This is a genomic window from Acidobacteriota bacterium, from assembly GCA_016208495.1.
In the GTDB taxonomy this organism is placed as follows: domain Bacteria; phylum Acidobacteriota; class Blastocatellia; order Chloracidobacteriales; family Chloracidobacteriaceae; genus JACQXX01.
This window is the reverse complement of sequence record JACQXX010000017.1, coordinates 1-57,671: the sequence shown is the minus strand read 5'-3', so window position 1 is coordinate 57,671 and position 57,671 is coordinate 1. Positions and strand designations below refer to the sequence as shown.

At 50.6% G+C, this 57,671-nt stretch carries 33 protein-coding genes (1 of these 33 running past the window's edge); 18 read left to right on the top strand and 15 right to left on the bottom strand.

Annotated elements, in window-relative coordinates; translation table 11 throughout:
- Positions 1–659: the 3' portion of an aminotransferase class I/II-fold pyridoxal phosphate-dependent enzyme gene (locus HY774_02935; protein MBI4747410.1), read on the top strand. It extends 511 nt beyond the left edge of the window; 659 of the gene's 1,170 nt are visible here — the last part of the coding sequence; the start codon falls outside the window, past its left edge; the stop codon is at positions 657–659.
- A gap of 260 nt (positions 660–919) precedes the next feature.
- Here HY774_02935 and HY774_02930 read toward each other — a convergent pair whose 3' ends face one another.
- Positions 920–1,417 carry an outer membrane beta-barrel protein gene (locus HY774_02930; protein ID MBI4747409.1) on the bottom strand — a complete coding sequence of 166 codons (498 nt, stop codon included), beginning with the start codon at positions 1,415–1,417 and terminating at the stop codon, positions 920–922.
- 240 nt (positions 1,418–1,657) lie between these two features.
- On the opposite strand from HY774_02930, the gene HY774_02925 reads away from it, so the two are divergent.
- Positions 1,658–2,569, top strand: a complete 912-nt coding sequence (locus HY774_02925) for a LysR family transcriptional regulator (GenBank protein ID MBI4747408.1) — start codon at positions 1,658–1,660, stop codon at positions 2,567–2,569.
- A 226-nt stretch (positions 2,570–2,795) separates the two neighbouring features.
- On the opposite strand, the gene HY774_02920 is transcribed toward HY774_02925, so the two are convergent.
- Positions 2,796–6,194 (bottom strand): SpoIIE family protein phosphatase, encoded by a 3,399-nt coding sequence (locus HY774_02920; protein MBI4747407.1) that lies wholly within the window; start codon positions 6,192–6,194, stop codon positions 2,796–2,798.
- A 513-nt stretch (positions 6,195–6,707) separates the two neighbouring features.
- Complete coding sequence (locus tag HY774_02915; GenBank protein ID MBI4747406.1) at positions 6,708–8,723, bottom strand: tetratricopeptide repeat protein; 2,016 nt, start codon at positions 8,721–8,723, stop codon at positions 6,708–6,710.
- A gap of 236 nt (positions 8,724–8,959) precedes the next feature.
- On the opposite strand from HY774_02915, the gene HY774_02910 reads away from it, so the two are divergent.
- Positions 8,960–9,370, top strand: coding sequence for a hypothetical protein (locus HY774_02910; protein ID MBI4747405.1), 411 nt, complete (start codon positions 8,960–8,962; stop codon positions 9,368–9,370).
- Between the two features lie 232 nt (positions 9,371–9,602).
- Here the strand turns inward: HY774_02910 and HY774_02905 are convergent, their stop codons facing one another.
- Positions 9,603–10,673, bottom strand: a complete 1,071-nt coding sequence (locus tag HY774_02905) for a phosphotransferase family protein (protein MBI4747404.1) — start codon at positions 10,671–10,673, stop codon at positions 9,603–9,605.
- A 511-nt stretch (positions 10,674–11,184) separates the two neighbouring features.
- Here HY774_02905 and HY774_02900 point away from each other — a divergent pair.
- The 3 genes from HY774_02900 to HY774_02890 all read left to right on the top strand — a co-directional run bounded on the left by HY774_02900 (position 11,185) and on the right by HY774_02890 (position 13,553).
- The gene (locus HY774_02900) at positions 11,185–12,087 is read left to right on the top strand and encodes a universal stress protein (protein ID MBI4747403.1); all 903 of its coding nucleotides are present in this window, start codon (positions 11,185–11,187) and stop codon (positions 12,085–12,087) included.
- A gap of 129 nt (positions 12,088–12,216) precedes the next feature.
- Positions 12,217–12,819, top strand: coding sequence for an HPF/RaiA family ribosome-associated protein (locus HY774_02895; protein ID MBI4747402.1), 603 nt, complete (start codon positions 12,217–12,219; stop codon positions 12,817–12,819).
- Positions 12,820–13,178: 359 nt separating this feature from the next.
- Positions 13,179–13,553: a hypothetical protein gene (locus HY774_02890; GenBank protein ID MBI4747401.1), complete on the top strand. Its 375-nt coding sequence runs from the start codon at positions 13,179–13,181 to the stop codon at positions 13,551–13,553.
- Between the two features lie 144 nt (positions 13,554–13,697).
- Here the strand turns inward: HY774_02890 and HY774_02885 are convergent, their stop codons facing one another.
- Together HY774_02885 and HY774_02880 are read right to left on the bottom strand one after the other, a co-directional pair.
- Positions 13,698–16,532 (bottom strand): PAS domain-containing protein, encoded by a 2,835-nt coding sequence (locus HY774_02885; protein ID MBI4747400.1) that lies wholly within the window; start codon positions 16,530–16,532, stop codon positions 13,698–13,700.
- 29 nt (positions 16,533–16,561) lie between these two features.
- Entirely contained in the window at positions 16,562–17,482 is a 921-nt protein-coding gene (locus HY774_02880; GenBank protein MBI4747399.1) for an ATP-binding cassette domain-containing protein, read from the bottom strand.
- A gap of 32 nt (positions 17,483–17,514) precedes the next feature.
- Between HY774_02880 and HY774_02875 the strand changes: the two genes are divergently transcribed.
- A complete protein-coding gene (locus HY774_02875) occupies positions 17,515–17,748 on the top strand; it encodes a hypothetical protein (protein MBI4747398.1) in 234 nt (77 codons plus the stop codon).
- Positions 17,749–17,802: 54 nt separating this feature from the next.
- On the opposite strand, the gene HY774_02870 is transcribed toward HY774_02875, so the two are convergent.
- Positions 17,803–19,209 (bottom strand): MBL fold metallo-hydrolase, encoded by a 1,407-nt coding sequence (locus HY774_02870; GenBank protein MBI4747397.1) that lies wholly within the window; start codon positions 19,207–19,209, stop codon positions 17,803–17,805.
- Positions 19,210–19,783: 574 nt separating this feature from the next.
- Between HY774_02870 and HY774_02865 the strand changes: the two genes are divergently transcribed.
- Both HY774_02865 and HY774_02860 read left to right on the top strand, forming a co-directional pair.
- Positions 19,784–23,797, top strand: coding sequence for a GAF domain-containing protein (locus tag HY774_02865; protein ID MBI4747396.1), 4,014 nt, complete (start codon positions 19,784–19,786; stop codon positions 23,795–23,797).
- A gap of 609 nt (positions 23,798–24,406) precedes the next feature.
- Positions 24,407–28,264: a GAF domain-containing protein gene (locus tag HY774_02860; protein ID MBI4747395.1), complete on the top strand. Its 3,858-nt coding sequence runs from the start codon at positions 24,407–24,409 to the stop codon at positions 28,262–28,264.
- A gap of 439 nt (positions 28,265–28,703) precedes the next feature.
- Here HY774_02860 and HY774_02855 read toward each other — a convergent pair whose 3' ends face one another.
- The gene (locus HY774_02855) at positions 28,704–29,906 is read right to left on the bottom strand and encodes an acyl-CoA dehydrogenase family protein (protein MBI4747394.1); all 1,203 of its coding nucleotides are present in this window, start codon (positions 29,904–29,906) and stop codon (positions 28,704–28,706) included.
- Positions 29,907–30,292: 386 nt separating this feature from the next.
- Between HY774_02855 and HY774_02850 the strand changes: the two genes are divergently transcribed.
- Positions 30,293–31,798, top strand: coding sequence for a hypothetical protein (locus HY774_02850; GenBank protein MBI4747393.1), 1,506 nt, complete (start codon positions 30,293–30,295; stop codon positions 31,796–31,798).
- A gap of 257 nt (positions 31,799–32,055) precedes the next feature.
- On the opposite strand, the gene HY774_02845 is transcribed toward HY774_02850, so the two are convergent.
- The 5 genes from HY774_02845 to phaR form a co-directional block, all read right to left on the bottom strand.
- Positions 32,056–32,943 carry a universal stress protein gene (locus tag HY774_02845; protein ID MBI4747392.1) on the bottom strand — a complete coding sequence of 296 codons (888 nt, stop codon included), beginning with the start codon at positions 32,941–32,943 and terminating at the stop codon, positions 32,056–32,058.
- A gap of 299 nt (positions 32,944–33,242) precedes the next feature.
- Positions 33,243–33,836, bottom strand: a complete 594-nt coding sequence (locus HY774_02840) for a response regulator (protein MBI4747391.1) — start codon at positions 33,834–33,836, stop codon at positions 33,243–33,245.
- 683 nt (positions 33,837–34,519) lie between these two features.
- Positions 34,520–37,291 (bottom strand): aconitate hydratase AcnA, encoded by a 2,772-nt coding sequence (gene acnA, locus HY774_02835; protein MBI4747390.1) that lies wholly within the window; start codon positions 37,289–37,291, stop codon positions 34,520–34,522.
- 333 nt (positions 37,292–37,624) lie between these two features.
- Positions 37,625–41,551: a protein kinase gene (locus tag HY774_02830; protein ID MBI4747389.1), complete on the bottom strand. Its 3,927-nt coding sequence runs from the start codon at positions 41,549–41,551 to the stop codon at positions 37,625–37,627.
- A gap of 221 nt (positions 41,552–41,772) precedes the next feature.
- Positions 41,773–42,219, bottom strand: coding sequence for a polyhydroxyalkanoate synthesis repressor PhaR (gene phaR, locus HY774_02825; GenBank protein MBI4747388.1), 447 nt, complete (start codon positions 42,217–42,219; stop codon positions 41,773–41,775).
- A gap of 290 nt (positions 42,220–42,509) precedes the next feature.
- On the opposite strand from phaR, the gene HY774_02820 reads away from it, so the two are divergent.
- The 6 genes from HY774_02820 to HY774_02795 all read left to right on the top strand — a co-directional run bounded on the left by HY774_02820 (position 42,510) and on the right by HY774_02795 (position 50,012).
- A complete protein-coding gene (locus HY774_02820; GenBank protein MBI4747387.1) occupies positions 42,510–42,800 on the top strand; it encodes a hypothetical protein in 291 nt (96 codons plus the stop codon).
- 180 nt (positions 42,801–42,980) lie between these two features.
- Positions 42,981–43,412 carry a hypothetical protein gene (locus HY774_02815; GenBank protein MBI4747386.1) on the top strand — a complete coding sequence of 144 codons (432 nt, stop codon included), beginning with the start codon at positions 42,981–42,983 and terminating at the stop codon, positions 43,410–43,412.
- Positions 43,405–44,631, top strand: coding sequence for an alpha/beta fold hydrolase (locus HY774_02810; GenBank protein ID MBI4747385.1), 1,227 nt, complete (start codon positions 43,405–43,407; stop codon positions 44,629–44,631). The genes HY774_02815 and HY774_02810 overlap by 8 nt, the downstream gene beginning before the upstream one ends.
- Before the next feature lie 76 nt (positions 44,632–44,707).
- Positions 44,708–45,721, top strand: coding sequence for an alpha/beta fold hydrolase (locus tag HY774_02805; GenBank protein ID MBI4747384.1), 1,014 nt, complete (start codon positions 44,708–44,710; stop codon positions 45,719–45,721).
- A 219-nt stretch (positions 45,722–45,940) separates the two neighbouring features.
- Positions 45,941–46,339, top strand: a complete 399-nt coding sequence (locus tag HY774_02800; protein ID MBI4747383.1) for a hypothetical protein — start codon at positions 45,941–45,943, stop codon at positions 46,337–46,339.
- Between the two features lie 274 nt (positions 46,340–46,613).
- Positions 46,614–50,012, top strand: coding sequence for a CHAT domain-containing protein (locus HY774_02795; GenBank protein ID MBI4747382.1), 3,399 nt, complete (start codon positions 46,614–46,616; stop codon positions 50,010–50,012).
- 356 nt (positions 50,013–50,368) lie between these two features.
- Here HY774_02795 and HY774_02790 read toward each other — a convergent pair whose 3' ends face one another.
- Positions 50,369–53,761, bottom strand: a complete 3,393-nt coding sequence (locus HY774_02790; GenBank protein MBI4747381.1) for a hypothetical protein — start codon at positions 53,759–53,761, stop codon at positions 50,369–50,371.
- A complete protein-coding gene (locus HY774_02785) occupies positions 53,670–54,089 on the bottom strand; it encodes a hypothetical protein (protein ID MBI4747380.1) in 420 nt (139 codons plus the stop codon). Before HY774_02785 ends, HY774_02790 begins: the two co-directional genes overlap by 92 nt.
- Before the next feature lie 741 nt (positions 54,090–54,830).
- Here HY774_02785 and HY774_02780 point away from each other — a divergent pair.
- Together HY774_02780 and HY774_02775 are read left to right on the top strand one after the other, a co-directional pair.
- Positions 54,831–56,288 (top strand): hypothetical protein, encoded by a 1,458-nt coding sequence (locus HY774_02780; GenBank protein MBI4747379.1) that lies wholly within the window; start codon positions 54,831–54,833, stop codon positions 56,286–56,288.
- Positions 56,289–56,471: 183 nt separating this feature from the next.
- Complete coding sequence (locus HY774_02775; GenBank protein MBI4747378.1) at positions 56,472–57,506, top strand: AAA family ATPase; 1,035 nt, start codon at positions 56,472–56,474, stop codon at positions 57,504–57,506.
- The last annotated feature ends 165 nt before the right edge of the window (positions 57,507–57,671 follow it).

Sequence of the window (57,671 nt, the reverse complement as noted above, 5' to 3'; positions counted from 1 at the left end):
GATTGATTTCGATTATTGACAGCACCTTTGCCAGCCCAATCAATTTTCGCCCAATCGAAATCGGCTATGATCTGGTGCTCCATAGTTGCACCAAATACCTTAACGGGCATTCAGATATTGTCGCCGGCGCTATTATTGGACGAGGATCATTGCTGAGAACTATTGCCCATAAAATCAACCATCTGGGCGGCTGTCTTGATCCCCACGCTGTATTTTTACTCCATCGTGGCCTGAAAACCCTGGCGGTGCGGGTGCGATATCAAAACCAGAGCACACTCCGACTGGCACAATTTCTCCAGGAACATCCGGCAGTTGAAAAAGTGAATTATGCCGGGCTGGAAAACCATCCAGATCATAAAATTGCACGCGAGCTGTTTAAAGGGTATGGCGGTGTGTTGAGTTTTGAACTCAAAGGCGGAGAACGGGCGGCAGAACAGTTTCTGAAAAACGTCACTTTGCCTGTCGTAGCGCCGAGTCTGGGTGGGGTTGAATCACTGATTACCCGGCCTGTCCAGACATCTCACTCAGGGCTATCACCTGAAGATCGGCAAAAGGCTGGCATTAGCAACGGCTTGATTCGCCTTTCGGTCGGCCTGGAAGCAACCGAAGACCTGATTGAAGACTTTTCAGATGCGTTAAAGAAAATTCGCGAAGCGTAATGAGGTGACAAGGTGACTGAATGACAGGGTGACCGGGTGACAAATGACAAGGTGACTGAATGACAAGGTGACATCTGACAAGGTGACAATAGATCATTCTGTCACGTTGTCATTTGGTCAGATGTCACCTTGTCACCTTGTCACCTTGTCAGATGTCACCTTGTCATCTTGTCAGATGTCACCTTGTCAGATGTCACCTTGTCACCTTGTCAGATGTCACCTTGTCACCTTGTCAGATGTCACCTTGTCACTTTGTCACCTCAGAATCGGAAGTTTATCCTGGCACCGACGCGGCCATTGTGGATTGTGCCTCCGTTAAATCTGATCGGAAGGTAATCTATCTGAATAGGTCGAATGGATACTTTATCATTCAGTTTTACATCAACCCCTCCGCCAAGAGCAACGGCAAACCCATTGCTGGATCCGAAGTCTTCAATACTCACTCGCCCGCCTCCGACCAAAATATGAGCAAAGGGTGACACTCTTCCCCCCCGATTGGCCGCGATTTGCGGGCCGATCAAGTACGTGAACGTATTGATGCCGGAGTCAAAGTTAGCCCCAATTTCGGAAGTAACCCCAAAGTTATCATTCAGATACCGGGTGTAGGAAAAATTGAAACCGTTTAAGTTTGCCTTCAACTCATCACCGCGCAAATAGGTATATCCGGCCACCACTTCGTTCTCCGGCGGATCCTGTGCCAGCGTTGAAAATGAAGTAGCCAGCACGAATGTGATCGCAAACAAGAATTTTTTCAGCATACTGATTGTTCTCCTAATTTCTTCTGTCAATTGTCTGTCAAATGATTATTGAACCACTATCCGCAGGTGCATTACGTGTTGCACTGATTGTCGTCGGACCTCGCTAGTTCAGTTTTGCTCATAAACGCATGCTCAATAGATTGATTCTAATATTTTCCAGGATGCTTGTTAAATTTGTTAAATTTTCTATAATGAGTTTAACAAATCTTCGATCATCTGTATTTCCGAGAACATTTCCAGATGGAATTAAACTACCACCACTTGTTTTTGTTTTGGACAGTTGCCCGAGAGGGGAGTGTCATCCAGGCCAGCCGGACACTTGGGTTGAGCCAACCAACCCTCAGTGCGCAACTTCGGTCGCTGGAAACAACCATTGGAAAACCGCTGTTTGCCCGAAAAGGCAAACATCAAACGCTGACTGAAACCGGGAATATTGTCTTTGAATATGCCGCCGAAATTTTTGCGCTGGGAAAAAATCTCACTGATACACTGCAGGGATTGCCCGAAAAAATGACTTCACCTATTCGGCTTGGTATGAGCGAAGGGGTAACGAAACTTCTCTATTGTCGGTTAATTGACCACATCCAACACCAGGTATCGGACTTAAAACTGAGCTGCATCACACTACGCACGGAAGAATTACAAACCCAACTTGAAGGAAATGAACTGGATATCGTGCTCAGTGATAGTCCACTTACCCTGAAAAACGTCAGGCCACAGAATCATTTGCTGGTTGAATCAGATTTGATGCTCTTTGGCACCCCGGATTTGATCTCAAAGTGGAATTCAAACCTGCCAGAATCACTCAATCAATCCCCCTTTTTCATACCTGGCCCACAATTTCAGCTTCGACACTCCCTGGAAGCCTGGCTGACAAGGCATCGCGTGACACCAGTCGTGGTGGGTGAATATTCCGACAGCACACTGATTAAACTGCTTGGATCAACCGGGCGAGGGTTCTTTGTTTCGCCAGCCCTGGTTGCCAGCGATTTGCAGTCGCTGTATCACGTTTCAGGTTTCCAAAAACTGGATGGGTATGTTTCTCAGGTATTTGCAGTCACGGTTGAAAACCGCCCTCGCCACACTGAATTTCTGACCGCCCTCCAGTCAGCCGCCTCTTCCTTATACCAGTTTGGAGTCAGTAGTCTGTAGTCAGCAGGTCACGAACTCCACTTCTTTTCGTTACTTAACCGCTCATGAAGCAAGTCGTTTTGGTTTTTACTATTTGCTACTTCGCTACTTCGCTACTTCGCTAAGTGCCTTGTCATAAGTTTCCTGAGATATTGGATTGGGTAAGTGTTTGATTCTTTTCGTGTAGTTCGTGTGTTTCGTGGTTAAAATGTCTGGAAATTTTCGGTAAGGTACTTATTTGACTATTTCACTTCTTCACAAGTTCACTCGCCTTCCGTTTTTTTCCAGGAATCCGAATTCCGATCACGGTAATGTCATCGCGTTGGGGTTCGGCGCCCTGATGGTTTTTTAATTCGTGAATCAGAGCAACATATTGATCTTCCATGCTGAGATAGGAAATTGATTTCAGAAATTCTTTGAACCGGCGGGAGCCAAATTTTGGTGAAATCTCACCCGATTGATCACCATACCCATCGGTCGCCATGTAGAGTGTAACCCCTTTGCCAATTTGAATTTCATGGTTGGTAAAGGTACGGCGAGCCTCTTTCTGCTTTCCGCCAATTGATTTGGTATCCCCTTTGATTTCAATAAATTCACCCTGCTCATCAATCAGATAGAGCGGGCGTTTGGCACCAGCAAATACAACCTGTCCGGTTTCACGCTCAATTCGGCAGAGCGCCACATCCATTCCATCCTGGGATTCAGTCTCGGCGGAGTCCTGTTTGAGTGCCCGCCGGATGCCTCCGTGCATGGTTTCAAGAATGAGGGCTGGATCGTGGATTCGATTCTCGATCACGATTTGGTTGAGCAGATTGTTACCGATCATGGACATAAAGGCGCCGGGCACGCCGTGACCTGTACAGTCGGCACAGGCAATAATGCTGATGCCGTCGGCATAGTGAAACCAGTAAAAGTCGCCCGACACAATATCCTTTGGATAGAATAAGATAAAGTATTCTCGCAGGGACTGGTCAATGCGTTCGCGATACGGCAACGTCGCCTGTTGGATTCGTTCGGCATAGAGAATGCTATCAATGATCTTGGTGTTTTTTTCCTGAATTTCCTGAGAGCGCAATTCCAATTCGTGATTCTTTTCAGTGATTTCATCGCGCTGACGAATGATCTCGGCATTTTGGGCGGAAAGTTCATCTTTCTGGCGAACCACTTCCGCCGTTCGCTCCTGGACGGCTCGTTCCAGGGCTTCAGCCCGGTTTTGCAACGTCTTGATTCGGGTTTGTACCGCTAAATACACCCCACCGATAATCACAAACAAATAAAAAACATAGGCATACCAGGTATTCCACGGCGCCGGTTTGATTTCAAACGAGAAAGAAACCGGTCCAGAGATATTCCCGGCATAGTCTTTGCCCCATACCTGAAAGGTATAGCGCTTTGGTTCCAGGTTGGTGTATTCCTTTTTGGCGTCGGTCGTCCAGGCCGTCGGCTTTTTGTCATACCCGATTAACTGAACCTGGAAAGTGGTGTCAGTTTCGCGAAAGTAACTCAACAGTGCATATTCAAACACCACATTGTCCCGGTCATAGGACCAGACAACCGGATTTTGAGCAGGTTCGATCACTTGCCCGTTGACGCTAATGCGTTCGATCATCAACGGTTTCAAGGAGGTATCGTTTAACTCTTTGGCTGGATCAAACAAAGCAGCACCGGCAGCAGTCCCGGCCCAAATCCGGCCTTTGTGATCCTGCAGGGCAGCCCCTCTCAGGCACTCAACCCCGGGCAACCCATCTTGATTGGTAAATACTCGTTGAATCTGGTAGCCCGGCCCTCCCATTGCAGCACCACCAGCCGGGACCAGACGAACCACACCGGTGTTCGTGGTTAAATACAGCGCCCCAGTTCGAGTTGCCAGCATTCGAAAAACCGTCCCTCGAATTTCGGCGGGCAATGGTTTTATGGTTTTTAGCGCGGCAGGTCCGTACCAACCCGTCAGATCAAGTGTGTAAACCCCAGCCCCCCCAGTTCCAATCCATAAAACTGGTTGCGAGCCTGATGAATTGGTTTCCAGAAAACTGTAAATCGCCGTTTTGGGAAGACCATTCTCGGAACCAAAACTGGTCCATTGCCCATTTTGAAAAGCCCCCAGTCCGTTGCGGGTTGCCACCCAGAGCGTAGAAACTCCGGAGGGTGATTTCGTTTGAAACAAACCATAGATCACATTATCCGGCAGACCCACATCAATCTGAAATGTTTGCCAGACGCCATCTTCAAATCTGGCCAGTCCATTATCAGTGCCAACCCACAACACGGAGTTCCCGGCGGGTGATCGGGTCTCATGAAGGCAATAAATAATGTTGCTGGGAAGGTCCGGAGCGGTAAAGGTTTGCCAGGTTTTCCCATCAAAACGGGAAAGCCCGCCGCCGTAGGTTCCAATCCATAAGACGGGAGAACCTTCCGGTGTCCGGGTCTCAAGAAGCGCATAAATCACATCGGAGTTTAATTTGCCAGGGGAAATCGTGTAGGTCTCGATTTCTCCGTTGAGGTAATAGACCAGCCCGGCGCCAGTTCCCAACCACAACCCGTATTCACCGGTCGGGGTTTTCGATTCAAGAAACGAATACACCAAATCATTGGGAAGACCCGTTTTGGTGTCGAACCCAATCCACTGGCTTTGTTCAAACCGGGCCAATCCCCCGCCATAGGTTCCTACCCATAACAATCGGGTTCCGGTCTCAGATCTGGTTTCGATCAGGCTTCGCACTCCGTTATTGGGTAAGGTACTGTTTTTGGTATTAAACGTAATCCACCGACCCTGTTCAAAGCGGGCCAATCCCCCGCCATACGTTCCAACCCAAATTGTCGGCGTCCCATCTGGGAGTGTGGTTTCAAGCAAACTTAAAACCACATTACTTGGCAATCCATTGTTAATGTCATACAGAGTCCAGGTGCCCTGGTCCACTCGTGCCAGCCCGCCCGACGTCCCCACCCAGAGTGTTTGCTCTTGGGTTTTGGGTGACGTGGTGGCCATTAATGACAACACGGCATTGCTGGCGATGGCACTGGTATCAAGCCGGGTCCACGTCCCGTCTTCAAACTTGACCAATCCCCCGCCTTCAGTTCCCGCCCAAACAATCGGTGAACCATTTGCCCCGGTGGTTTGGAGTAAACACATGACCCGGTTGTTGGGCAGGGTTCCATCTTCAGCCGTATAGTGCTTCCATTTTCCACCTTCAAAGCACGACAGACCGGCTGACGTTCCAACCCAAAGTGTGCTTTTGGCCGTGGTTGGCGTGACTGTCTCCACCATGCATTTCACTTCATCTGAAAGAAGCGCCCCGCTCAAGCGGGAAAAGACAATCCAGTTTTCTCCATTTTTTCGCAGCAACCCGCTGTCCTCGGTGCCAAACCAGTAACTCCCATCAGCCGATTGAAGGAGTGCCCGAACCCGATTTGATAACGTTCCACCCTGCAGGTTGACCACCGTCCAGCGATGGCCATTAAAAAACGCCGCTCCATTTTGAGTGCCAATCCAAAGATAGCCTTTGCGATCTGTGGTGACTTGATTGATGGTGTTTTGCGGCAATCCGTCCCGGTCGGTGTAGGTGCGAAAGGTTGGGTACCCGTACTCGGCAATATCTGGTGGCTTCTCTCCGACTTGAAAAGCGGTGGATTGAGGTTGAGCCAGCAAAAAGAATGAAGAATGCAGAACAAAGAATGTAGAACAAAGAATGCAGAACAAAGAATGCAGAATTGAGAATGAAGAATGAAGAATTGAGAATAAAGAATTCCAAATACTGGATGACGTGGTTGTTTTCGCAGTCAAGGACCGCACTCTAAGGATAAAATTGGTTAATTTGGACATTCCACACCCGTCATCCCTGTTTCTTCATTCTTCATTCCCCAAATTTCGCCCAAAATACTGATCTTTTCCTCGGTTTTGGTCATCTGGATGATTGATTGAACCCAAAACCAAAGGACATAACGGACATAACGGACATAAAGAACAAACTGGAAGTCAGTTTCGCGTTCGCGAAGGCTCAATTTCGGTGAATTTCGATTCCGCTCAATGACCTGGCCGCTTCCTGGTCACGAGGTGTGTCTCGATCTGGTCGGTACTGATCTTTCAGCAAAGTGGTGCTATTTTGGGCAAAATTTGGGTCATTCTCAATTCTTCATTCTCAATTCTTCATTCTTCATTCCTTCAGGCTTTTCCATAGGTCACAACCACGTTCCCGCCTCGGGACGTGGCGTTGGTCAACCCGCTATTCACCACTGAGATCAACACCGTTGGGGAGGCTTGTCTGGGAATAGCAGTCACCGTGGCGATTGAAGCCGTTACCCAATCAAGATCATCAGAGGCCGGATGGGGTAACCAGAGCGATTCGATGCGGCTTCGCATTGATTCAGCGAGGTGTTCAATGGTTTCAGGATGGACTTTCGGGAAAAAGGCAAAAAACGTCGCGTTTCCGCAGTAGGCAATATAGGCATTTGGTGTTTTGACTTCGTCATGAAGTGTTTCGGCAATGGGCTGCAGGTAGGATTCTCGGATTTCCTCGTTTTCTTCAACCACGCCGACAAAGTTATCAACCTGAATTTTGATGAGTGAGAGCGGTTCGGTTGAATAAATCGGGTCTGTCCAGAGACTTTCATACCGTTTCTGAAATTTATCCACCGTGAGATATCGGTTAAAGGTACCTGGAAGCGCCTTGAGGGCCACGGTCTGGTCATCTTCAGCCACACCAGCGTCGGCTGAGGCAACGACATTCGCCACAATTCCAACATCCGGCATAATATCGGTGAGCGGTATGCTTTCACCTTCGGCAACCTGAATCATAGGACGGACAGGCCGGAGTCCGGGATCCAGTTCATAGGCTTCAGCTTTTGAAGCTTCCGAGGCATCCTGATTTCCTCGGGCCAATTGAATCCGGGCCAGTTCCAGACAGGCTTTGGCTGCTTTTTCCTTGAGCTGGCTATCCAGGTAGTTTTGCCGGAGTTGTTGCCAGACCTCCAGGTAATCAGGTTGCTGAACAGCCATATCCTCCAGCATTTTAATCCGGGCCTGGGCAAAGGCCGGGTTTTGCTGGACCATGCTTTCAAGCAATTCAGTGCTGTAATTATATTGATCCAGATCGTCTTCGAAGTCTTCATCAGGTTTGATGGCCTGCATCACCATTGTGGCCTGTTGTCTCTCACGGGCGCCGTCATACACATCGGCCAGGACTTGCATGGCGGTCAGGTGGTTTGGATCCAACTGAATCACTTGTTTTAAAATGGCGGTGGCTTTTTTCTTTTGCCCTCGGGCAACGACGTGCTCGGCACATTTTTGAACCGTTTGAATGGTACGATCAAACATTCCGATTTTCAGAAACTGCCGCCCAACTTCAAGTAAATATTCATACCGCTGGGGGTCGAGCTGAACCAGGGTCGTAAATGCCTCTTCGGCATCATCCAGGAGGCTTCCTCCCAAACACGTCCGACCAAGTAAAATCAACAGGTCCACATCCTGGGGATTACTGAGCAACAACTGTTTGACCATGCGGACTGCACCTTTGGCGTCCCCCATTTGGAGTGAAATATCAGTCAGGGCTTTTAAAGCTGGTTTGGACCCTGGTTTGACCAGCATGGCCTTCCGAAAGCACTCCAATCCTTCGTTGTTTTGGCCCTTGCGTAAAAATTCGCGGCCCGCCTGGACATAGAGATCGTGGGCTTCGTCATATTCTTCGGAAAGATGGAGCACCCCGGCCAGTTCTACTCGGGCACGAATAGATTCCGGATCGAGCGACACCGCTTCGCGAGCCATTTTGATCGCGGTCGGGATCTGGTTGGTCCGCCGGCAGGCACTGGCCGCTCCTAAATAAAACTGGACCGCCTCGGGAAGATTCCCCTGCTGGCGATAGAGTTCCGCCAGGGTGACTGCCGCCGGGTAATTGTTGATGTCCATCTTAAAAATCCGGCGGTACATAGCAATTGCCTGGGGTATCTGGCTGGTTCGTTCATAATGTTCGGCAATTCGCAAAAACAGGGCGACGGCTTCCCGTGTCTGATTGCTGCGGGAATGAAGTTCAGCCAATGAACTCACCACTTTTAAATCCTGGGGTTCAACTTCCAAAATTCGCTTATATTCCTTGATGGCCGCATCAAGCTTTCCTTGCTGGACATATTTTTCGGCTGATTTCAGAACCTTTTCTTTGCTATAAGAAGTGCCAAACAGTGACATAAAGCGACCTTCCTTTGAAAACACCAGCGCGTGCGGCAATAGCTCAAAAGCAGTCCGATCTGGTGTGGGATTTCAAAACTGATTGCTGAGGGGACGTTGAGGGAGCGAGGAAATTCACAGGCAATTCCCAATAGAGTCAAAGGCTTGGGAAGTCTTGTCAAGCCTTTTTTCACAGTCCGGAATTTTTCCTGAAAGGATAAGCAAGGACAAGCCACTTTGAAAAAAGGAGAAACGTCGTGCAGATTGAATACCTGGTACTCGGAGCTGTGGCGATTGGGACGCTCAGTGGGTGGGCATATACTTTTCGCCTGTGGCGGCGAATGCACTACACCCGTCAATCTTGGGAAATTACCCACAAGCGGTCCAGTCAGCAGATTTCCCGGCTGGAAACGCAACTGGCCCGCGTTTCAACCGAACTCAAAGCAGTAAAGAACGAAGAAACCAAACTCTCCGCTCAGGTTCGAGAACTCTCAAACTGGCTGGCTATCAATACCTGTAATTGCGGCCATCAGCACGATTCCAATCCTGAGCAACACCACCGCCTCTGCGAATATCGGCTCGCCTTACTGTTTGTGATTGCAACCGTGGCTGAACAAACCAAACCGTTGCCCAAAGTAAAGTCAGTATTTCCATCCAAGGGAAAATGACCCGCCGCCAGGGAGACGAGGGGAGCGTTAAAAAACAACTTCCCGATTTTCATTTGGGTCGAAGCCATTTTCTTTTGAGTTCGGTGGCACTTTCCCTGACAAAAGCTCAGACCCCATTGAAGTCCTTGGATTTCTTTTTCGTGTTTTTCGTGTTTTTCGTGGTTGCCTGTTCTGAAATTGGATCTCTCCGGGTGACTTTCGATAAAAACGGGAAGTTGTTTTTTAACGCTCCCTAAATCTGGTTGCGCTGGATCGCTCTCACGGCGGAGGCACCCAACACCCGAACCATCACGTCCAGATGGGCAAATCGCTCGTCTTTCGTATGACCTGACCGAAAGCGTTTGTAGATTTGCTGGACAATGACGGCGATTTTAAAAAGCGCATACACATAGTAAAAAACCACTTGTCGAACATCTCGCCCACTGGTGGCAGCATACTGGTCAACCAGTTCCCGGCGGCATAAATTGCCTGGGAGCGTTGTCAGGCCAAATTGAGCCTGTTGCAGTTCATCCGGGTCATCTGGATCAACCCAATACCCGAGTGTTGTACCAAGATCCATCAAAGGATCACCAATCGTCGCCATTTCCCAATCCAGAACCGCAATAATTTGAGTTATCTGGTCCGGATCCAACACCAGATTGTCATACTTGTAATCATTATGGATCAGCGCGGCACCCGAATGGTCCGGCTGGTGGCTGGCAAGCCACTCCATCGCCCGGTCAATGGCCGGAACATCATCGGTTTTGGCATTCTGGTATCGCTCAGTCCAACCCCGCACCTGTCGGGCGGCATATCCATCAGGCTTCCCGAGGTCAGCCAGTCCGGCGGCACCGTAATCAATCGCGTGGATTTCAGCCAGGTTGTCAATGCAGGCGGTTGACAGGTTGTGCATGACTTCTGGAGAAAGGTCCAGTCCTTTGGGTTTTCGCGAACGCAAAATAATTCCCTTCACCCGCTCCATCACATAAAAGGGGGCGCCAAGCACAGCGGGGTCTTCGCAATAAGCAACCGGGTGGGGAACTTTTCCATACACGCGTGCCAGATTCGACAAAATCCGAAACTCACGCCCCATATCGTGGGCGGTTTTGATCGCGGCGCCAAACGGTGGTCGGCGGAGAACCATTTCGGTCGAACCAGCCTTTAAAAAATACGTCAGGTTTGAATAGCCGCTTGGAAATTGTTCGATTTCAAGGGGTTCGGCGAGATCAGGGATATGATTCCTCAAAAATGCCTGGAGGTTTTCCCTATCGAGTTCCTCACCCTGGCGAATTTTTCGTGGTTGATCAAGAAAAAGCTGATTCATTGAAGGGGGTTCTCCTTTGGAGTACTTGGGGCTTGGGGCAATCGAAGGGATGAGGGATGAAGGCTGAGGGATGAAATAAAACCAGTTCTTCAACCCGATGTTTTGAGCCCGATATTCTTCAGCCCCAAGCCCTGGTTTTTTCAGCCCTCAGCCCCAGTCATCCCATCTTCAACAATCTTCCCGGCTTATGCAACCAGTTCAGCTCGCGGAAACGGTGAAAATTCCAATCACGGGCAAAAGTCCACGGGTTTGTGGAATTTTACGCCCGAGAGGAAGAATGCCCAGTTTTTCAGAAAATCACCAATGCATTGATTCTAATAGAGTTATCCAATTAAAAACCTTATGGTCAATTCTTTTTCAGGAAAAAATCGAAGATATTTATCGCTGGCATAGGAGTTGCACTGCTAGAGGCCGAGGGTTCCCAATCAGCGTAACAAAGGGGCAACTTTTGTACGTTCAACGCTGATTGAGAACTCTCTGAATTTTGACCGGTTGCTATTTGGAGTGTCTTATGAAATTGCTGCTCGCCCTTGATGGTTCCTCCAATGCTCAATTTGCTCTCCAGCAAGCCTGTGCCAGGCCCTGGCCGATTGATACCGTGATTGGTGTTCTGTGCGTGGTTGATCCCAAATCGTTTGACGTCACCCCGGCTGAGTTACCCTCCCGAATCAAGCTGGAAACCGAATTGGCCCATCAACTGGTGCTCGAAGCAGCCACCCGACTGAATCGAAACGGAGTTGAAACGACAACTCTGGTTGCCGAAGGCGACCCACGGTCGGTCATCATTAAATATGCCAGATTGTGGTCAGTTGACACTATCCTGATGGGTGCCTTGGGAAAAAGCCAGATCCCGAAATTTTTTATGGGAAGCGTGGCCAAAGCGGTATTGCGCGAAGCCCCCTGCTCGATTTGGATCGCACGTCCCAGAGCTGAAAGCCCTCCACCATCCCCAAGCGTTGGCATGCGAATTATGATCGCAACCGATGGGACACCAGAAGCCGAGGCGGCCATTGATTCAGTGGCCAACTACCCCTGGCCGGCTGGAAGTCTTTTCTATATCGTCACAGTTGCGGAACCAGCTCGATCACTGGCTGCGCATTGGGCTGAACCTTCTGAACTCGCGAGTAAAATCTCTCCCGAGGTCATGGAACATGCTCAGGAAGCGGTTCGCTCAGCCTTCAAAAGTCTCGAAGGCAATGAGTACGAACTCTCCAGTTCGGTGTTGGTTGGGTATGCCAAAGAAGCCATCCTTGAAGAAGCCGCCAATTGGAATGCCGACATTGTTGTGGTTGGAACGCGTGGCTGGAGCGGAATCGACCGAATACGGCTCGGGAGCGTCTCTGATGCGATTGCCATCCATGCCCCCTGTTCAGTCGAAATCGTGCGGCATTGTACCCTCTCTGAAATAAGGTAATTCTTGCAAGTTGCAGGTAACCCAACCCCACTGGATCGAAGGTTGTCTTCTGGTTGGGAGTTATCTTCACTTTGACTTGCACCTTATTTATTGGCATTAACACCCATTTTCTAGAAAGAGAGACTGTTTATGACGGTTCCACTGCAAATCACTTTTCGCAATATGGATTCCTCGGAAGCGATTGAAACCCGAATTCGAGAAGAAGTCGAAAAACTTCAAACCTATTTCGACGAGATCATCAGTTGTCGGGTTGTGGTCGAAATCCCCCATCGGCATCACCAACAAGGCAATACTTGCCTGGTTACGGTTGATCTCCACGTGCCAGGAAGTGAAATTGTGGTGAAGCAGGAACCGACCTTATATAACTCGCTCCAGCACACCGGTGCCCCTAAAACATCAAAACAAGTTGAAATCAGTGGTCCGCATAAGGATATGTACACCACGATTCGAGACGCGTTTAAAGGTGTGCGCCGCAAATTGCAGGATTTTGCACACCGCCAACGACACGATGTGAAAAATCATGACGGCACGCCCGTGGCAATGGTCAGTCAGTTGTTTGTCACCGAAGGCTACGGTTTTATTGAGACTCTCGACGGTGAGCTGGTTTATTTTCACAGAAATAGCCTCAACAACGGCGATTTTGAAGCCCTTTCGGTTGGGACGCCCGTGGTATTTGTTGAAGAACTGGGTGAAAAAGGTCCCCAGGCCACCATGGTCAGAGTTATTGCCTGATTTGCTTTCTCTCGATTGATGCACCTCTCCTTCCAATTGCACACCATCCGTTTCAAATCGAACAAGATGGTGTGCATTTTTTTGCTATCTGTAAAACCCCTGTAAAGCTCAGCACCCTCCCTGGTTCAACCAGCAATTTTCGGCGCAAACCATAACCACGTAATGCGGCTTCTCTTTTCAATGACTTAGAAATTGGTTCAAGCTTGAATGTAAAGTTTTGTAAAAAATGGTTAAAAGACTTTCATTTTTCCGGTGTGAAAAAGAACATTTTTTTTTGTCTCCCGTTATAGCCGAACGAACTGAAACGGCTGCTCCCGAGCCGAAATACACACTGAATTGGAATACTGAGGAGACGATCAATGAAAAACTTTACCAAACATGCATTCTCAATTTTGGCGCTTTCAGCAGTCTTGACCCTCCCGGTTTTGGCTGGTGAAAAGAAAGAATCAATCACCTTTTCCCGCAACATCGTGGTGAATGGAACAACCATCCAGGCCGGCACCTACGATGTGAAATTCAACGACCAGACCGGGGAATTCATCATTCTCAAACGCGGCAAAGAACTTGCAAAGACCACTGGCTCACTCAAAGACCGGGGCCGAAAAGTGACTTCAACCGAGGTCTTCTTTAGCAAACAAGGTGACAATGCCGTTTTAAGCGGCGTTACTTTTGCCGGGGCAAATCAAACAGTGGTGGTCAATGACGGCGCTCAGGCGGCTTCACCAAGCCAGTAATCTCTCCTCACTGTTTCGCAAAGCCCATTCCACTGGGAATGGGTTTTGCTCTTTTTCCTCGTGATTTATTTTGGAAATAATTTCAATAAACTGAATAAATTTACTTTCAATTAACCCCTGTTTTCAACAGGGGTTTTTCTTTTTTTAAACCTGGTCTGATCCCCTGGAATCCGGAACCGCAAAGACGCGGCAGGCTTCTTCAAGGCTTGTCAAAGAGAATGGCTTGACCAGTTTTCCGCTAAACCCATAGCGGGTACAATCAGCCAGAATCGGATCATTTGAATACCCGCTGCACACGATTGCTTTCACCTGCGGGTCAATCAACCGTAATTTCACCAGCGTCTCCTGTCCACCCATACTTCCAGGAACCGTCAAGTCTAAAATGACCCCTGAAAAGGGCCGACGAGCCTCCAGTGCTTTTCCATAACACACAATCGCCTCAATTCCATCCCTGGTTACCTCAATTTCATAGCCAAGTGCTTCTAACATTTCACGCGTGGTTTCACGGACGATTTCCTCATCGTCCATGATCAATATCCGTTTTGAATTCAATGGTTTCAGTGCAGTTGAGTCAGTGAGTAAACGAGAAGGATCAGGTTTTTCTGAATTTCCGCTGGCAGGGAGAAAAATATCAAATTGTGTCCCAATCCCGGCCTCTGATCGAACTGTTATATACCCATTGTGTTTCTTGACCACAAAGTAAGCAATCGCCAGCCCCAACCCATGCCCGGTTTCCTTGGTTGAAAAATAGGGGTCAAAAATTTTGGGTAAGTGTTCAGGGTTAATTCCAATCCCATGGTCAATGACGGAAATCTTGATATAGGTCCCTGGGGTGAGCGGGTACTGGCCAGTTTCGGCCAGGACGATGTTTTCCCCTTGAACCCGAAGCTCACCACCCATCGGCATGGCGTCACGGGCATTGAGGGCCAGATTTTGAAAAACCTGCCCCATTTGCCCAGGATCAATCTCGGCGAGCCATAAATTAGGGTCAAACTCAAACGAGGCATGAATGTTCGAACCATGCAGGGAAAACACAATCGTGTCCCGAACAAAATGCTCCAAACTGGTAATTTCCCGCACCGGCACACCGCCCTTGGCAAAGGTCAGTAATTGCCGGGCCAGACCTTTCGCCCGATCACTGGCCCGTTGAACGGCATCCAGGCGGGCAAGCACTTTTTGGGGATTGGTGACAAAACTTCTGACGAGTTCGACGTTACCAATAATTGCGGTGAGTAAATTATTAAAATCGTGTGCAATCCCCCCTGCCAAAACCCCAAGCGATTCCAGTTTGGCGATTTTGTATTGCTCTTCCTCAATTCGCTTGCGATTTGTGATATCCGTGATGCGGACCAGATTGAGCCGCTTGCCGCCAACTGAAATCATTTTAATTGCCAGGCTCCCCCAAAACACCCGGCCAGAGCTGGTAACATATTCAAATTCAGATGTCGCAGTCTGACCACCCTGAATCTCACTCCGGAGGTTGAGATTCTCAACCTCCGGGAGCGGGGTTTTATGCAAGGTTTGTGTCCGGAGCCCAATCATGTCCGTTTTGTTTGGGTATTCAAATAACTCAACCCCACGCTGGTTACAATCAATAATACAATCAGTTTGAGTGTCGGCCAAAAAAATGGCGTCCGTCGAACTGGTATAAATTGTTTCAAACAGTTCGCGGTGATACCGGAGGTCATCCTCATTCTCTTTTTGGCGGGAAATATCAAACGAAATCCCCACCCATTCGACGACCTGGGGCGATTTCTTCAGAGGAACGGCACAGGTTCGAACCCACTTATAAGCCTGGGAGCGGGTCAGGATTCGAAATTCAAGATCGAAAGTCGTGCTGGCCTGGCGGGCCTCAAGGTAAGTCCGATATGCCAGTTCCAGGTCATCCGCATGAATAAGGGGATGCCCAAGGATGGGGAGCTGGCGAATTTCTTGAGTTGACCATCCCAGCAGGTCATACGCCTGGGCGCTGACAAATGAAAAAACAGGAGGCTGGTTCTCGGTTTCCTGAAGCTGGAAGACGGCTCCGGGAATAACATCAATAATCTGACGAATTTGGGCTTCACTTCGACGGAGTGCTTCGATGGCAAACTTTTGCTCCGTGATGTCCTGGGTGGCTCCGATAATCCGGACAAGGTGCTGGTTCGAATCCAGAATGGGCCGAACGTGGTCGCGAACCCATCGAATTTGGCCTTGGATCGTGACCATTCGGAGTTCCCTGACAATTGGCCGCCCGGCCCAAATGCTTTCTCCGGTTTGGTGAAATAACACCCGATCATCTGGATGGATAAATTGCCACCAGTTTTCAGGTTGGGAAATGATTTCCTTCGGGTATCCCAAAATCCGAAACATCGCCTCAGTAACCCATTCCAACTCAAGTGTTTTATCAGGGCAGACACGCAACGAGTAGGTATAATCGGAAGTAATTTCAGAGATAGTTCGGTACCGATGCTCACTTTCCTGTAAGGCCACTTCCGCCAGCTTCCGATCAGTAACGTCAATCATGACTCCGCCCAGCATTTCTCCGGGCATCCCATCCAGATCACGAAAAAGCCGCGCCTTTTCGCTTATCCACCGGGTGGTTCCATCCGGCCAGACAACCCGATATTCATAGTCACCAAAGGAATTCCCCTCGGCTGAAGCAGTGGAAACATCCGTCAATTGCGAGTGGTCGTCAGTGTGGATGCATTTTCGCCATAACGAAATCGTCAATTGAGTGTCTTCCGGTTCCAACCCCATTAACTGATAACATTCATCCGACCAGTGAACGTCATCGGTTTTTACATTCCAGGTCCAGATACCGACCCGCGTGGCTTTGGTAATCAAGGTCAGTAGCCTGGCTTTTTGGACCAGAATAGCCTCACGATGGTGCAATTTCGAATTCTCAGCCCGCAGGCGGTTGTTCTCATCGCGCAAACGTTCCAATTCGGCGGTGAGTTGGTCTACATCAGTAAAGGAAGACTTCGAGTTTGATTCCATGGAAACTATCTGAGTAACTTCAAGAAGCGTTAGGAATTTTCGGAATCTCCGTTTGGTTTCCGAATTGATTGAGTCGTGATCGGTATATAAATTTCAGGCGCATGCGGAATTTGTTCCGGGTGAGTTAAGGGCAGAACCGAAGCCGCATGGCTCACTGCAAATTCACCCGCCGTTCCCCAAAATGACATAATCCCATCGGCCAGAACCATCACATGGGTATTCGGCAGATTATCCGGGCTCGCTCGAACAATCAGAACTTCACCACTATCTGGATCCGTTTGCGCCCGATGGGAAGCCAGGTATGGAATAATATGCAGTTCTTTTGAAACAAAGATAGCTGAGGTTTGATGCAGATCCCGCGCCTGCAAAATCAAATCGAGAATATTCTTGGCATTCACCGGGTCAAGCCCGGCGGTGGGTTCATCAAATAACATAATCGAGGGCCAGCCAACCAATGCCCGGGCAATTTCCAGCCTCCGTTTCATCCCCCCGGAAAGTTCTTCCGGGGTTTTCCACATCGCCTCGGTTAATCCAACCAGGTCTATGATTTCAGTGACCGCCGCCTGGATATCCGTTTCCCGCCACCCCTGTTCCACCAGGCGATAGGCAGCATTATCGAAAACCGACAGGCTGGTAAACAATGCATCTTCCTGAAAGGTAATGCCTAAATGGCGACTGCGAAGTGCCAGCAATGCTTCCTCGGATAAATGCTCGATTTCTTGACCATAGATCAAAATCTGCCCATCGTCGGGTTGTAATAACCCCATCGCCAACATCAACGTAACCGTTTTCCCTGTCCCCGCTGTACCCGTCAGGCAAATCAACTCATTTTGGTGCAACGTAAAGCTCACGTCTCGTAAGACCTCAGTGTCACCAAAACTCAAAGCGACATGTCGAAATTCCAGCACTGGAGCAATAGTATCAACTTGATTTCGTTCAGAAACTGGCATAAACGGATCTTTCTTGAGCACTGAGCTTTAGGATGCACACACAATTGCAACCAATGTGCCAGACCCAATCAATTTTCGGAAATAGAAATCGCGGCATGAGCTTTGATTCCGGGGCGTTCTATCAGAAGATCGCCGAGGGCCTGGATGTAACCGGATTGAGAGATTCGACCTGGGGAAAACAGGGAGATAATCGTGGGTTCAGGTCGGGCCTGTTCCCAAAAAAGAGTTATTTGATTCCGGCCATGCGGGGCAGTCTCCCTGTCTGAATCTGGCCACTCACGGTGTAGGGGCACGGGATAGCTCAGCTTGAAGGTGTGGGTCTATGAACAGGCAACGGATTCGCACTCACCTTCCACTTTCAATCCGGCCTGGACCCAGGCGGCGGTGCCGCCCACAACATTGAACAACTCGCAAAACCCATGCCTGGAAAGCAGGCTTGCTCCAGCACTGGACCGATAGCCGCCAGCACAAATGACAGCGGTTGGTCGAGTTGGGTCAAGGTGATCAATATTTTTTTCTAACTGGGCCAGTTGAAAATTCAAAGCCGTAGGAACATGCCCCTGCACAAATTCGGTTGGTCGGCGCACATCAACCACCTGTAACCTGGGTTCGGTTTTCAGTCGTTGACTCAGTGATTCAACTGAGAGTTGAGAGATTGTATTTTGGGCCAATCCAGCCGCTTGCCAGGCTGTAATACCACCAGCCAGGAACCCGCCAACCGTTTCAATTCCAACTCGGGCCAGTCGGGTGACAGCTTCAGGAACCTGATCAGAGGATTCAACAACTAAAATGAGGGGTGTGGTCAGGGGAATCAGACTTCCAGCCCACGAGGCAAACTGGCCCTTGAGACCAACGTTGATCGAACCTGGGATATGCCCGCTTCCAAACTGGGGGGCGGGACGAGTATCCAGTACCAGATACCCCTGCTGGATCAGCTTATTGACCTCCTCAGGTGTCAATTCCCTGGCTGGCCCAAGATCCAGGAGCGGTGGAGCACCGGTTCGGTTGATTTCAGCGTCCAGAGGAAAATACGCCGGAACTTCAGGTAAATCAGCCGTCATCATGGCCACAAACTGCTCCCGTGGCATCGGCTTTAACGCATAATTGAGCCGTCGCTGGTCCCCAATGGTTGAAGAAGTTTCGCTGGAAAGATTTTTCCCGCACAGCGACCCGGCCCCATGCGCCGGGTACACTTCAACTGAATCATCCAGCTTTAATAATTTCTGATGCAAACTGTCATAGAGCATCGAGGCCATTTCCTGACTTGAAAACCCTTTTGATCCAACCAGATCCGGTCGTCCAACATCGCCGATGAAAAGTGTATCGCCGGTCAGAACTTTTACTGGTGCGCTTGAATCTTCAGTATCAGTAACCAAAATTGAAATTCCTTCCGGGGTATGACCAGGCGTTTCTAAAATCCGGAGGACGACCTTCCCGACCTGAAGCTCATCACCATCAACCACGGCCCGATGAGGAAACAGCGCATTGGCTTTTTGCCCAAACACAATGGTGGCACCGGTTCGGGCGGCCAGTTCCCGATGACCACTTACAAAATCGGCGTGCAAATGAGTCTCGATAATATATTTCAGGGTTCCCCCCTGGGTCTGAGCCTCGGCCAGATACATCTCAACATCACGTTGCGGGTCAACAACCGCCGCTTCCCCTTCAGACCCAATCATATATGACGCGTGCGCCAGGCACCCTAAATAAAACTGTTTGAAAAACATAGCGTTCCCTCTACTTTAAAAATATGATGTCGGAAATGAGAATCATCCGGACTGGATCAAAAACCAGGGCGTGCCGCTGTGTGACACCCTGAAAATCAGGCGGCCTGGTATGAGTGGTTGGAAATTCCTGAAAAAGGTGAGGCTGGCTTTTTCGACCAGCACCTGGCCGCGAATTCAGGACTCCAAAGAACAAGAAAGGGGCGGGCAATGTTACCAAACCTGTCAAGGAAAAATCGAAGTAATTCCAGTGTTCAACGGCAAAAGCCTCCAAAATACCTGGCTCTGGGTAGGTACAATTTGCAACCGGCCCCTGGTTCTTGCTAAAAACAAGTTGCGTATCTCTTTTCAACACCTGACTTTCCATTTCCTGATCCCCTGGATTTTGCGGGTCAGGCTCACCCATCAAGCAAAAAGCGTGTAAACGACACCCGTTTGAACCTTTTTGCGGTCACCCATACAATCTCAATTCAGCTAAGCCCTTTGTTTTCAATACAACTCTTAGCTACTTTCAAAACCGGAGAGAGTGGTTCACCTCAACTGACTTCCGGTTTCCACACCACCTGACCGAATCATCATGGCCACTGCTGACGACCATTTTTCCCGGGTCTTTCAAACTGGTTTCGGCTGGAGGGGGTCGCCTGTCAATCCCAGAGGGATCCATCTGGGCTGGCGGGGTGGGATGGTTGTGCTTTTGATTTTGAGTGGGGCCTGGATCCTTCAAGTTCTGGGGGCCGATGGCCTCAAATCGTCAACCACGGGGGCAACGCCCATTTCACCTTCCGCGGCCCAGACTTCCCTGTTACCTCTCAATGACCTGCCTCCCAACGGCCATCCTTCAATTCGCACCTACACTGACAAAGATGGACTCCCGCAAAACGCGATTATGGGTTTGGTGATTGACTCCAAAGGGTATCTCTGGGCTGGCTCCCAGGATGGCGCGGCATATTACAACGGGATTGCATGGAAAGTTGTCAATATGCCCAATCGAACCGCCTCAAATTATGTCCGGGCTATGGAGGTGGCACCCGACGAAAGTATCTGGTTTGGCACCCTTGGGGGTGGGGTTTCACAATTAAAAAACGGACTTTGGACGACTTACACGGTTGAAACCGGAAGCCTTTCCAGCAACCGGATTCGCAGTTTGGCGATTGAAGCCAAACCTGATAGCCGTTACGCCGTTTGGGTGGGAACCTACGACAAAGGAATTATGCGGTTTGACCAGGGAAAATGGACTCAATTTACCGTGAAAAACTGCCCCGCGCTCAAGCAGGTCATTGGCAGTCTGGTGGTTTCCCAGGATCCGCAGGGACAGCAAGTTGTCTGGGCTGGAACCTACGGGAGCGGGTTGGTTCGCTTCGACGGTCAATCCTGGCAGGTTTTTGACTCCAAAAATTCCGGTCTCTCCAATGATAAAATCCACAGTCTGCTGGAAACCCGCAGCCCAACCGGCAACCGGATTTTGTGGATCGGGACGCTGGGCGGAGGACTGGTTCGGTGGGATGGCACCACCTGGACGAGTTATACACCCCAAAATTCACAACTGAAATCCGATGAAATCACTTCAATCATTGAAATCCAGGGCCAATCAGGTGAATCAATTTTATGGGTGAGCAGTTATGGCGGCGGCATTTCACGGCTCGAAAACGGTTCCTGGACGACCTTTACCACTGAAAACTCGGCGTTGCCCGATAACAATGTCGTTTGCCTTCAAAACACCCGCTTGCCTCGCCATTCCCGGATGATCTGGGTTGGAACCAATGGAAGCGGGATCGTCAGACTCGACGACAGTGCCTGGATTTCATATGACAGTTTGAACTCCGGCTTGCGCAATAAAAAGATTTCCAGCTTGCTTGAAACACAAGGTCCAGATGGTCAGCCTGTGTACTGGTTTGGATCAGACGGGGGAGGAGTTACGCGATTTGCCAATGGCCAGTGGGAGTCATTTGACACCTCAAATTCCGGCCTTCCCAACAATGTGGTGTATTGGCTGGCCGAATCGCGCCTGTTCAAAGATCGCCCAACAATCCTGGCGGCAACCTACGGAGGTGGGTTGGCCCGGTTTGACGGCCAGCACTGGACGGCCATTACGATGGCCAACTCTGGCCTTCCCAGCAACATTGTGAATCATTTTATCGAAGTCACCGGCCCGGATGGTGAACCTGAATTATGGGTGGGAACTTCAGCCGGGCTGGTACATTTCGCCCATGAAAAATGGACCCTGTACAACCAGGAAAACTCTGGGATTCCGACCAATTTTGTCTACTGTGTTCGTCAGACCCGGACTCCTGACGGGACAACGACGATTTGGGTTGGGACCAGCGGGGCCGGATTAGGCGCCTTTTCCAATGGGAAATGGACTCGATACACCACGGCAAATTCGCAACTCCCCAATAATGCCGTGCTGAGTCTGGCTGGAATGACCGAACCCGATGGCCGGATGTTTCTTTGGGTGGGAACACAGGGTGGCGGTGCCGCCCGGATTGACCTGCTCAACCCCACCAATGAATGGCTGATTTTATCCGATAGTTCCGAGACCGTTCGGTTGCCGAGCAATGTCATTCATAAGATTCTGCAAGACCAGCAACACCGGATTTATTTATTTACCAACAAAGGAATTGCCCGTTTAACGTGGCAGGCGGCCACCGCCGAGAGTTTGGCGGAATATTCGCTCTATACCTACACCACGGAAGATGGAATCCCCGCCAGCCTGTCAACGGCAGCCATGATTGATCGGAGGGGAAGAATTTGGGCCGGGACCAGTTCCGGCGCCGCTTATTTAGATCTGAATCGCGAACTTCAGGATCGGACCCCCAAACCATTGACCATTGAACGCTTTTCCGCCAATGGACTTGACCTTCCAATCACCGGCTCTGAACTGACGCTTCAGCATGACCAAAACAATCTGGCCTTTGAATTTGCGCTCCTGTGCTATGTGCACGAAGACGATGTTCGATTCCGAGTTCAACTCGAAGGCTATGACGCCACTCCCACCGGCTGGATTCATGATCGAAAGGCGATTTACACCAACCTGGGCGCGGGCACGTATACTTTTAAGGTGATTGGACGGGATGTATTTGGAAACATCACGGCGCCCACCACGCTTAAAATTATCATTCAACCCGCCCCCTGGCTGACCTGGTGGGCGTTTCTTGGGTATTTTTTCCTGATCGGGGGCACGGGAATCGGGTTGTACCAGTGGCGGGTCAGCATCTTGCGCAAACGTCAGGAGGAGCGGCTCCGAGATTTGCGCCAGCTCCTTGAAAGCACGCGGGTTATCAACTCAAATCTGGATTTGAATACTGTTTTGCAAAGTATCGCTGAAGAAGCTGCCCGGCTTGTGAAAGGTGAACCAGGTGGCATTGGGTTGGTCACGGGTCAGGAAATTGAGTACCGCCATGTCTGGAATCGAAGGGCCTGGGAAACCACCGCGATTACCCTGAAAGTGGACGAGGACTATTCTGGCTTTGTGGCTCGGAAAGCCCAACCGCTGATCGTCAATGACATGTCGCAAGTTCCCGAAGCCTATCGATCCAAACTGTACCTGGAAAAATTTAAGATTCGGGGATTGCTCGAGGTCCCAATTGTCTCACGGCTGGGGAAAGTGGTCGGAATTCTCGATATTCGACGCCCGGCTGGTCGTGCCCCGTTTACCGAAGCCGATGCTCAATTGATTACTTCGCTGGCCAATCAAGCGGCTGTCGCCATCGAAAACGCCGAACTCTATGGGGTGCTGGAAGAAAAAAACCTGTTTATCAGTGAGTCAATGAAAGAGTTGGAAGAGCACTATCGCCGTGAACAGGAGGTCACTCGAACCCTGCAGCAGCTCAACGTCATGAAAAATAATTTCATGAATGTGACAGCTCACGAAATGCGGACTCCAATCACGGTTCTCAACGGGCTGATCGAAGCTCTCCTGGACAATTTGTTTGGAGCAATGACTCCGGAACAATTGAAAAATCTTCAGACCTGCCACCGCATGGTTGAGCGGATGTCGAGTACCATCGAAAAAGTCCAGGCCATGCTGAGAATCACCCAGGGAGAGGTACATCCCCAGCCTGTCCGATTGAATATTTCCAACTTGCTCCAGTCAATCCTGACTGAGGTTCGGGAAGCCGTAAAATTCCGGAATTTGAACTTTGTGCTGGATTGTCCGACGACGCTCGAACTTGAAGCTGATCCCCGAATGATTCGGATTTCCCTGTTTAATCTCATCCAGAATGCCATTAAGTTTACCCACGATGGCGGCGAAGTCGCGATCAAGGCCGACATCGTCAACGACCAGATCCAGATCACGATCCAGGACACAGGCATCGGGCTGGACCCGGAGGTGCTCAAGTCAGTCTTTGACTGGTTTTATGCCGGTCCTGATGCCTCAAACCATCGTAGCGGCAAGTTTGAGTTCTCGGCCCGTGGACTCGGATTGGGATTGGCGATTGTGAAAAGTTATGTCGAAGCCCATCAGGGCAAAGTCTGGGCCGAATCAGCCGGGATGGGTCAGGGAAGCTGCTTTTTCCTGTCGTTCCCGCTCCCACTTCCGACTGAAACCAGAACCGGTACATTTGAGCGAGTTGTGAATCAGAGCGAGTAGGGATGCCAGTTAGTGGTTAGTGGTTAGGGACTGTAAACATAAGTCACCCGGAGAGATCCAATTTCAGAACAGGAAACCACGAAATACACGAAAAACACGAAAAAGAAATCCAAAGACTTCAATGGGGTCTGAGCTTGTGTCAGGGAAAGTGCCACCGAACTCAAAAGAAAATGGCTTCGACCAAATGAAAATCGGGAAGTTGATTTTTTACAGTCCCTTAGTGGTTTGTAGTTCGCTCAGTTTATTTGGTTGAACACTTGACTGTTTTCCATGGCTTTTCAGATGAATATTTCCTGGGAGCGCCGGCATCCTGCCGGCACCACGTGGTTCATTTCTGATCAATTGCCGGCAAGATACCGGTCGGTGCGCCTCAAAGCCGCCCTGCCCACCGGCCACTTTTCATCGCCTTCCAGGCGGAAAAAGCATTTGATTTTCGTTCATCCTTTTTTATGAGGACTTGCACTAAACTATTGAAACAATTGTATTTCCTTGAACCCTGAACCCTGAACCCTGAACCCGATGTATTCCAATCTGCTGTGGTTCGATTTAGTATTATCAGGCGTTGCTCACCCTTACCTCCAAAGGAAACCCCCAATGATGAAATCAGGCATGAACAAGAAGTTGCCATTGCTTGCTTGTTTTTTCTGGTTAGGGCTTCTTTTCCCACTGACCGCTCAGGTGATTCCGCCCAAGGTTCAGCCGACCAGGGTGTCCTTATTCCGAGATCCAACCTATCCGGAAACCAGACCCGCCATCCGCTGTTTTAATGATCGCGATGGCCTGCCGCAAAACAGTGTGATGTGTCTTGAAGTTGATCAACGCGGGTACCTGTGGGCTGGAACCCAGGACGGAGCCACCTGCTTTAATGGTCGCTCGTGGACAACCGTCAATATGCCAAACCAGACGGCATCAAACTATGTTCGGGCCATTCTTCCAGCCTCGGACGGCAGTATCTGGTTTGGAACGCTGGGTGGTGGGCTGTCCATCCTGCGAAATGGGAAGTGGCAGACCTTCACCCGCCAAAACAGCCCGATCCCAAACGACCAGATTCGGTGTCTGGTCGAACAATCTTCTGAAAGTGGAAAATCAATCATCTGGATTGGAACCTATGGCGGCGGACTGGTCCGCTTTGAAAATGAGGTGTGGACGGTTTTCAACCAAACAACCCATCCTGACCTGAACCGGGTTATTGGGTGTTTACTTCCCTCAATGGCGGATGATGGCACCCCTGCCCTTTGGGTTGGAACCTATGGCGGCGGCATTTTTCGGTATGAGCACCAGCAGTGGATCCAATACACCACTCGGAATTCCAAACTCCAAAGCGATTTATTTCAAAGTCTGTGCGAAACCCGCTCACCCGATGGGACTCAAACACTCTGGGCCGGGACCTTTGCCGACGGATTGGCCAAATACCACAAGGGTGAATGGACGCCCATCAATGGCCCTGAAACTCCCTTTGCCTCGAAAGGCATCCCTGAGATTGCCGCCACCCAGGCCGTTGATGGGAAGACCAACCTCTGGTTCACCACCTATGGCGGCGGGATCGTCCACTATGATTTCCGGCAATGGACGGTGTATGACGCTCAAAATTCTGGATTGCCAGACAACAACCTGGTGGCCATCGAGGTCATGCCCGGCTTCAATGGATCCACAACCCTTTGGGTTGGATCAAATGGAGGAGGAATCATCCGGCTGTTTGATAATGGCTGGCGGAGCATCACCGCCGCCGATGTTCCAGCCTTTTCCAACCGGGTTCTGGCACTTTTGGAAACAACCAGTCGGACCGGCCCGCCTCAAATGTGGTTTGGCACTAATGGCTCCGGGCTAGTGATGTACCAAAATGGGAAATGGTCCGTTTTTGACATCTCCAATTCATCCATTCCAAATAATCGAGTCCTGTGTTTGATGGAAGCACCACTCAGTGATGGCACCAGTGGCGTGTGGGTTGGAACCGACACCGGCCTGGCGTGTTTTTCAGGTGGGACGTGGACCAATTACCTGCCCAAACTTCAAATCTATTCACTGCTGCAAACAGTTGACGCGAGTGGAAAAACCACCTTGTGGGTTGGGACGTCAGGAGATGGACTGGCACGATTTCAGGATGGAGAATGGACGATGTACACCCCGAAAAATTCGGGAATTCCCGACGATGTCGTGTATTCACTGGCCGCAACCTATCTCGATGGAAAACCAACCCTTTGGCTGGGAACCAATGCCGGGCTGGTCAGTTTTCGGTCAAACAACTGGACTCAGTATTCAACCACGAATTCAAAGCTTCCGAATAATCAGATTTTGCACCTTTATCCCACCGGCAACGATGAATCATCACAATATTTATGGATTGGGACTCGAAACGGAGGGGCAATCCGGATCAATCCCACTGACCCGCAAGGACAGTGGATGGTTTTTTCAGATACGTCGCAACCGTCTATTCCCAATAATTCGATTCATCAAATTCAGGTTGACCGCCAGGGCCGAATCTTTTTGATGACGAACAAAGGCATTTCCTGTTTGATTCCGCCTGCGGAAAACCTGGCCAATCAGACTGAGTTTTCAACCTGTACTTTTTTGGATGAGGATGGCCTTCCCAGTAATGAATGCACCCAGGGAGCAATCTGTGATCGGCTGGGACGGATTTGGGCCGCGACCGTCAATGGCGTGGCTGTTTTCTCCCCTATTGCCGAGAAATTTGACCAGACCCTCAAACCACTCTATATCGAACGGGTTACTGTCAATGGCGAGGTCCAGCCTCCCCATATTACCCACCTGAACCTGATGCACGACCAGAACAACCTTTCCTTCGAATTTTCCCTGCTCAATTTTCAACGAAGTGACAGCACCCGATACCGGATGCACTTAAGCGGATATGATCGGATCCCGTCGGCCTGGTTACGCGACTATAAAGCGGTCTACACCAATCTCGCCGCCGGAAACTACACCTTTCTGGTTTGGGGAAAGGATAGTTTTGACAATATCACCGGGCCGATTTCGGTTTCGATAGCCATCAAGCCGTCATTGTGGAAGACCTGGTGGGCATATGGGCTGTATTTCGTGATGTTAGTCGGCACTGGGGTTGGAAGCTATACCTGGCGGGTAACAAATCTGCGCCGAAAACAGGAAAAGCGGGTTCGGTTCTTGCGGCAACTCCTCGAAAGTACCCGAATTATCAACTCCAAGCTTGAACTCACAACCGTGCTTCAAATCATCACCGATGAAGCTGCCCGGCTGGTGGATGGTGAACCAGGTGGAATTGGACTCATCGAGGGTGGGAATGTGGTTTTTCGCCGGGTCTGGTGCCGTGATCATTGGGACGACCTCACCGTCAGTTTTCCACTCGGTCAGGGAATTGCAGGCCGGGTTGCCAAACAAGGCACACCCGTGATTATCAATGAACCCGGTGGGAGCGGTGAATTGCTTTACCCCGATCTGGTTGAAAAATTTGATATTCATGGCTTGCTCAATGTTCCGATCTTTTCGCGCACGGGAAAAGTGGTCGGGGTTCTCGATATTCGTCGCCCCAAAGGTCGAGCCCCGTTTACCGAAGCCGATTCCCATATTCTGGAGGCATTATCCAATCAGGCTGCGGTGGCCATTGAAAACGCGGGACTGTACGGTGAGCTTGAAGAAAAAAACCTGCTCATCAGCGAATCAATGAAAGAACTCCAGAAGCTGTATCATCGTGAGCAGGAGGTCACTCGCAGCCTGAAACAATTGGACCAGATGAAATCTAACTTTCTGGCCATTACCGCCCACGAAATGCGCACCCCAATCACGGTCTTGAGCGGAACGCATGAAATTCTGCTGGATCAAATGGTCGGCGCTTTAAATTCTGAACAACGGGAATTGCTCCAAACCTGCCGAATCATGACCGAACGAATGCTCAGCACAATTGAAGACGTCCAGGAAATGCTGCGCATTACCAAGGGGCAATTTAACCTCTCGCACTGCACCTTTGACCTGAATTTGACGGTTCAAGACATTGTGACTGAACTTTCCGATGTCATCGTTGACCGGAGCCTCAAAATCAACATTATTTCGGCTGGTGAGTGCGAAATTTATGCCGACCCAGACAAAATCCGGCAGGCAATTTGGAACCTGGTTCAAAATGCCATCAAATTCACGCCCAATGGCGGACGCATTAACCTGCACCTTGAGCAAACCGAAGATTTCTGCCATCTGGCGGTTGATGATAGTGGGATTGGGATTGACCCCGAGGAACACGACCGGATTTTTGATTGCTTTTACGCCGGGGCCGACGCAGCCCAACATAAATCGGGAAAGTATGAATTTATGGCTCGCGGGCTTGGATTAGGGCTGGCGATTGTCCGAAGTTACATCGAAGCCCACGGCGGACGCGTCTCGGTTGATTCCAAAGGTCGCAACCAGGGAAGCTGCTTCCACGTCTGGCTGCCAATCCGACAGCAAATCCAGGAGCCGGTCGAATCGCTGGTGGAAGATGGAAAGTAAAGGAGCGTTAAAAAACAACTTCCCGTTTTTGTTTGGAGGACAGGTATTTGGATTGAGCATCCTGAAAGGCAAAAGACAAGGGATGAGAGATGAAGGATGAGGGATGAAAAATTTTCCTGGCATCTGATCTTCCACGGGTTCAAATGAATGTCCTTTTCGTCCTTTTCGTCCTTTCGCCCAGCTCACAAGGTTTTGTCCCTCCGCTGCCTGTGCCCCCCACGGCGCGCAGACGAAGCGCGGAGCAACACGAGATAGCCGGAGTGACCGGTGGTAGGCCCAAAGCGGCCAACCGACCGGCTATCCAAACGGCACCGCTTTGCGGTGCAAAACCAAAACCTGGAGGTAAAAGGGTGACAGCGCTCTCAGGAACTTATTTTTTAACGCCCCCTTAGCGAACTACTGACGACAAACTGGTATTTCCTGGTTTTCTCTTTCTGACCTAAACCTTAACCCCATACCCACGCAGGACCCGCTTGGCAACTGAAGATTTATGCACTTCGTCCGCACCGTCATAAATGCGGGCACCGCGTTCGTGCCGGTACCAGAAGGCCAGCGGCGTGTCATCGGTAATCCCAAGCGCCCCGTGAACCTGAATTGCCCGGTCCAGCACTCGTAGCAAGACTCCGGCCACATAAAACTTGATCACTGAGATTTCTTCAATTGCCGACTTGGTGCCGGTCTGGTCAATTTTCCAGGCAGCTTGCAAAACCATCAATCGGGAAGCATTGATTTCAGCCCGGCTTTCGGCAATCCACGCCTGAACAATTTGCTGGGCGCCAAGTGGTTTTCCAGGAGAAAGCTCACGTTTGGCTGCATAGCCGCACATTAAATCAAACGCCCGCTCACAAATGCCAATCCAGCGCATACAGTGATGGATCCGCCCTGGTCCGAGCCGTTCCTGGGCAATGGAAAACCCGGCGCCTTCCGGGCCCAATCGGTTTGATTGCGGGACACGACAGTTTTCATAACTGATTTCAGCATGGCTGAGCCAGGCCCCGCCCGGTTCACCCATAATTGATACATTTCGCACCAGATTAAACCCAGGTGTATCAATTGGCACCAGAATCTGACTGGCACGCCGATGTGGGCTTTCAGCTTCCGGGTTGGTCACCGCCATGACAATGGCAAAAGCCGCGCCATCAGCCGACGAAGTAAACCACTTTCGGCCATTGATGACATAGTCTTCCCCATCTTTTTCAGCCGTGGTGCCCATCCAGACCGGATTGGAGCCGGGATAGCCTGGCTCCGTCATTGAAAAGCAACTTCGGATTTTTCCCTCGGCCAGCGGATACAGGTATTGCTGCTTTTGTTCGGGCGTCCCGTAGTGCATCAGCACTTCCATGTTCCCGACATCAGGGGCCTGGCAGTTAAAGAGATAATGACCAATCATGCTGCGGCCAAGTTCTTCGCTGATATGCGCATACTCCATCAAGCGAAGCCCCATGCCGCCGAGTTCTTTCGGGATAAAGGGTGACCACCAGCCTCGGGCTTTAACCTCGGCGCGTTTGGCTTCAAGCTGGTCATCCATCAAGTGAAAGCGCCCAGCCAGAACCTGCGGTTCCAAGGGAATCACCTCGGCCTGGATAAATTCACGGATTTCAGCCAGTAGCTTTTGGGTGTCTTGAGCGATTGAAAAGTCCACAACAGTTGTCCTTTATAAAAAAGATGTCGAAGGGGGTTGTTTGAAAAGTTGCCAAACTCTACTTGAAAAAACCCCAATAACCAAGCACAACCTCACTTCCGGCAAACAGTTGGCGAAAAACTGAGAAAAGTTTCAGAAATTTATCTTCTGTTTATCTTGTACTCTCTATGATCTCGCTCAGTGCCTGGCTTTGAGGTTTTCTTCTTTTTCTGCGGCATCGGAGACCTGCAGCCAGGCTCTTGTTTCAATTGATTAACTTCCTCAATCCCACCAATAATTTCCACAACCAGACGTAGTTCTTGCCCCTAACGTTAACGTGCCTGTGGACCAGCAAATCAGGTAATATTGATTTGTTATTTAAGTAGTACCTTTTTGGAGGAAGCCGAATGAAGGCTCTGACTAGCTTTGCGTTATTTCTCACCTTTGGATTTACTCTTTGTATCACTCCCACCTCTCTATTTGCACAATCCTTTAATACAAACAGCGGTAATGACGATGTGAAATTTGTCGGAACAATCGAAGGTCTCCCGAGCAGTGGAAGTTTGCTTGGAGATTGGCGAGTTGCGGGCAAAACAGTTCGTGTTACTTCGTCTACAAAAATTGAACAGGAGCGCGGCCAGGCGGTGGTTGGCGCTGAAGTTGAAGTCGAAGCCGTACCACAATCAGATAGTTCTTTCCTCGCCTCGGAAGTCAAAGTCGTGCGTGGAAGTGGTGGCGGCGGCAGTGGATCGGAAGTCAAATTTTACGGTGCAATCAATAGCCTTCCCACCTCAAGTGACCTTCGTGGAAACTGGGTCGTTGAGGGTCGAAACGTCCTGGTGACCGCCAGCACGTCGCTTGACCAGTCGCGCGGGTCCTTTGCAGTCGGCGTCCGGGTCGAAGTCGAAGGCTATGCCCAATCCGACGGGTCAGTCACCGCCAAATCCATCCACGTTGACGACAACAGCACCGGTGGCGGCAGCGGTGGTATGTACATTAAGTTCTATGATCGGATTCAAACCCTTCCAACCAGTGCCGACCTCATTGGAACCTGGCAAGTCGGAGGACGATCTGTTCAGGTAACCAGCAGCACGCAGTTGGATCGGTCACGCGGCAATTTTGCGGTGGGTGTGCTCGTCGAAGTCGAAGGTTCACAACAATCCGATGGAACTGTGATGGCTAAAGAAATTCACGTTGAAAGCAGCGGCGGTGGCGGGTCAAGCAGCGGATCGTATTTTGAATTCTATGGCGTTATTGAAACCCAACCAGCCAGCACAGGATTTGTCGGTGACTGGACCATCGCCGGTCGGACCGTGCGGGTAACGTCTTCGACCAGCATTGAAACCCGAAATGGAACCTTGCAGATTGGAGCACTCGTCGAGGTCAAAGGCGTGGTTGATTCAGCCGGTGTGGTCACAGCCTCCCGGATTGAAGTGAAATCCAGTTCAAGTACCGGTGGCGGGTCAACCCAGTACAGCAAATTTTACGGCAGTATCGAGACCCTTCCGACATCATCCAACCAGCTTGGAGAATGGCGGATTTCGGGTCGCACGGTGACTGTCACTGCCAGTACCTACATTGATCGGGAACATGGTCCAGCCGTGGTTGGCGCCTATACGGAAGTTGAAGGAATTGTCCAATCCGATGGTTCATTTACGGCAACCAAGATCGAAATCAAGGAAAAGACCGGTTCAAACGGACGCTCGTCTTTCCACGGCATTGTCGAAACCCTGCCGGAGACTTCAAATCTGGTTGGTGAATGGAAAGTGAGTGGGCGGATTGTTCGGGTAACCACCTCAACTACGATTTCCCAACGTGGTGGCTCAATTACGGTTGGGACTCGGGTTGAAGTCAAGGGATCGGAAAGCTCGGACGGTTCAGTGACCGCCACCAAGGTCAAACGCGATTCATAGGAAGTCGTGAGTAGCGCAGAAAAAGTGAGTAGCGAGTAGCGCAGAAAAAGCGAGTAGCGCAGAAAAAGCGAGTAGCGAGTAGTAAAACAAACCCTCATGCTTCAAATGGGTTTGTATTGACTTATTGTTTACTCACGGTCGAGAAATCAAACAATCAGAATTGAATTCAGGTTTTGATTGTCTGACTACTCGCTACTCGCTACTCGCTACTCGCTACTCGCTACTCGCTACTCGCTACTCGCTATTTCGCTATCTCCCTACTCTTCAGCACCGTGTTTGCGGACGACTTCCACAGTGCAATGGGCACGGGTGGTCACAGCCGTCGAGACACTGCCAAGCAACCAGCGGTCAAACCGGCTCAAGTTGCGAGAACCAACGAAAACACAGTCAGCCCCGATTTGTTCGGCTTCTTCCATCAAAACTTCTTTCGGTCCGCCTTCCATAATCACTGAAACCGTTTGAAGGCCGGCTTCTTCGAGTCGTCTCCGGGCCAGGGTCTGGAGCTTGCTGGCAAAGCTCATCTTTTCGTCATAGGCCACGCCATACAAATCAAATGGTCCGGCGGAAGTAACTAAATGAACTTCCGTTCCCGCTGGCCACTGGCGGGTGGCAACGGTTTCAACTGCGATTTCAGATCCTTTTGATCCGTCAATCCCAATCACCAGTTTGATCGGATCGGTCACAGCAGCTTTGCCAGGTCGCACGACGTGAACTGAGCAATGGGCCTGGGTCACAACCTGAGTTGAGACACTTCCAAATACCAGTCGCCCAACGGCTGAGCGTCCGTGCGAGCCCATCACGATCAAGTCGGCGTTAAACTCAACCGCTTTTTCCAGGATTTCACGGCCCGGAGAACCAAAGCGTCCTTCAGCCGTCACGTCCCATCTTGGGAACAGGGTTTTAACCCGATCTAATCCAGTTTGTGCAATCCGCAGGGCTTCCTCGGTTGCATCCTGAATGGCATTGGAAAAACTGGTTTCGACCATGCCGATGCTCGGCGGCGGTACGGCCAGGCCCATTTCTGACACTGTTAAAATAAAGGCTTCGACCTCTTCGGGTAATCCCGCGCGGAGCAAGCCGTCAATTGCGGCGTCGGCACATTCTGAACCATCATACGCGATCAATACTTTCATCCGGTCCGTCATATCAGTTCCTCCCTTCACTGTTGGAATTGCCTGCGGATTGTGGGCAACAAGCAAGTCTATTTGACTCCTTATTCTGCAATTGATATTCCATGAGTTGGCGGATCCCCGGAGTTTCCTCAATGGATTCTCCGATTCGTTCCAAGTGGTTTATTTTGCTATGAAATATCTCATTTTCAGCGAGTTAGACCAGGATCGGGAAAACACTTGATTGCACTGGTTTGTTCAACTTCCTGGGGAGTTTTCAGGGAAATTCCCCATCTTTGTTTGAAAGTGATCTGGATTGAAACCTGGAGTGGGGATTATTGCGCAGGGTCTGAAGGCTTGGGAGGTAACAACCGATCCAGCATCGGCTTCACCCGTGAATCATAACAATTTGGGCAAATGCCATGGCTGAAATCAGTCCCGGTTTGATCGTGGATATATTCATCTATCTGCTGCCAGTAATCATTGTCATCTCGAATGCGTTTGCAATAACAACAAATTGGCAATAACTCTTTCAACTGGTTGATTTGGCGGGTGAATCCAAGGATGCGTTCGGCGACTTTGAGTCTGAGTCGAAGGGTTTTCGTGGCCATGGTTTTGAGCAAAAAGTCATCTACGCCGTCTTCCATTGCCTGATAATAGTGGTGATCGTCAGTGTGAACTGCCGTGAGGAGAATGAAATAGGTGTAGTCATTCTGCCGGAAAGCTCGAACTTTTTGACACAACTCAACCCCATTTAACCTGGGCATTTCCCAGTCACTGACCACAATCCGGATTGCGTCATCTGCTTTCAGAGCGGCTAAGGCTTCTTCACCGTCGCAGGTGACAATCACTTCGTACCCGGCACGTTCCAGGCTTAGTTGAACCAGTGTCCGGGTTACCTCATCGTCATCAGCAATCAGAACTTTCATGAATTCACCGGATTCTTCGGGGTTAAAGACAAGGATTGAAGAGTGCTAGCTTCCGGTGAATCATAGTTCTAAAACCCAAATTCTTAAACCTGTTTCAACTGTAATACCAGTCCATAGTCCGTAGTCCGCTAAGGGACTGTAAAAATACAACTTCCCGTTTTTATCGAAAGTCACCCGGAGAGATCCAATTTCAGAACAGGAAACCACGAAATACACGAAATACACGAAAAAGAAATCCAAAGACTTCAATGGGTCTGAGCTTTTGTCAGGGAAAGTGCCACCGAACTCAAAAGAAAATGGCTTCGACCCAAATGAAAATCGGGAAGTTGTTTTTTAACGCTCCCTAAGGGACTGTAAAAAATCAACTTCCCGTTTTCGTTTGGGAATCAGGCATTTGGATTGAGCATCCCGGAGGGCTGCTGTTCGGATAGCCGGTCGGTTGGCTGCTTTGGGCCTACCACCGGTCACCAGGGCCACCCTCATTCTCCGCGCTTCGCCCGCGCCCCCGCAGGGGCGCAGGCGAAGCGCGGAGAATGAGGGAGAGGTTGATCCTTTTCCGGTGGTAGCTCGCAAAGCCGAGCAACCGACCGGCTATCCGAACAGCAACTCTTCGAGGTGCAAAACCCAAAGCCGAAACGTGAACGGATACTCGTGCTTCCAGGAACTTATTTTTTAACGATCTCTTAGTTCTGGTCAGCGTTGGTAACCAACTGACGCAGCACGTACGGCAAAATCCCACCGTGCAGGTAATAATCAATTTCGATTGGCGTATCAATCCGAAGCGTCACAGGAACTTCGGTTGATTCACCATTGGCGCGATGGATAACCAGCGTAACGTCCTGCTGGGGTTTCACGCCGCCTTCCAACCCGACCAGATCAAAGGTTTCAGTGCCATCGAGTTGTAATGACTGTGCATTGGTGCCGTCTTTAAACTGGCACGGCAACACACCCATTCCAACCAGATTGCTCCGGTGGATGCGTTCAAAGCTTTGCGCCACCACGGCTTTGACCCCAAGTAACCGGGTGCCTTTTGCCGCCCAGTCGCGTGAACTTCCCGTGCCGTATTCCTGTCCGGCAATCACCACAAGCGGTGTTCCGGCGGCCATATATTTCACCGCCGCATCATAAATGGCCAGTCGTTCGCCTTCCGGTTGATAAACCGTGACGCCGCCTTCAACCCCAGGCACCATCAGGTTTTTAATCCGCACGTTGGCAAATGTCCCGCGCATCATGACTTCGTGGTTTCCGCGTCGTGAACCGTAGCTGTTGAAATCGGCGACGCTCACGCCTTTGGATTGCAGATACACACCGGCTGGCGATGAAGCTTTGATCGAACCCGCCGGGCTGATGTGGTCCGTGGTGACCGAATCACCGAAAATGGCCAGCGGTCGCGCGCCGCGCAGATCAGCAAACTGACCGGCGTCCATGCCGAAGTTTTCAAAATATGGCGGCTCTTGAATGTAGGTTGATTCCGTGTCCCATTCATAGACATCGCCGACTGAACTTGGAATGTCATTCCACATTGGATTCTGCTCGGCAAAGTCTGAATAGAGCTTCCGATAGGTTTCAGGGTCCATGGCGCTACTGAGCAGGTCGCCGATTTCCTGAGACGTTGGCCAGATGTCACGCAGGTACACATTCGCACCATCGCTGCCTTTTCCAATCGGATCTTCTGAAAGATTGGTATTAACCCGGCCCGCCAGGGCAAAAGCCACCACCAGCGGCGGACTCATCAGGAAATTGGCTTTGATGTTGGGATGCACGCGGGCTTCGAAGTTCCGATTGCCGGAAAGTACGCTCGCGGCCACCAGATCATTTTTCACCACGGCGTCTTCGATAGGCTGGTCGAGTGGGCCCGAGTTTCCAATACAGGTCGTGCAGCCATAGCCAACCACGTTAAACCCAACCTGATTCAGGTACGGCTGCAATCCGGTCTTTTCCAGGTATTCCGAAACCACACGTGAACCTGGGGCCAGCGAAGTTTTCACGGCTGGGTTGACCGTCAGTCCTTTTTCGACGGCTTTTTTGGCCAAAATTCCAGCCGCCAGCATCACGCTGGGGTTTGAAGTGTTGGTGCAGGAAGTAATAGCCGCAATCAGCACATTGCCGTGCCCCACATTGACCTCGGTTTCGGCATCCACGTTGACCGGAACTGACGCCGACAACCGGTCAGCCGCCACATTAAAGCCGTTTTCCTTGACTGGTTTTTCCAGCAGGCTCTGGAATGTGGTTTTCAGATCCGTCAGGTTGATGCGATCTTGTGGGCGCTTTGGACCGGCCACGCCAGGTTGAATATCCGCCAGATCAAGGTCAAGCAGCACCGAATATTCACATTCGCCCTGCTTCGGAATGCCAAACATGCCCTGAGCGGTGTAGTAATTGCGGAATGTCTCGACGTGTTCGGGTGAACGTCCCGTCGCTAGCAAGTACTTGCAGGTTTCTTCGTCAATCGGGAAGTAGCCCATCGTCGCACCGTATTCAGGGCCCATGTTGCTGATGGTGGCCCGGTCGGTGAGCGAGAGATTGGCCGCACCTTCGCCGTGGTATTCGACAAATTTTCCGACCACTTTGGCCTTGCGAAGCATTTCCGTGACATGCAGCACCAGATCGGTGGCCGTAACGCCTTCGCGCAATCTGCCGTGCAGATGGACGCCAACCACATCCGGCGTCAGGAAGTACACCGGCTGGCCGAGCATTCCGGCTTCGGCTTCAATCCCGCCGACGCCCCACCCGACAATGCCCAAACCATTGATCATGGTGGTGTGCGAGTCAGTTCCAACCAGCGTATCCGGGTAATACACGCCTTCGCGCTCCAGAACACCTTTGGCCAGATACTCCAAATTGACCTGATGGCAAATACCAATTCCTGGTGGAATGACTTTGAAGCTCTCAAACGCCTGCATGCCCCACTTCAAGAATTGATAGCGGGCCCGATTGCGCTCAAATTCCAGCATCATGTTGAGCTGAAAGGCATCATCTGTGGCGGGAAGCCCAGACCCATTTTCTTCGGTCAGCGTTTTCAATCGGCGGGCGGCGGTCGGACCGGTATAGTCCACCTGGACTGAGTGGTCAATGACCAGGTCAACCGGGACCAGCGGCTCAATCGCCTTTGGATTTTTGTTCAACTGGCTCATGGCTGATCGCATGGCCGCCAGGTCAACCAGCAATGGAACGCCCGTGAAGTCCTGCAACAACACACGGGCCACAACAAACGGAATCTCAGCCGTCCGCTCAGCTTTGGCCTGCCAGTTTGCCAGCGTGCGGATGTCGGATTCTTTGATTTTCAGATCGTCATAATTGCGCAGGACCGACTCCAACACGATCCGAATGCTAACCGGCAATTTTGAAATGGGGCCGACCCCAGCCGCTTCGAGTGCCGGTAATGAGTAATATTTCCCTGTGCCGCCATCGCCCAGGGTGAATTCTTGCAATGAGTTAAAAAGAGTATGTGCCATAGACGTTCGTGGTTGTTTTCCCTGCTGAAAAGTTTGAAAAACAGACAGACCCCGAGCCGGCTGGCTCAGGTCCAGTGTTTTCCTGATTGGTTTGATTGCAGACTGCTGAAATGAAGGAAAAGCGGAAACATTGCCCGGCGATTGTGTCACATTTTTGGGCCCTGGGAAACACTTTGAAGTTCCGGGTTCCGGGTTCCGGGTTTTCGAAGAATATCACCTTGTCACCCTGTCCCCTTGTCCCTTTGTCACCTTGTCATCCTGCCACTCTGTCACCCTGTCACCCTGTCACCTTGTCACCCTGTCACCCTGTCACCTTGTCACCCTGTCACCCTGTCACCTTGTCACCGTATCATCCGAGTCAGGTAACTTGACCGAGTCCACCACAGTTTCCGCATTGCCTGGATTGGCCGCAACGGTTTCGGCATCCGAAAATCCATCCGGTTTTTGGGCGAGGAACCGTGGCAGAGTGTCAGCCACAGTTGGACTACTACCAGAAGCATCTAAACTCAAGGGTTTGGTTTGAGGTTCATCAACCGATATTCCGGTTGGAAGGTTGGAAAACTGCTCAATGGTTGGCATTCCGGTTTTGGTGGTTGGGGGAGTTTTATGAATGCCACGGCCACCACCCTTCGACAGATGGCTCAAATCTACCCCAAAGGCTTTGACAAATTCGGTGGCCAACTCACTGGCGCTAATTCGAATGCCCGGATCTTTGGTTAATGCTTTGAGCACCACCGTTTCGACGGCTTCAGGAAGGTCGGGGACAAATTTGCGCATTGATGGTGGTTGATGGTTGATATGAGCCAGAACCACTTCCATCAAATTGCCATCGTGAAGAAACGGAGGCCGTCCGCACAACATTTGATAGAGCACCACGCCGACACTGTACACATCTGATTTCCCGTCGTAAGGCCGCCCGGTCAGGCGTTCAGGGGCCATGTAGGTTGGTGTTCCAATAATCCCGCCAGCTTCGGTCAGAGTTTGGATATCACCCTCTTTGTTGTTACCAACCAGTTTGGCAATACCAAAATCAACCACTTTGACGGCTTCACCTTCCGGTCCCTGGTGCAAAAAGATGTTATCCGGTTTGATATCACGGTGGATAATCCCAGCCGCGTGCGCCACCACCAGCACGTCACACACTGGGACAATAATTTGGGCGCATCGAAGGAGCGAAAGTCGTCCCAATGTTTGTAATTCTTTGGTCAGGGTATGACCGGTCAACAATTCCATGACCAGGTAGGCAATGCCGTTTTCAGAAATCCCTGAATCCAGTACTGAAACCGCATTGGGATGGTTGATTCGACAGGCGGAAACTCCTTCCAATCGAAACCGTTCGAGGCTTTCGGCAGAGGCATTTCCAGCCAGCGGTTGAAATACTTTGACCGCAATCGGTTTTTGAAGCCCCAAATGGATACCACGATAGACAGCCCCAAATCCTCCAGCGCCGATTTTGTCTTCGAGCCGATATTTGTTGTCGAGCACGGTGCCGGGTAAGGCTTCCTGCAGGGCAGAAAAGATTCGGTTCGCACGCCGATGGGATTCGATCAGTTCTTCTTTAGAACGGATCAATTCCTCGTTCTTTTGTTTCAAATCAGTGACAAAACGATCCAGCTCTTTGTTTTTGGCTTCGATTTCACGTTTTGAACTCTCAACCTCCGTCAATGCCTTCGAAATGGCCTCGTTTTTGGTATCGAGTTCGCGATTTTTTTCCTCAAGCTGGGTGGTTCGTTTGGCCACTTCTCGTTCAAGCTGCTCGGTCCGAAGCCGCAACTGCCGAACCCGCAACCGAACCCCGGTATATCCAAATCCAGCCAGGCCAACAACATATAACCCAACGGCCCACCACGTTTGCCAGAGCGGAGGCTTTACCCGAAACGCAATGCTGACCGGACCACTCACATTCCCTTGATGGTCTTTTCCCCAAACCTGAAACGTGTACCAACCTGGAGGCAAGGTCGGATACTCACGGATATATTTGGTCGTCCAGACTGTCGGCTCAGCTTCGAGGCCAATCAATTGGGTCTGGTAGGTACAATCGGATTCACGAAAAAAACTCAACAGGGCGAATTCAAAGAAAACCGAGTTTTCAACGTACCGAAGTTCCATTCCTGGCGTGAGCAGACTGGCTTTCTCCATTTTCCCATCGCGGAGGAATTTCGCCTGCTCAAGAAACAATGGATCTTTCAGATTGGTTGAAACTTCCATCCTTGGATTCAAGGCCGCTAAACCGTCCACAGTCCCGACCCAGAGCCGCCCTTTCTGGTCAAAACTGGCCGCATTCTGATTGGCATCATTGCTTGGAAGCCCATCATCGGTGGTAAATGAGGTGATTTTAAAATCTGCTGGTTTAAAAGCCGTGGAGGAACGTGGCTCCAATCGGATCACCCCCCGATTGGTACACAGGTACACCTGGGAATAGGCATCCATCAACACCTGGTTGATATTGTGGTTGGGGAGTTTTGGCTCCGATGTTTCACTGAGGACCTGCCAGGCACTTTGCACCTGATCCAACTCACGCCAGGCAAGCCCGGAATTGGTGCCAACCCACAAAATTTTTCGTCCATCTGATCGTTTGGTAACCACCAGACTTTGAACAATTCCTTCTGGGAACCCTGTCCCATGTGGCAACAATCCCCAGACATTGTTTTCCAGAATGGCAATTTCAGAACCAACACCGGCCAGGGCAATACCTTTTCCGTCTGGAGTTTCGGTTTGGGTAAAACACGTGACAATGGTTTTCGGGAGTGACTCAACCAGTGAAATCACTTTTCCCCGGAGCGTGGCCATTCCTTGCTGAGTTCCAACCCACAAGATCGGTTCACCGGCTGGATCGCTGGTTTGCAAGAAACTCAAAACGGATGGATGCGGCAGGCCCTCCCTGGTTCCAAATGAGGTCACCTGACCATTTTCAATCCGGCTCATGCCATTCGCCGTTCCGGCCCAGATTGCCTTTGAGCCGAATTTTGCTGGAGCTTCATACAGCATCAACACCCGATCATCAGCCAGTCCATTTTCAGTTGTGATTCGGGACCACCCCTGACGATCCAGCACGCCAATTCCATTGCCAAAAGTCCCGGCCCAGAGGACAGTTGCCCCCTGACTGTTTTCGGTTGTCAGAACTGAGTAAACATTCGAATTCGGTACCCCATTCCGGGCATCTATATACCGCCACTTGCCAAAGTCAAAGCTGGTCAATCCGGCGCCGTTCAAGCCAATCCAAAGTGCATGATTTGGCTCGCGAGGGTTGACCTTGAGGCACAGCACGGCATTGCTTGGAAGGCCAATCTGTTCGTTTCTGAGTCGCCAGACTCCATCACTGAAGCGGGCAATGCCGCCACCATTGGTTCCAGCCCAGAGCACCTCGGTTCCACCTTTTTCAGTGGTTTTCATCAGGGCCGTCACATCAAGGTTTGGAAGCCCTTCCTTTAACCCAAAGACTGACCAGGTTCCATCTGAGGCTAACCGGCAGACACCAGCATTCGTACCAACCCAAACCACCAACTGGCCGGTTTCATCCTGGGTTTCTAACATTGCAGTCACGGTGCTCAACGGTGGAGAAAGCGGAAAATTCGGAATCGGCTTCCAGGTCTGGCCGTCGAGATAGGCCAGCCCGCTGGTTGTACCAGCCCACACAGTTGGCTTTCCAGTCAGGAATTTGAGTTCCGCCAGGCTGGTTATGGTTTCGGAAGGAAGCCCGGTATTGGGTTTGAGTGCAGTCCACTGCTCGCCTTGATAAAAAGCACACCCTTGAGCAGTTCCAACCCAAATTGTTGCGGCACCGGATTCCGATTTTGTCTCAATCAGGGCAGTAATGGCTTGTGACGTCACCCCCAGTTCGGTTGTAAATACCTTCCACTCGCCATTTTTCAACCGTGAAAGCCCGGCATTGGTCGAGCCAAACCACATGCTGCCATCCGAAGCAGCCAGCATTGCCTTGATGTGGTTGGACTTCGTTTTGGTCGGCAGATGAACCGCCGTCCAGGAGTGCCCATTGTAGCGTGCCGCGCCATCCGTGGTCCCAACCCATAAATATCCCTGTTGATCAAATTCAATACAATTGATCTGGGTTTGGTAAAGCCCGTTCTTGTGATTAAACACCCGAAAAGAAATCTGGCATTGATCATATGGATCAAAGGTGGTCGCCACCGGGGATTTGGCCCGAGACCGATTGAGTGTCTGGGCCAATCCACTGGTCTGAGGTAGAAACACCAGCCAGCCAAAACACACGATGAGAAGAAAGATCACAATACGCTTCATGGGCAGGAACTCTTTTTGTCAGTACCACCTGTGTAAGCAGGTGGGTTTGAGGACGATGACAACGCTTGAAAAAAAATCCTTCTGTAAATTTTTCCGTGATGGGTTTCTTTGGAACAAGCTGAAACCATGAGTTTCCAATTCATCGAATCCATCACGGAAAAATTTACAGAAAGAAAAAAATTGGAACTCACCCGCTTACGCAGGTGGTACTGACAAGGGCTTTACTCTTCGGGATCTTTGCGTTTGCCCCCTGGAGGCTGAAAAAATGATTCCCACATTTGGGGCGAACCAGGGCTCAGTTCAATCCAGTCGCGGAACCGGCGGTCAAATTCCTGTTTGGTTTTTAAGTAGGCTTCAAAGGTGGCCGAAAGATAATTTTGGAAGAAATCCTGGACGGATTTTTCCTGATAGCGGATGAGCTGGAACAAAAACGGCAAGGGGAGAATGTTTTTGTTGTTTTTTTCTTCTTCGAGGATGATTTGTGTGAGAATCACTTTGGTGATGTCTTCTTTTGTTTTAGAATCCACCACCTGAATGTCTCGTCCGCTTTGAATCAATGCAATTAAATCCTGAAAATTGACATAGCTTCCCGTTTCGGTGTTGTAGAGCCGACGGTTGCCATAACGTTTGATGAGGACCCGGTCTGATTCAGAATGTTTGCGAGGCATAGTGCTCGCAATCTAGTACAGGTGCAACAATGCCGTCAATGGGAACTGCAGCGATCCCTAACTTTTTCAGTGCTTTACAAACTTCTCGCAGTTGCGAGCTATTTCTCGACATTTTTCGATTGAATTTCGCCTCATATCCTCATTTTTATAAAATTTTAAAAAATTAAACAACTCATAGTAAATGACTTAATAAATTTATCTCGCAACTGCGAAAAAAGCTATTGACAACACCTTTTCTGGTGCCTATTCTCCGGGCCATCACAACTTACTTTTTCGGAGGATTTGACACCATGGCTACAGCAACCCAATCAAAATCATCTTCAGTTCTTTCAACCCTGAATGCGTTTTCTGAACTTCCCCGCGAAGCCGCTTTGGCGACCTTCCGGGCCACTGTCGCGTCTCAGGATGCTTCCACCAAAATGGTGCGCAGCCTGATTGATGCCAGCCTGGCCAACCAGGAAGCCGCCAACCGCTTTGCCAAGGACTATTTGACCAGCGTCTATTCCGCACAGGTGGAATGGATGAAAAAATCAACGGAGATTGCGGAAAAGGTGCTCACCGCGTCGCCGTCACTGGACTGAGCACCCAACTCACAGCCGAGACAGCCGGCAAAATGAAGAATTGCAGGAATGAAGAATTGAGAATTGAGAATGTAGAAACATAGCGGCTAAAATCAGTTTCTTCATTCTTCATTCTTCATTCTTCATTCTTCATTCGGTTTGTTGTTTTCGGCTTTTTCAGAGGAGGAAAGGGAATCTCATATGCCACGCAAAACGTCACCCAAAGAAGCAGCACCGGCGGCCAAAGCACCTGGCAAAAAACTTGCGATGCCAGACCCAACCCATCTGGTCAAAGAAGTCACTGAACAAATCTGGAAACAGACCGAGGATTTTTGGGGACAGATGACCCGGAATCCAGCATTTTTATCAGCGATGTCAACCGCGATGGAACAATCGCATGCACTGACTGGGCGGGTTCAAGAGCTGGTTTCACAGTCCATGAAATCAATGAACATGGTCACCCGCGACGACATTCAGGCAGTGATTCGCCGACTGGATGCCCTTTCCGAACAACTTTCCGACTTAAACGACAAACTCGACGAACTCACGCCGCAACCTGCCCCTGCGCCAAAGCCCGCTGCCAAACCAACGGCAACCACTCCAGCTCGACGGACGAAAAAAGCCAGTGACTAACGCTGTATTCAGCTACGCGAGAGAATCATTCGAAGCCTGGCAATGGCATGCCGACGCCATGTATCAGCAGTGGATGAAAAATCCGCTGCTGATCAATGCCGTCCGTAACAACCAGGACCAGATGCTGCAAACCTATGCCCTGAGCCGACACTGGTCTGAGCAGTTGTTTGGCACCAGGTCGCTCCTGGAATCAACGCTTCAGACATTGAATCAGGCAAACCGGGCGGTAATCCCGATTGCGGCGACCCCTCATCAGGTCGTGTATGAAGAAGACCGGTTGCGGGTATTGCGCTTTCAACCCCGCAAACCAAAAGAATTTAGAATCCCGCTTCTCATTGTCAATTCACTGGTGAACCGGTATTACCTGCTCGATTTGACACCGGGACGGAGCCTGATCGAATACCTCACCCATCTGGGATTTGATGTCTATTCGATTGATTGGGGAACTCCACTTGATGAAGACTGGACCTTAACGCTGGAAGATTTTGTGTGCCGGTATATTCCCAACTGTGTTGCGGCGGTTCAAAAGTGTTCCGGCTCCAGGCAAGTTAGTATTTTGGGGTATTCGATGGGCGGTGTGCTGTCATTGATGTACAGTGCGCTCTATCCAAGCCAGGTTGCCAATCTGGTGCTGTTTGCCACGCCGGTTGATTTTTCGCAGGCTGGTGTGATTCACCACTGGATCAACCAGGATACTTTTAACCTGGACCGATTGATTGAGACCTGTGGCAACGTTCCTGGCGAACTGATTCTGGCTTCCTTCCGCACCCTTAAACCCATCAGCAACCTGACCCTGGGGATCAACTTTGCGCAGTATGTCACTGATCCCGAGCATTTTCGGGCACTTCTGGCGGTTGAAACCTGGTTTAATGACTGTGTGGCAATCCCTGGTGAATTTTACCGTCAGTTTGTCAAAGCGACCTATTACCGAAACAGTCTGGTTCGGGGCAAACTCAAATTCAAAGGTCAACCAGTGAATCTCGAAAATATCACCTGCCCGATCCTGAATGTCTGTGGTGACAAAGATCAGGTGGTGCCGCCCGAATGTTCGTCCGTGCTGGGGGACCTGGTTGGAAGCGATGAGTATCACGAAGTCGTCTTTCCATTTGGCCATCTTTCGATGTCAGTGGGAACCGGCGCTAAAACCTCGGTCTGGCCCAAAACCGCTGACTGGCTGATGGAAAAATCGGTCAATCGGGGTTCAGGGTTCGGGGTTTAAAAAAGAAATAAAGGACGAAAAGGACGAAAAGGACGAAAGTTTAAAAACCCTGAACCCTGAACCCTGAACCCTCCTTATGTTTGACTTTCTCAAACTCTCAGAAATGCTCTCTCAGATATCACAACCGCCCGAGGTTGCCCAAACTCCCTCGAAAGTCGTGTATCGTGAAAACAAGCTCCGGGTCCTCTACTACCTGCCGCGAGTCAAAAAAACGTATTCGATACCGATTCTCATCGTTAACTCATTGATCAATAAGTATTATATCCTTGATTTGATGCCAGGGAAAAGTTACGTCGAGTTCCTGGCCAATCAAGGATTTCGCGTCTATATGATTGATTGGGGTGAGCCCGACGACCACGATTCCGACCTCACGCTCGAAGACCATATCCATAAATATCTGGTCAATATCACGCGAGCGGTTCTGCAACACTCTGGCGCCGAGCAACTCTCAATGATTGGCTACTGTATGGGCGGGACGATGGCGCTGATGTATGCCGCTTTCCATCAACAATTTCTCAACAACCTGATCCTGCTGGCGACACCGGTTGATTTCCATAATGACTCGCTGCTCAGTACCTGGGCACAACCCGAGTATTTTGATGTGGACCAATTTATTGACCGCCATGGCAATGCCCCGGTCGAAATTCTGAAAAGCACGTTCATGATGCTCAAACCCACCAAGAACGTCACCAAATATGTCCACCTGGCCGAAAACCTTCATAATGAAGAATATGTCAAAATGTTTCAGGCGTTTGACTACTGGGTCAACGACGCAGTCGCGGTTCCAGGCGAGACATTTCGCAAGTTCGTCAAAGATACCTATCAACAAAACCTGCTTCGCCAGAACAAAATGAAGCTTGGCCGAAAACTCATCAAGCTTAAAAATGTGACCTGTCCCTTGCTCAATGTGGTGGCCGAACATGACGACATCGTTCCGCTCAGTTCGTCAACCGTGGTGATGGATCTGGTTGGCAGCCAGGAAAAGGAAGAACTTCGTGTGAAAGGCGGTCACCACGGGATTTCAGTTGGTCCGGGTGCCATCAAGCTTGTCTGGCCCAAAACCGTGGAATGGCTTGCCAACCGTGAGTGAGACAAAGAACCCCAAAGAAGCAGAGGACACCATTTTGGAATTGAATCCTCACACCAGGAAGAAGTCAAGTAATTCAATAAAATGAACTTAACGAACGACTGACGACTGACGACTGACGACAAACTACTATAAAGATTGACTCGTGCTCACGGGTAGGATATATGGCGAAGTACTGCGGAGCATTTTGGTTACCCACCCCATACAACTCGGAGCACATTCATGGCGAATCACCCAATTCAAGATACCGACCCTCCCCCATTTACATTTACAATTCCACAAATGGGGAGTTACACAACTGCATCAGGTACATTGACTTGCAACTATCCGGGCTACATTGTCTCAACCATCAAGGTTTATATGAATGATGTCCTCATCGGCAACATTCCACCGGATCAGACCGACCCGCTTGATTACTCTGGCGAAACCCTTCCGATTACAGTTGAACTTCAGGTGAAGCTCAAACCCATCGCCCCGCCCGGAACCACCGTGGAATATTCCGACCAGGAAGATCCAGGTCCGGAACCAGACCAGTTGCTCAACACGGTTTCAATCGAAAAGAAAGTTCCAGGACTCCCACCTGTTACAGACCTGCTCTATTGTTTATCAACTCTCACCTGACCCAGGTTTAAGGCAAAGACGACAAGTATTTTGTCTCATCAATCACCGTCGTCTTTCAGAAAAAGGTTCAGAGTATCGTCTGATGGAAAGCGTGTTTCCCGTCAAATCCCTGCATCTAACCTCACGCCTGAAGACGATACTCTGAACTTCTTTCGTTGTTTGAAAACCACCCCCTCTGCCTCCGCCATCGAATTGCAATATAAAGCTGAAATACTTCCCTCGTTCACTCACTCCACACTAGAGACTCAAAAAATCCTTAAGGAACATTTCGTGTATGCCGAGCTGTCTTTGTCGTCAGGTTTGTCTTTTTTTTCTTGGTCTGCTGCTGATACAGGACGCTATGGGTCAGGTACAGGCCCAACACCAGGCTACAACTGGTCATCTCGGTGTGATAGCGGCTCAGGATCAGGAGATTGAAGCTCTCGTTGCTCAAGTTGAGCAACTTCGCCAGGCTGGAAAATATGACCTGGCCCTGCCACTGGCTCAACTCGCAGTTGAAAAAAGCGAAAAACTCCTTGGGTCTGAGCATCCACTTTTTGCGACCAGTCTCAGCCTCCTGGCTGAAATCTATCGAGGGAAAGGCGATTACGCTCAGGCTGAACCCTTGTACCAGAGGTCGCTCAAAATCAGAGAAACAATTTTTGGAGCCGAGCACCCGGAAGTTGCCGTTAGTCTTAACAATTTAGGCGTACTCTATCAACTCAAAGGCGACCTGGCTCAGGCGGAGCCATTGTTGGTCAAAGCCCTCGCTATGAGAGAAACTGTATTAGGCCCTGACCATCTGGATGTGGCACAAAGCCTCAATAATCTGGCGAAGCTTTATAAAGACAAAGGGGACTATGGTCGGGCTGAACCGTTGCTGGTCAAAGCAGTCGCAATTTATGAAAAAGCCATGGGCACTACTCCCCCTGATATCGCCACTTTTGGAGCCGAGCATCCGGAAGTTGCCATCAGTCTCAGCAATCTAGGCGTACTCTATCAACTCAAAGGCGACCTGGCTCAGGCGGAGCCGTTGTTTATCAAAGCCCTCACCATGAGAGAAACTGTATTAGGCCCTGACCATCTGGATGTGGCACACAGCCTCAATAATCTGGCGACGCTTTATAAAGACAAAGGGGATTATGGTCGGGCTGAACCGTTGCTGGTCAAAGCAGTCGCAATTTATGAGAAAGCCCTCGGTGCCACTCACCCCGATGTCGCCACCAGTCTGAATAATCTGGCCACAATCTACCTGGATAAAGGCGATTACGTCCGGGCTGAGGCGTTATCGGTCCGCGCCTTGACGATTTTTGAGAGTGCCTTTGGCGCCAACCATCCAATTGTGGCTCAAAACCTGCACAATCTGGCTGAGTTGTATCGCGCCAAAGGTGACTATGCCCGGGCAGAACCACTGTTGGTGAGGTCGCTTGCTATTTTTGAGAAAGCTTTAGGACCAGAACACCCCTATGTTGCCTATAGTCTCAACAATTTGGCGTTGATCTGTTATTTCAAAGGTGATTACACGCGAGCCGAGCCGCTCTATGGGAGAGCACTGGCAATTTTTGAGAAAACATTGGGGGCAGATCACCCCAATGTCGCCCATACGCTCAACTGCCTGGCATTACTGTACAATGAAAAAGAGGAGTATGCCCGCGCGGCGCCGCTATACGAGCGATCACTGGCCATTTCCGAGAAGGCACTGGGCGCCGATCACCCGGAAGTTGCTTACAGTCTGAATAATGTGGGAATGGTCTATACGTCCAAAGGTGACTATACCCAGGCCGAACCTTTGTTTGTCAGAGCGCTGGCAATCTATGAAAAGGTATTGGGGGCCGACCACCGGTCCGTGGCCTACACCCTCAATAACCTCGCGATTCTCCACAAAAAAAAGGGCGATTTTGCCCAGGCGGAGTCGCTCTTTGTGAAATCGGCGATGATTCGGGAAAAGGCATTGGGATCGGACCACCGTGATGTGGCCCAAAGCTTCACCAGCCTGGCCGGTGTGTTTCTGATCAAAAACGATGTCAATCAGGCGGTGCTGTATCAATCACGCGCCAATGAAGTGAGCGAACGCGATCTGGCCCGAAATCTCGTTTCAGGATCCGAGCGCCAAAAGTTGCTCTATCTCAAACAGACGGCAAAAAATACCGATATCACGCTTTCACTCAATGTGCAGTCGGCACCACAGAACTCAGATGCCCTCAAGGCTGCATTGACTGTCGTGTTGCGGCGCAAAGGACGGGCACTAGACGCACTGACATCCCAAATTGAAACCTTGCGCCGCCAGCAAGATCCACAGACCCAGAAATTGCTGGATGACTACGCCGGCCTGGTTGGGCAAATTTCGGTTCTGACGCTCCGTGGTCCTGAAAAGAAAAAACCAGACGAACATCTGGCTTTCTTGCGCTCGATGGAAGAACAAAAAGAAGCACTGGAAAACGAAATCGGGCAACGAAGCAAGGAATTTCAAGTGCAGACGGTCTCCATCACCGTGGAAGAAGTCCAAAAGTTGATCCCACCGGAGGCGGTCCTGGTTGAATATGCTGTGTATCAGCCCTATGACCCCAAGACCGAACAGTTTGGAACTCCACGGTATGTGGCCTATGCCCTCAATCATCAGGGAACCATCAATGTTGCCGATTTGGGGGAAACCAAACCAATTGACCAGCTTGTGACCCGGTTCCGCCAGACGCTGAGCCAACCAAAAACCAAAATTGGAGGCGACATAAAGCCTGTCGCCCACGCGCTTGACCGGTTGGTCATGCAGCCTGTCCGAACACTGGTCGGGGCAGCCACCCATTTGCTCATTTCGCCGGATGGGGCATTGAGTCTCATCCCGTTTGCGGCCCTGGTGGATGATAAAGGAACGTACCTGCTTGAAAGTTATCGGCTCACCTACTTGACCAGCGGACGAGATTTGTTGCGGCTGACGGTGAAAATTGAAAGCTGGAGACCGCCACTCATTATGGCTGACCCGGATTATTCAGATGGGTTGGGTCCGATTCTGGTGGGCAAGCAATACGCCCCACTCTCCCGGCTCTTTGGAACCAAAATGGAGGCGATGTCCTTAAAAAATCTCTTCCCTGACGCTGATCTCAAAATGCAGGATGACGCCACGAAACAAGCTCTCAAAAATGTGCAACGACCCGAGATTCTCCATATCGCCACCCACGGGCGTTTTTTAGACAACAAGCCACAAGCCTTGCCCCGAAAAGCCACGGCTAAGGCTCCCCTTGATGCGGAAAAACTCAAAGTTGAAAACCCGCTCCTGCGGTCATGGCTGTTTTTTGCCGGTGCCAACCGGGGAGGAAATACTGAAGGCGATGGCACCATGACGGCACTTGAAGCCGCCCAGCTTGATTTGTGGGGTACCAAACTGGTCGTTTTGTCAGCCTGTGAAACCGCCGTCGGAGAAACCAAAACCGGTGACGGCGTCTATGGCCTGCGGCGGGCGCTGGTGTTGGCTGGAAGTGAAGCCCAATTGATGAGTCTGTGGTCGGTTTCGGATCGTGGTACGCGGGAGTTGATGATCGAATATTACACCCGGCTCAAGGCTGGCGAAGGTCGGAGCGATGCCCTGCGCAATGTACAACTCAAAATGCTGACTGACCCGAAACGAAGACACCCTTACTACTGGGCCTCGTTCATCCAATCAGGCGAATGGGCAAATTTAGCCGGGCAACGGAAAAATTAGGGTTCAGGGTTCGGGGTTCGGGGTTCGGGGTTCGGGGTTCGGGGTTCGGGGTTCGGGGTTCGGGGTTCGGGGTTCGGGGTTCGGGGTTCGGGGTTCGGGGTTTTCGAAGGTTTGCTCTGTTTTCGTCCTTTCCATCCCTTTTGTCCTTTTCGTCCTTTTTTCTCATCCAAAACTGTAGTCCCTCCCAAAAAGAAAACAGGTGGTGAGCCGAAGCTCAACCACCTGCTTTTGCCTGGGGGCTAATCGGAAAATCATACCAATTTGCAATGGAGCCTTCAGATTAGAAAATAGTCAAATAATTCAATCAAATCGAGTTAGTGAACTACTGACTACTAACTACTGACTACAAACTGATATTACTTAATCTTGCTTGGTGACCGGAAGAGCCCAATCTGGGTTCCAACGCCGCCAAATGGGTCGCCAACCTTCGCCCAGGTGACACCATCCACGGTTGCCACGATGCGGTTGTTGGCAGTGTCGCTGACAACCAGGGCGATGCCATTGAGTGGCCCACCATTGAACCCGGCAATCGTCACACCTTCCGGTGCTCGAACCTGACCCAGGGAAGAGCCAATTGAGGCCATGACCAGGGCTGGTCCTGGAACGCCGCCGACAAATTGCAGGATCCGGTTGTTGCCCTTATCGGCCACAAACACGTTTCCGGCATCGTCCAGCGCCACACCTTCCGGATTGCGAACCTGACTCAACCCTGACCCAACCGAAGCCAAAGTCGAAACGGTCGGAGTCGCATCGGCACCGGTGAGCTTGAGAATCCGGCTGTTGTTGTGATCAGTGACAAAGAGGTTGAAATCTTTGTCAATCGCCAGGCCACGGGGGCTGCTGACAAAATTGGTCGCGGTTAACGGAACACCTGTTCCTGGAACACCACCGTTAAAGCGCAAAATGCGGTTGTTCAGAGTATCCGACACATACAGGTTCCCCAGTGTGTCTAAAACCAGACCTTGTGGACCTTTCACCTGATTCAACGAAGTACCGAACCCGGCAAAAAGCATCCAGGTCACACCACCATCCAGCGAATATTGAATCCGGTTGTTTCCAGTATCGGCCACATAGAGCGCCTGGCCGTCTGGACTGGCGGCAACGGCCTCGGGCAGGCGGAACTGACCAATGAGGGAACCGGTGCCTCCGGTTCCAACCACCGACCAGGTCGTTCCATCAAATTTCTGGATGCGGTTGTTAGAGGTATCGGCCACATACAGCAGCGCGTTTTGAACGCTTGAAGCGTCAAAGGCCACCACGAGCGGATCGTGGTCTGACAGCCGTTCTGACCGGTTGAAATCGTTTCGGAAGGTTGGACCTTCTGGGAAATCCGAATTGTTCCGGCCATGGTTGATGCGGACAAAATCATCAAGGAGATTTGGCGTTACCAGCGCGTGGTCGAGTGTCTGAGCGTGGCCGCCAAAGACAAAGGAATAGCGTTCCGCCGGATCTTCAAAATCAATCAGGTTGGTCAAATCAGGGTTCACGAGATCCGGGCTGCTGGCGGTCACCATTGAGGCTGGCGTCGGCGTTCCCTTGATGGTTCCAATTGAATCCACAAATCCATCGTTGAACTGGAAGGCGTTAAAATCGCCAACCAGGATAATGCGTTCACCCGGATTGGCATCAATCCGCGCCTGAACCAGATTGGCCGTATATTCAGCCTGGGCTTTGCGCTTGGCTCGGACACGTTCACCACCTGTTGGCCAGCCATTCGGACCTGCTGCCGTGCTGTTGATTCCATTCAAGGAGCGCAGGTGATTGTTGATCACGGTAATTTTATAGTTGGTCGCTTTTACACGAGCTTCCAGCACCAGTGATGGACGGTCATTTAACGGATCCGTTGTGGTATCAGGATTGACCAGAACTTCGTCCAGTCCTTCCTGGGTCACATTCAAAATTTCAATCTTGGATTTGTTGACCAAAAACCCGACGTCAATGCCGCCAACGTCATTTCCTTCTTCAAGAAACGCCGAGTACAACCCAGGCTGGTCAAGGTCACTGTTGATCTTGTTGGCAATGTCGGTCAGAACCTCAATGTTTTCGACTTCCTGGAAGCCAATGATGTCTGGCGAGTTCATCACATTGCGCACCATCAACGACAGTTTGTTTAACCGGCCTTGATAGGCAGTCATGGTCAGCACAGGCTCATCAATTTCGCCTGTCGGATCACCAGATTCATCATCCGCCACGTCATTAAAGAAGCGTTGCAGATTAGCCGAACCAATCGTCAATTCGTTTGGACCTGGAATTGGAACTGGAATCGCCGCACAATCATTGTTGGTAATGGTGCGGGCACCAGGATCAGGCAACAGGGTATATGCCCGGAAGTCGTAATAGAGCGGCCCGGTCAGGTTTGAAACGATGGCACCGGTGCAGACTTCGATTGGCGGCAAGGCGCCCATCTGACCTTCACTATCCACCCGAATCCGTTCCTGATTACCGTCCCAGCGTGGAAGCGGCGGAATGGTAAATCCAGGTGGGGCTGGCTCTGGGTCTTCGATCCCCGGTTCACGGAATGGACGTGGTGTCCCATCGTTGATCACAGCCGCAAACACGCCCGTATTGCTTGAACCCACCGTTGACGAAGTCGCATTTGACTCAGTCAAAAACCCGGCGGTTGGAGCACACACTTTCAGTGATGCGAATGTAACCCGCATGCTTTCATATTTTTCCAGTTGATCAACTGGACCCGCCCCATTGATTGACGAAATGGCAATCGGGGTTGGCAGTGGGTTTCCAGTGGAAAGCTGCATCACCATCGGGCTGGTCAACTGAGTCACCGAAAGCTGGAATGGGTCAGCCGATGGGGTAAATTCAGTCACCGTTCCAGTGACCCGAACTTTATTCCCAACGGCAGCGGTTCCCGGCGGGGCCGTATTGGTAAAGACAAATATCCCTTGCGATGTATCGGGATCTGCGTCAATGAAAGCGTCTTCGGTCTGAAGGAAAAAGCCATTGTTAAAGCGGATCGCAGTCACAATGCCTTCAGTCGTCACCGAACCTGTCAGCGGTGATGTATTCCCTGGACCCTGAATCATGTGGATTGGAATCACCTGGACAACTGTAACCGTGATATTACAGGTTGCCATTTGGGATTCATTGTTGGTGTAAGTGATGGTTACCGGGTAAGTTCCAGCGGCAGTCGCGGCTGAAACCGTCAAAACGGCAGTTAAGGTGCCGCCATCTGTACCCGCAGCAACAATGCTGCCCAGTGTAATTCCTGGAACAGGTGTACTTGTAATCGAAGCACCATTCACAATACTGTCTGAGTCGGTGGCACTTACCATCGCCGTCGTGCCAACCCCGAAATCAGCCGAAACAGTGGTTGGGCAAGTGGGCACAATTGGCGCATTCACTGCACCGCACCCGAATGTCTGACTGTTGTTTACGGCGCCAGGTGTCGCTGTCGCCGGGCTGACCCAGGTAAAGCTCTCGTAGCACACCCCAGTGCCCATTAACTGAAGCGACATCCCTACTGCTTCTGACCCATTTTCGCTCACGCCAATATCCACGCTGGTCATGCCATTGGCTGGACCGTTGGTTGCAGTGAAAGATCCTTCATAACTCAAGAACTGCACCACCACACTTGATGGATTCACCAATGCAATTCCATCAGGTGGTCCATTCTGAATCCCGTTTGTTGGATAAGATAAACTAATCGTTCCAAAGCCATTTGACTGATTGGGAATCATTCCGGTCAAAGCATCGGTGTCGTAAGTCACTCCACCTGAGCCGTTGTACAGCACAATGGTCCATCCGGTCAGATCGGTTCCGGCGGGTCCGGCGACTTCTATTGCTTCTCCCGGTGTCGTAAGTCACTCCACCTGAGCCGTTGTACAGCACAATGGTCCATCCGGTCAGATCGGTTCCGGCGGGTCCGGCGACTTCTATTGCTTCTCCAGCATCCGTCCCAGTGTTGTCATAGTGAATTTCATTGATGAAAACCGGTGTTGTTGCTGCTTTTACAAGTCTGGGCTGAAACACGGTCTTTGGCGATATATACAGCCCCATCAATACCAAAAACATTAATACTGGCGACCATATCCGACGATATGGCGATTTGAAAACGTGCATAATTCCCCCGTTAAACCGTGAAAGTCCAAGCCCCGAACCACAAGCACCCTGTCAAGCCAATGAAGGGAACATTGGCCTCGCGAGTGCTGTGCTGAAGGAGTACAGCCCCCTTGAAGCGAAGTCGGGTTGGTTCTCGAAACCTGAAGAAATGAAATAAGTTGGTGAAAATAGAAGGTGGAGATGTAGGAAAGAGTTTGAGGTTCAATACATCCCTTGACGAACCGCCTCTTTTAACATACTGCCCCAAGCGGTGCAACCTGTTACTGTAAATCCCTGGATTGATTGAAGTAGCCAGTTAAATTTGTCCTAGAGATAAAACAACTCCTTGAGTGAAAAGCTGGAACAAAATGAGTTCTGATGTGTCAATAGAGGGCAATTGAAAGTGAAACAAGACCGGAAGCTGTATCTTATGGAGAGTGGTTACAACACTCTTACACCCGTGTTACCGAAAAACGAACGAGTGTTCAACCTGCAGCTTAACCCCATAACAGTCAATTTTGTGAGTTGAAAAGTGTTGCTATTTTTTGCGGCTCACCGCAGCATGCGGCAACAATTCCAATCATGAGGGCCTGGGACTGAAAACTTCGGGCTGAAGACTTCAGGCTGAAGACTTCGGGCTCAGGGTATTGAACCCGTTTTCTTCAGCCCCGAGCTTGCGAGTCTTTCTGCCCCAAGCCCTCAGCCCTGGTTTTTTGAGCTTGCGAGTCTTCAGCCCACGTTCTTCAAGAAAGGTCGTCTGTAATGCCTGTCACTCCTTTGCCAAAGCGTTCGCTGTTTCCTTCTGTCTATGAGCACGAACTGACCAGTTTTGGGCATCAACTTGCGCGAGTTCTCTTCCTGAAATATGCCCTGCTCTTTTTGACCATCTGGACTTTTGGATATGGGATTCTGGTGCTGGCGATTCGGGTGGCGGCGTCACACCTGCCACGCACCTGGCTGGCCTGGGGGCTGCTTGGGGTGATTCCCGTACTGATTGCCGCCGTAGTGGCGGCCCGAAAGCAAATCCCTCCGATTGAAAAGCTCCGGGCAGTGCTTGACCGCGAAAGCGCCTGCGGCGGATTGCTGATGGCCTCGCACGAAACCAAACTTGAAGGCTGGGACGGGTATGTTCCCCGCCTGACTTTGCCCCAGGTTGCCTGGGAAGGTCAGCGCGTCCTTTCCATGTGTGGAATTGGACTGGTCTTTCTGGCCGCAAGTTTTTTGGTGCCGATTTCTTCAACCGTGCTGGGGATGAATCAGTCGCTCGACGTTGGAAAAGAGGTCTCTCAACTCAATGAACAAATTGAAACCTTGAAAGAAGAAAAGCTGATTGACGAACCCAAAGCCGAGGCTCTCGAAGAACAACTTTCCAAGATCCAGCAGGAAGCCAAAGGTGACGACCCGGCGAAAACCCTCGAAGCCATTGACCACCTGGATGAAAATCTGAAAAAGACGGCCCAGGAAGCCGCCGAAAAAGATGTTCAGGCAACCGAGCGACTTTCACAGCAGGAAGCACTGGCTGAAACGCTCTCCAAGGAAGGCAGCCAGATGGATGATCAACTGCTGGCTGAAGCCACTGAAGAACTGGCCGAAATGGCAAAGGAATCGCTTGGGGAAAACGCCCCGGAATCACAGGCGCTCAACCAACAACTTTCCCAGAACCTGAAAAAAGCCCTCGACTCAGGCAAACTTACCCCGGAAGAACTCAAAGAACTCGCGAAAGCATTGAAAAACAGCAAGCAAAGTCTGGCTGACCAGCTTAAAAAATTGAAAGAGTCAGGTCTGATTGACCAGAAAACCCTTTCCCAATGTGAAAAAGCCGGCCAGTGCAACAGTCAGGGGTTAAAGGACTTTTTGGAGAAAAATAAAGGCGAAGGGAAAGGTAACGGCTCAGGGAAATCGGTCAAGGAATCAATGAAGGAGTGGGGACGCGGTGGAACATCGCGTGGACGCGGTGATGCCCCGATGTCCTGGACCGAAGGCACCAACGAAGACGGTGCGAAATTTAAAGAACAAACGCTGCCGTCCAATTCGCTCAACCCGGAAGACAGCCAGATGATTGGTCTGAGCGTCAGCGAACCCAAAATCGAAAATGCTGGCCCACAAACCGGCGGCGCCCTGGCTGGTTCAAATGCCGGCAATGCCTCAGCCAACACCCAAAAGATCCTTCCCCGCCACAAAGGCGCGGTCAAACGCTATTTCGAGCGCAAAAACGAGTAGTCTCAAGGAGGGTTCAGGGTTCGGGGTTCGGGGTTTAGAAAGGACAAAAAGGACACAAGGGACACAAAAGACCAAAAGGACGAAACTTCTAAACCCTGACTCCTGGTTTTTATCCTGAACCCTGAACCCCGAACCCCGAACCCTGGTTTTCATCCTGAACCCCGAACCCCGAACCCTGAACCTATGTCCTTTACACTCTTACAACCTGATGAATTGGCGCCAGCCGTCAAACTGGCGGAGAAAGTTCTTTCCGAACTCGATCAAATCTTGCTGGGCCGGACCGAATTGCATCGCCTGGTTCTGGTCGGCATTTTCAGCCGGGGGCATATTTTGCTCGAAGGGCTTCCGGGTGTTGGAAAAACCGCGCTGGTCAAAGCGCTTGGCCAGTTACTCAATCTCAATTTCAAGCGGGTGCAATTCACGCCGGACCTGATGCCAGGTGATATTTTAGGATCGCATATTTTGCAGGATGCGGCGGATGGAACACGGGATATGGTGTTTCATCAAGGCCCAATTTTTACCAATATTCTACTGGCTGACGAAATCAACCGCGCCTCGCCTAAAACGCAATCAGCACTCCTGGAAGCCATGCAAGAACAAGCGGTCACACTGCTGGGCAACACCCGCGCGCTCCCAGACCCGTTTTTTGTCCTCGCCTCACAAAACCCAATTGAACTCGAAGGAACTTATCCACTGCCTGAAGCCCAGCTTGACCGGTTTATGTTCAAGCTGATGGTTTCTCAGGTGGATGTCGAATCCATTGATCGCATCATCTCCACCCGTCGTCGGGGTTCGCCTCCGGTTCCAACCTGGGCCCTGTCAGAACTTGAACTCAAACAGATTTTTTCGGTGCTGGAACATATTTTTCTGCCGCGACCGGTGTCGCGTTATATTTCCCGACTGGTCGCGGCAACACACCCCAAAGGCGAAGAAGCACCCGAAGAAGTCCAGAATTATGTGGCCTATGGCGCCTCACCGCGTGCCGCAATTGCGATTGCCGAAGCCGCCCGTGCCGTCGCACTCCTCAATGGACGGCCCACGGTTGGTTTTGAAGATGTTCGTCAGGTAGTTTCAGCCGTTCTCAATCATCGCCTTATCTTAAATTACAAAGCACGGTTCGATCAGGTTGATGTGTTTCAGGTGATTGACCGGCTTCTGGCTAAGGTTGATGAAACCGGCTTACATTTACCGGCGGATGTTTCAATTCGCCGAGCCTGAACCGAATAAAGAGGTGGTTAGTGGTTAGGGAGTCGGATGGAAATATCATACCACCAGGGTTCAGGGTTCAGGGTTCAGGGTTCAGGGTTCAGGGCCAGATACTCCACGTTGAGTGGTACCCGCCAGTTCCCCAGTCTTCATCTTGAGTGGGATCAGTCAACTCAT

What these genes read in the sequence shown, in the direction of transcription:
- HY774_02830 (MBI4747389.1), bottom strand. Translation starts at nt 41,551, where the DNA reads ATGAAGCGTATTGTGATCTTTCTTCTCATCGTGTGTTTTGGCTGGCTG.
- HY774_02925 (MBI4747408.1), top strand. Translation starts at nt 1,658, where the DNA reads ATGGAATTAAACTACCACCACTTGTTTTTGTTTTGGACAGTTGCCCGA.
- acnA (MBI4747390.1), bottom strand. Translation starts at nt 37,291, where the DNA reads ATGGCACATACTCTTTTTAACTCATTGCAAGAATTCACCCTGGGCGAT.
- HY774_02870 (MBI4747397.1), bottom strand. Translation starts at nt 19,209, where the DNA reads ATGTTTTTCAAACAGTTTTATTTAGGGTGCCTGGCGCACGCGTCATAT.
- HY774_02880 (MBI4747399.1), bottom strand. Translation starts at nt 17,482, where the DNA reads ATGCCAGTTTCTGAACGAAATCAAGTTGATACTATTGCTCCAGTGCTG.
- HY774_02775 (MBI4747378.1), top strand. Translation starts at nt 56,472, where the DNA reads ATGTCCTTTACACTCTTACAACCTGATGAATTGGCGCCAGCCGTCAAA.
- HY774_02860 (MBI4747395.1), top strand. Translation starts at nt 24,407, where the DNA reads ATGAACAAGAAGTTGCCATTGCTTGCTTGTTTTTTCTGGTTAGGGCTT.
- phaR (MBI4747388.1), bottom strand. Translation starts at nt 42,219, where the DNA reads ATGCCTCGCAAACATTCTGAATCAGACCGGGTCCTCATCAAACGTTAT.
- HY774_02785 (MBI4747380.1), bottom strand. Translation starts at nt 54,089, where the DNA reads ATGCACGTTTTCAAATCGCCATATCGTCGGATATGGTCGCCAGTATTA.
- HY774_02930 (MBI4747409.1), bottom strand. Translation starts at nt 1,417, where the DNA reads ATGCTGAAAAAATTCTTGTTTGCGATCACATTCGTGCTGGCTACTTCA.
- HY774_02805 (MBI4747384.1), top strand. Translation starts at nt 44,708, where the DNA reads ATGTTTGACTTTCTCAAACTCTCAGAAATGCTCTCTCAGATATCACAA.
- HY774_02890 (MBI4747401.1), top strand. Translation starts at nt 13,179, where the DNA reads ATGAAAAACTTTACCAAACATGCATTCTCAATTTTGGCGCTTTCAGCA.
- HY774_02865 (MBI4747396.1), top strand. Translation starts at nt 19,784, where the DNA reads ATGGCCACTGCTGACGACCATTTTTCCCGGGTCTTTCAAACTGGTTTC.
- HY774_02845 (MBI4747392.1), bottom strand. Translation starts at nt 32,943, where the DNA reads ATGACGGACCGGATGAAAGTATTGATCGCGTATGATGGTTCAGAATGT.
- HY774_02820 (MBI4747387.1), top strand. Translation starts at nt 42,510, where the DNA reads ATGGCTACAGCAACCCAATCAAAATCATCTTCAGTTCTTTCAACCCTG.
- HY774_02915 (MBI4747406.1), bottom strand. Translation starts at nt 8,723, where the DNA reads ATGTCACTGTTTGGCACTTCTTATAGCAAAGAAAAGGTTCTGAAATCA.
- HY774_02795 (MBI4747382.1), top strand. Translation starts at nt 46,614, where the DNA reads ATGCCGAGCTGTCTTTGTCGTCAGGTTTGTCTTTTTTTTCTTGGTCTG.
- HY774_02900 (MBI4747403.1), top strand. Translation starts at nt 11,185, where the DNA reads ATGAAATTGCTGCTCGCCCTTGATGGTTCCTCCAATGCTCAATTTGCT.
- HY774_02850 (MBI4747393.1), top strand. Translation starts at nt 30,293, where the DNA reads ATGAAGGCTCTGACTAGCTTTGCGTTATTTCTCACCTTTGGATTTACT.
- HY774_02815 (MBI4747386.1), top strand. Translation starts at nt 42,981, where the DNA reads ATGCCACGCAAAACGTCACCCAAAGAAGCAGCACCGGCGGCCAAAGCA.
- HY774_02875 (MBI4747398.1), top strand. Translation starts at nt 17,515, where the DNA reads ATGCACACACAATTGCAACCAATGTGCCAGACCCAATCAATTTTCGGA.
- HY774_02780 (MBI4747379.1), top strand. Translation starts at nt 54,831, where the DNA reads ATGCCTGTCACTCCTTTGCCAAAGCGTTCGCTGTTTCCTTCTGTCTAT.
- HY774_02800 (MBI4747383.1), top strand. Translation starts at nt 45,941, where the DNA reads ATGGCGAATCACCCAATTCAAGATACCGACCCTCCCCCATTTACATTT.
- HY774_02905 (MBI4747404.1), bottom strand. Translation starts at nt 10,673, where the DNA reads ATGAATCAGCTTTTTCTTGATCAACCACGAAAAATTCGCCAGGGTGAG.
- HY774_02840 (MBI4747391.1), bottom strand. Translation starts at nt 33,836, where the DNA reads ATGAAAGTTCTGATTGCTGATGACGATGAGGTAACCCGGACACTGGTT.
- HY774_02895 (MBI4747402.1), top strand. Translation starts at nt 12,217, where the DNA reads ATGACGGTTCCACTGCAAATCACTTTTCGCAATATGGATTCCTCGGAA.
- HY774_02885 (MBI4747400.1), bottom strand. Translation starts at nt 16,532, where the DNA reads ATGGAATCAAACTCGAAGTCTTCCTTTACTGATGTAGACCAACTCACC.